General features: G+C 47.1%; 38 protein-coding genes and 2 tRNA genes (2 of these 40 only partly in view). 28 read left to right on the plus strand and 12 right to left on the minus strand.

The features are described 5' to 3' along the window. Nucleotides 1-3,226 carry the 5' portion of a phosphoribosylformylglycinamidine synthase gene (purL, locus tag M2137_RS01035; protein WP_280764601.1) on the minus strand. 461 nt of this gene lie to the left of the window's left edge, so only the first 3,226 of its 3,687 coding nucleotides appear in the window; the start codon lies at nt 3,224-3,226; the stop codon falls past the left edge of the window. 594 nt (nt 3,227-3,820) lie between these two features. Here purL and M2137_RS01040 point away from each other — a divergent pair. After that, nucleotides 3,821-6,226 carry a glycoside hydrolase family 2 TIM barrel-domain containing protein gene (locus M2137_RS01040; protein WP_280764760.1) on the plus strand — a complete coding sequence of 802 codons (2,406 nt, stop codon included), beginning with the start codon at nt 3,821-3,823 and terminating at the stop codon, nt 6,224-6,226. Between the two features lie 115 nt (nt 6,227-6,341). Here M2137_RS01040 and M2137_RS01045 read toward each other — a convergent pair whose 3' ends face one another. Together M2137_RS01045 and M2137_RS01050 are read right to left on the minus strand one after the other, a co-directional pair. Further along, nucleotides 6,342-9,428, minus strand: a complete 3,087-nt coding sequence (locus M2137_RS01045; protein WP_280764602.1) for a fimbrial protein — start codon at nt 9,426-9,428, stop codon at nt 6,342-6,344. A gap of 17 nt (nt 9,429-9,445) precedes the next feature. Then, a complete protein-coding gene (locus tag M2137_RS01050; protein ID WP_280764604.1) occupies nt 9,446-10,795 on the minus strand; it encodes a hypothetical protein in 1,350 nt (449 codons plus the stop codon). Between the two features lie 613 nt (nt 10,796-11,408). Here M2137_RS01050 and M2137_RS01055 point away from each other — a divergent pair. Then, a complete protein-coding gene (locus M2137_RS01055; protein ID WP_280764605.1) occupies nt 11,409-12,062 on the plus strand; it encodes a LysE family transporter in 654 nt (217 codons plus the stop codon). Nucleotides 12,063-12,134: 72 nt separating this feature from the next. Here the strand turns inward: M2137_RS01055 and M2137_RS01060 are convergent, their stop codons facing one another. Next, on the minus strand, nt 12,135-12,986 hold the full coding sequence (locus M2137_RS01060) for a LytTR family DNA-binding domain-containing protein (protein ID WP_280764606.1): 852 nt from the start codon (nt 12,984-12,986) through the stop codon (nt 12,135-12,137). A 199-nt stretch (nt 12,987-13,185) separates the two neighbouring features. Here M2137_RS01060 and M2137_RS01065 point away from each other — a divergent pair, with 199 nt between their 5' ends. Further along, nucleotides 13,186-14,334 (plus strand): DUF6051 family protein, encoded by a 1,149-nt coding sequence (locus tag M2137_RS01065; RefSeq protein ID WP_280764607.1) that lies wholly within the window; start codon nt 13,186-13,188, stop codon nt 14,332-14,334. Nucleotides 14,335-14,597: 263 nt separating this feature from the next. Here M2137_RS01065 and M2137_RS01070 read toward each other — a convergent pair whose 3' ends face one another. Further along, nucleotides 14,598-15,518 (minus strand): hypothetical protein, encoded by a 921-nt coding sequence (locus tag M2137_RS01070; RefSeq protein WP_280764608.1) that lies wholly within the window; start codon nt 15,516-15,518, stop codon nt 14,598-14,600. Between the two features lie 937 nt (nt 15,519-16,455). Between M2137_RS01070 and M2137_RS01075 the strand changes: the two genes are divergently transcribed. Then, nucleotides 16,456-17,469 carry an ATP-dependent 6-phosphofructokinase gene (locus M2137_RS01075; protein WP_280764609.1) on the plus strand — a complete coding sequence of 338 codons (1,014 nt, stop codon included), beginning with the start codon at nt 16,456-16,458 and terminating at the stop codon, nt 17,467-17,469. 50 nt (nt 17,470-17,519) lie between these two features. Beyond that, a complete protein-coding gene (locus tag M2137_RS01080; protein WP_280764610.1) occupies nt 17,520-18,239 on the plus strand; it encodes a hypothetical protein in 720 nt (239 codons plus the stop codon). Nucleotides 18,240-18,363: 124 nt separating this feature from the next. On the opposite strand, the gene pnp is transcribed toward M2137_RS01080, so the two are convergent. From pnp to M2137_RS01110, 6 genes are all read right to left on the minus strand, one after another. Next, nucleotides 18,364-20,622, minus strand: a complete 2,259-nt coding sequence (pnp, locus tag M2137_RS01085; RefSeq protein ID WP_280764611.1) for a polyribonucleotide nucleotidyltransferase — start codon at nt 20,620-20,622, stop codon at nt 18,364-18,366. A 91-nt stretch (nt 20,623-20,713) separates the two neighbouring features. Next, entirely contained in the window at nt 20,714-22,480 is a 1,767-nt protein-coding gene (locus M2137_RS01090) for a DEAD/DEAH box helicase (protein ID WP_280764761.1), read from the minus strand. A gap of 117 nt (nt 22,481-22,597) precedes the next feature. Further along, complete coding sequence (locus M2137_RS01095) at nt 22,598-23,653, minus strand: tyrosine-protein phosphatase (RefSeq protein WP_280764612.1); 1,056 nt, start codon at nt 23,651-23,653, stop codon at nt 22,598-22,600. 164 nt (nt 23,654-23,817) lie between these two features. Continuing rightward, nucleotides 23,818-24,339, minus strand: coding sequence for a hypothetical protein (locus M2137_RS01100; RefSeq protein ID WP_280764613.1), 522 nt, complete (start codon nt 24,337-24,339; stop codon nt 23,818-23,820). Between the two features lie 84 nt (nt 24,340-24,423). Continuing rightward, a complete protein-coding gene (locus M2137_RS01105) occupies nt 24,424-24,711 on the minus strand; it encodes a hypothetical protein (protein ID WP_280764614.1) in 288 nt (95 codons plus the stop codon). Between the two features lie 109 nt (nt 24,712-24,820). Continuing rightward, nucleotides 24,821-25,234 (minus strand): hypothetical protein, encoded by a 414-nt coding sequence (locus M2137_RS01110; RefSeq protein WP_280764615.1) that lies wholly within the window; start codon nt 25,232-25,234, stop codon nt 24,821-24,823. Nucleotides 25,235-26,626: 1,392 nt separating this feature from the next. On the opposite strand from M2137_RS01110, the gene M2137_RS01115 reads away from it, so the two are divergent. From M2137_RS01115 to M2137_RS01190, 16 genes are all read left to right on the plus strand, one after another. After that, nucleotides 26,627-27,175, plus strand: a complete 549-nt coding sequence (locus tag M2137_RS01115; protein WP_280764616.1) for an RNA polymerase sigma-70 factor — start codon at nt 26,627-26,629, stop codon at nt 27,173-27,175. 74 nt (nt 27,176-27,249) lie between these two features. Next, nucleotides 27,250-28,434: a FecR family protein gene (locus M2137_RS01120; RefSeq protein ID WP_280764617.1), complete on the plus strand. Its 1,185-nt coding sequence runs from the start codon at nt 27,250-27,252 to the stop codon at nt 28,432-28,434. 45 nt (nt 28,435-28,479) lie between these two features. Beyond that, nucleotides 28,480-31,875: a TonB-dependent receptor gene (locus M2137_RS01125; RefSeq protein ID WP_280764618.1), complete on the plus strand. Its 3,396-nt coding sequence runs from the start codon at nt 28,480-28,482 to the stop codon at nt 31,873-31,875. Nucleotides 31,876-31,896: 21 nt separating this feature from the next. Continuing rightward, entirely contained in the window at nt 31,897-33,324 is a 1,428-nt protein-coding gene (locus M2137_RS01130; RefSeq protein ID WP_280764619.1) for a RagB/SusD family nutrient uptake outer membrane protein, read from the plus strand. A gap of 215 nt (nt 33,325-33,539) precedes the next feature. Continuing rightward, nucleotides 33,540-34,703 carry a metallophosphoesterase gene (locus M2137_RS01135; protein WP_280764620.1) on the plus strand — a complete coding sequence of 388 codons (1,164 nt, stop codon included), beginning with the start codon at nt 33,540-33,542 and terminating at the stop codon, nt 34,701-34,703. Nucleotides 34,704-35,006: 303 nt separating this feature from the next. Then, nucleotides 35,007-36,137 (plus strand): 6-bladed beta-propeller, encoded by a 1,131-nt coding sequence (locus M2137_RS01140; RefSeq protein ID WP_280764621.1) that lies wholly within the window; start codon nt 35,007-35,009, stop codon nt 36,135-36,137. Between the two features lie 60 nt (nt 36,138-36,197). Then, nucleotides 36,198-37,649 (plus strand): TlpA disulfide reductase family protein, encoded by a 1,452-nt coding sequence (locus M2137_RS01145; RefSeq protein ID WP_280764622.1) that lies wholly within the window; start codon nt 36,198-36,200, stop codon nt 37,647-37,649. A 101-nt stretch (nt 37,650-37,750) separates the two neighbouring features. Next, a complete protein-coding gene (gene prmC / locus M2137_RS01150) occupies nt 37,751-38,602 on the plus strand; it encodes a peptide chain release factor N(5)-glutamine methyltransferase (protein ID WP_280764623.1) in 852 nt (283 codons plus the stop codon). 4 nt (nt 38,603-38,606) lie between these two features. Next, a complete protein-coding gene (locus tag M2137_RS01155) occupies nt 38,607-39,092 on the plus strand; it encodes a regulatory protein RecX (protein ID WP_280764624.1) in 486 nt (161 codons plus the stop codon). Next, entirely contained in the window at nt 39,073-39,768 is a 696-nt protein-coding gene (locus tag M2137_RS01160) for a phosphoribosyltransferase family protein (RefSeq protein WP_280764625.1), read from the plus strand. The genes M2137_RS01155 and M2137_RS01160 overlap by 20 nt, the downstream gene beginning before the upstream one ends. An 87-nt stretch (nt 39,769-39,855) precedes the next feature. After that, on the plus strand, nt 39,856-40,488 hold the full coding sequence (gene pyrE / locus M2137_RS01165) for an orotate phosphoribosyltransferase (RefSeq protein WP_280764626.1): 633 nt from the start codon (nt 39,856-39,858) through the stop codon (nt 40,486-40,488). A gap of 20 nt (nt 40,489-40,508) precedes the next feature. Beyond that, on the plus strand, nt 40,509-40,928 hold the full coding sequence (locus tag M2137_RS01170) for an SRPBCC family protein (RefSeq protein ID WP_280764627.1): 420 nt from the start codon (nt 40,509-40,511) through the stop codon (nt 40,926-40,928). Nucleotides 40,929-40,965: 37 nt separating this feature from the next. Then, on the plus strand, nt 40,966-42,306 hold the full coding sequence (gene argH, locus M2137_RS01175; RefSeq protein ID WP_280764628.1) for an argininosuccinate lyase: 1,341 nt from the start codon (nt 40,966-40,968) through the stop codon (nt 42,304-42,306). A gap of 6 nt (nt 42,307-42,312) precedes the next feature. Continuing rightward, nucleotides 42,313-42,753 (plus strand): hypothetical protein, encoded by a 441-nt coding sequence (locus M2137_RS01180; RefSeq protein WP_280764629.1) that lies wholly within the window; start codon nt 42,313-42,315, stop codon nt 42,751-42,753. 192 nt (nt 42,754-42,945) lie between these two features. Then, nucleotides 42,946-43,018 (plus strand) — tRNA-Gly (locus M2137_RS01185). A 22-nt stretch (nt 43,019-43,040) separates the two neighbouring features. Further along, nucleotides 43,041-43,128: transfer RNA gene (locus M2137_RS01190), tRNA-Leu, on the plus strand. 207 nt (nt 43,129-43,335) lie between these two features. Here M2137_RS01190 and M2137_RS01195 read toward each other — a convergent pair. Continuing rightward, complete coding sequence (locus M2137_RS01195) at nt 43,336-44,685, minus strand: Gfo/Idh/MocA family oxidoreductase (protein ID WP_280764630.1); 1,350 nt, start codon at nt 44,683-44,685, stop codon at nt 43,336-43,338. 480 nt (nt 44,686-45,165) lie between these two features. Between M2137_RS01195 and M2137_RS01200 the strand changes: the two genes are divergently transcribed. The 7 genes from M2137_RS01200 to sufB all read left to right on the plus strand — a co-directional run. Further along, nucleotides 45,166-48,075 carry a hypothetical protein gene (locus tag M2137_RS01200; RefSeq protein WP_280764631.1) on the plus strand — a complete coding sequence of 970 codons (2,910 nt, stop codon included), beginning with the start codon at nt 45,166-45,168 and terminating at the stop codon, nt 48,073-48,075. Nucleotides 48,076-48,087: 12 nt separating this feature from the next. After that, nucleotides 48,088-51,039: a GLUG motif-containing protein gene (locus M2137_RS01205; RefSeq protein ID WP_280764632.1), complete on the plus strand. Its 2,952-nt coding sequence runs from the start codon at nt 48,088-48,090 to the stop codon at nt 51,037-51,039. A gap of 157 nt (nt 51,040-51,196) precedes the next feature. Then, nucleotides 51,197-51,661, plus strand: coding sequence for a ribosome assembly cofactor RimP (gene rimP / locus M2137_RS01210; RefSeq protein WP_280764633.1), 465 nt, complete (start codon nt 51,197-51,199; stop codon nt 51,659-51,661). 6 nt (nt 51,662-51,667) lie between these two features. Further along, nucleotides 51,668-52,930, plus strand: a complete 1,263-nt coding sequence (nusA, locus tag M2137_RS01215) for a transcription termination factor NusA (protein WP_280764634.1) — start codon at nt 51,668-51,670, stop codon at nt 52,928-52,930. 19 nt (nt 52,931-52,949) lie between these two features. Next, complete coding sequence (infB, locus tag M2137_RS01220; protein ID WP_280764635.1) at nt 52,950-55,901, plus strand: translation initiation factor IF-2; 2,952 nt, start codon at nt 52,950-52,952, stop codon at nt 55,899-55,901. Between the two features lie 3 nt (nt 55,902-55,904). Continuing rightward, the gene (locus M2137_RS01225; protein WP_280764636.1) at nt 55,905-56,396 is read left to right on the plus strand and encodes a CvpA family protein; all 492 of its coding nucleotides are present in this window, start codon (nt 55,905-55,907) and stop codon (nt 56,394-56,396) included. A 31-nt stretch (nt 56,397-56,427) separates the two neighbouring features. Continuing rightward, nucleotides 56,428-57,671 carry the 5' portion of a Fe-S cluster assembly protein SufB gene (gene sufB, locus M2137_RS01230; protein WP_280764637.1) on the plus strand. Its footprint extends 202 nt past the window's final position, so only the first 1,244 of its 1,446 coding nucleotides appear in the window; the start codon lies at nt 56,428-56,430; the stop codon falls past the right edge of the window.

Below are 57,671 nucleotides of genomic sequence, written 5' to 3' on the forward strand. Positions count from 1 at the left end.
CGTTACAGATACCCATACTCAAGGTGTCCTTGCGGGCATAATAGTTGTCGATCGCCTTTTTCGCCCGTTCGTTGTAGAGGAAGCCACCGGCCCATCCTTTGGCAGAGCCCAATACGTCGGAGTTAGAGAAACCACCCACAAAGATGATCATATTCACATCCTCCAGTGTTTCGCGTCCGCTTGCCAGGTCGGTCATGTGAACGTCTTTCACATCAAAGCCGGCCAGGTAGAGCGCATACGCCGTTTCGCGTTCACACTGCGATCCCTTTTCGCGGATTACAGCCGCTTTCACGCCACTTCGTTCCTTACGGTCGGCCGAAAGACCCAGATCCGCCAGGCGTCCGGTGAAATGTTTGTTGTATTTGAATTCCAACGGTTGCATCTTATAGTTCTCAAAACGATTGCCTGCACAAAGGCTACCGCTCTGCTTTCTATCCAATTGGTAAGAGGATTGATACCACACATCGCGCATATAATCGATACCGAAGTGGTATTCCACGCCGTTCTTAGCCACCAGGATATGACGTTCTGCCGTCGGTTTGGCAATAGCGGCAAAGCCAACGCCACGCTCCGACATCAGTTGTTCGAACGCTTTCTTGTCTTTCACCTGCACCAGGATACCCGGATTCTCGGCAAACAGGATCTTCATCAGATCCTCTTCTGCCACCCTGTTCAGGTCGACTTCCAAGCCGCCCTCTACATTGGCGAAACACATTTCCAACAGAGCGGTGATCATACCACCAGCAGAGATATCGTGTCCGGCCAGGATTAGCCCGTTTTCAATCGCCTCCTGAACAGCATTAAACGCATCAGCGAAGTATTCCGAATCTTTCACCGTTGGCACCTCGTCGCCGATACGGTTCAATACCTGTGCAAAAGCAGAACCGCCCAGTTTCAGGGTATCGAAAGAGAAATCGATATAATAGACTGTCGTATTGTTTTCTTTGGCAAGCACCGGCGACACGATCTTCTTCACATCGCTCACTTCACCGGCGGCAGAGATAATCACCGTTCCCGGAGAAATCACCTTTTCCTGCCCATATTTCTGTGTCATCGACAGGGAGTCTTTCCCGGTCGGTATATTGATGCCCAACGCAATGGCAAAGTCCGAACAGGCTTGTACCGCCTTGTACAAACGGGCATCCTCCCCTTCGTTGCGGCAGGGCCACATCCAGTTGGCGCTCAACGACACCCCTTTCAGCTGATCGCTCAACGGAGCAAACACCAGGTTGGTCAACGATTCGGCAATCGCCATCACCGAACCGGCTGCCGGATCAACCATCGCTACCTGCGGAGCATGCCCAATCGAGGTAGCAATCCCTGCTTTTCCTCTGTAATCGAGTGCCACAGCACCCAGGTCGCTCAATGGCAACTGCAATTCACCCTGGCATTGCTGGCGGGCTACCTTACCCGTTACCGAACGGTCGACCTTATTAGTCAGCCAATCCTTACAGGCAACAGCTTCCAGTTGAAGCACATTCTCCAGGTAATGATGTATGTCGGATTCTTTGTACACCACCGGTTGGTAGGCCTCATCCAGTGTATGGTCGACCATCACTGTCTTCGGCGCCTTGCCAAACATGTATTCCAGTTTCAGGTCGATGGGCTTTTCGCCGTCCGCCTGCTTGAATACCAACGCCATATCGTTTGTTGTTTCCCCTACCACATACATCGGAGCGCGTTCGCGTTCGGCAATGCGTTTGATACGTTCCACATCTTTCTCTTTCATCAGAAGCCCCATACGTTCCTGGCTCTCGTTGCCAATGATCTCTTTGGCAGAGAGCGTCGGATCGCCGATAGGCAGTTTATCCATTTCGATTACCCCACCGGTTGCCTCGATCAATTCGGACAAACAGTTGAGGTGTCCACCGGCCCCGTGGTCGTGGATTGACACGATCGGGTTCTCATCGGCTTCCGCAATGGTACGGATCACATTGGCTGCTCTCTTCTGCATCTCCGGATTGGCACGCTGTACGGCGTTCAATTCGATGCCGCTGGCATACTGCCCGGTGTCGACCGAAGAGACAGCGCCTCCACCCATACCGATACGGTAGTTGTCGCCACCGATCACCACCACCTTCTCGCCCGGTTCGGGATCACCTTTCAACGCATCGCGTTTATTAGCAAAACCAACACCACCGGCCAGCATGATGACCTTGTCGTATCCATATTTCTTATTGTTTTCTTCGTGTTCGAAGGTCAAAACAGAACCACAGATCAGCGGTTGCCCGAAATGATTCCCGAACTGTGACGCCCCGTTAGAGGCCTTGATCAGGATCTGTTCCGGTGTTTGATACAACCAACGGCGGGGATCCATATATTGTTCCCATTCGCGGGCACCTTCTGTGCGCGGGTAGGAGGTCATGTAAACCGCCGTCCCTGCCATCGGCAAAGAGGCCTTTCCGCCGGCCAGACGGTCGCGTATCTCACCTCCCGAACCGGTAGAAGCACCATTGAACGGCTCCACAGTGGTGGGGAAGTTATGTGTTTCCGCTTTCAGGGAGATCACGGTTTCGATCTCTTTGGTGGCGTAATAATCGGGCTTGTCTCCCGAAAGCGGAGCGAACTGCTCCATTTTCGGCCCTTCATTAAACGCTACATTATCTTTGTAGGCCGACACCAATTTGTTGGGATTCTCTTTCGAGGTCTTCTTGATCAGGTTGAACAGGCTGCTTTCCATCTCCACCCCGTCGATCACGAACGTACCACCGAATATCTTATGGCGGCAGTGTTCGGAATTCACCTGCGCAAATCCATACACTTCGCTATCGGTCAGCTTGCGATTCAGCTTCTCACTCACTTCGTTCAGATAAGCCACCTCGTCTTCGCTTAACGCCAGCCCTTCCTGCTCGTTATAGGCCACAATATCCTCAATGTAGACAATCGGATCCGGCTTTTTGTTGATAGTGAATATCTCCTGATCCAACCCGTTATAGATGCGTTGCAACATAGGATCATGTTCCGCCTCTTTGCCGGACACAGGGAAATATTCTTCAATACGCGAAATACCGGGCACCCCCATGTTTTGGGTGATCTCAACGGCGTTGGTACTCCAGGGCGTGATCATTTCACGACGAGGGCCTACAAACCAGCCGTCTAAGGTGTCTACCTCTAATGGGGTGGCATTGCCAAACGCCCACACTAATTTTTGGATATTTTCGGAAGAGAATGGTTGAGCTGCCTCAACAGCCAATACAGAACCGGAAGATCTGAAAAATAGAATCATATTTTTATTACTATTGATATGTCTAACATCATGGCGAACAACCCGTTTGTTACGCGTGGCAAAGATAATCAGAAATAATGAATTCCTGTTTATTTTAACGTGACAGTTGTATTTAATACCTAACCAATATGTCACGGGGAAGGGTTTCAAGTTGGGTAATGTTTGAAGATCTCACCGTTCCTTTTCGCATCCTCAAAATTTTGAAATGTTAAAAACTCGATTGTAAGCAAAACGGTCTTTTTTCTTACAAATCCATACGTTAAAAAGTGTTTCTCCCGGGAGTTTGCAAAAATAGTCCTGCTTTTTTGCGCGCAAAGTCCTTCGGAAATTACAAATCGTAAATTGGCTGTTTTGTCGGAAACGGGTAGTTTAACATTTGTTTACATTGCGATTCCGGCTATCTTGCAACTATAATCATACCCGAACCCTCTGTCTATTTTAAGAGGAGGAAGGAGGTTTTTTTAGTGCTAAAACAACACTTTATTGTCAAATTAAAAATATCTTTGAAAGATTATTATGTAAAACTATTGTTTATATGTTGAAATTATGAAAATGAAAAAGTTATTATTCCTGTCTGTTCTGTTTTTGGCTGCCATGGCTGCTACTAACGCATTTGCATCCGGTCGAAAGGCACTTTTCGACGACAACTGGAAGTTTCACCGGGGAGGCGTAGCCAACGCCGAGCAGCCCCTGTTTAATGATGTCAAATGGCGTACACTGGATCTTCCGCACGACTGGAGCATGGATCCGGCGCCTATTCAGCGAGAAGGCATTACCGTAGGGCCTTTTTCCCAACTAAGCGAAGGGGGTATGGGCGGTGCCGATACGGGGCAGACCCTGGGCGGGGAAGGCTGGTATCGTAAAAAATTCACGCTTTCACCGAATGATGCCGGCAAAATTATTACACTTTATTTCGAAGGCGTGTACAATCAGTCGGAACTCTTTGTGAATGGCAAGAAGATCTATTTCAATCCCTATGGATACACCTCGTATAAGGTCGATATCACGGACTATTGCCATGCACCGGGCGTGGAGAACACCATTGCTGTGCGCGTATTGAATGTCGGACAGAACAGCCGCTGGTATGCCGGTTCAGGCATTTTCCGCCATGTGTGGATAATCAAAACAAACAAAATACACTTGGAAGAATGGGATACTTTTGTGGATGCTTCCGAGGTGAAAGGTAAGGAGGCGACAGTCAAATTCTCGGCTCTTATCCACAACTCCGAGAAAAAGGCTGGCGAGGGCGAACTGCAGGTGAAGATATTCTCTCCGAAGGGGGAAGAGGTGTACACGCAGATTGAAAAAACATCGCTTTCATCGACCGTTCCCTATTCGGCCTCCTTTGTTATCAAAAAACCGGCGTTATGGTCGCTCGAATCGCCATTGCTCTACCGGGCTGAGGTGGTATTGAGCTCCGAAGGAAAAGAACTGGATAAGATAACCATTCCGTTTGGTATCCGCACGATCTCTTTCTCGGCCAAGGAGGGATTCCTTTTGAATGGGAAACCGGTGAAACTGAAAGGGGGATGTATCCATCATGATAACGGCCTCTTAGGGGCAGCAGCCATCGACCGGGCCGAGGAGCGAAAGGTGGAGTTGATGAAGGCCAATGGATACAATGCCGTAAGATGCGCGCACAACCAGGTGTCAGAGTATTTCTTAGATGCCTGCGACCGCCTGGGACTATTGGTGATTCACGAAACATTCGACCAATGGCAACAAAGTAAAAGAGGGAACGACTATCACCAGTTTTTCGACGAATGGAGCGACAAAGACCTGGCGGCATCGGTACGCCGCGACCGCAATCATCCTTCTATTATCATGTGGAGCATCGGCAACGAGGTAGCACAACGCGCCGATCAACCCGAAGGCGATCTTATCTCCAAAAGATTAGTCAATACGATCAAACAATACGACACCTCACGCTTTACGACAATCGGTGCCAATGATTTCTGGGACAGAAGGCAGTTTAAATGGGATACGGATGCCTACAGAGCCTTCCAGAACGTGGATGTGGCAGGCTATAACTATGTGTGGTGGAAGTATGAAAGCGACCACGAGGCCTATCCCGACCGCGTTATTTATGGCAGTGAGTCGTATCCGAAGGATGCAGCGATCAACTGGAACCTGGTTGAGAAGCACCCATACGTGATCGGTGATTTTGTATGGACAGCGATCGACTATATCGGTGAAGCCGGACTGGGGCATGCGCTGGAACTGGCTGAAGGAGAGCGCAATCCGCAGTTTATGGGCTGGCCGTGGTATAACGCCTGGTGTGGCGATATCGATTTCTGCGGCGAGAAGAAGCCTCAGTCCTATTACCGTGATGTGGTGTGGCGCGAACGCGAGATCTCAATGGCTGTACGTCCTCCGGTGGCTCTCGGCAAAAAGGAGGTGGTCAATGGCTGGGGATGGACCGATGAACTACTGAGTTGGAACTGGCCGGGTCGCGAAGGCCAAACGATGCGGGTCAATGTCTATAGCCGTTCGCCCAAAGTGAGACTCTATCAGGATGGCCAATTGATCGACGAAAAAGAGACCGACAAAGAAAACTATACAGCCACCTTCAAAGTACCCTACAAAGCCGGTGAACTGAAAGCGGTCAATGTCGAAAAGAACCGCGAAAGAGCCTCTACGCTGCTTCGGACAACAGGTGTTCCGGTGGCTATCCGGCTGACAGCCGATCGCAACCAATTGAAAGCAAACAGGAACGATTTGTCGTATGTGAAGATCGAGTTGGTGGATGCCGATGGCTATGTGGTGCCCGATGTCGATCTGAACGTAGGCATACGGTGCGAAGGGGAGGGATCAGTCATTGCCGCCGGCAACGCGGCTTACGATGATATGGCCAGTTTCCGCTCGATGAATCCGAAAACATTCCGGGGAAAAGCTGTGGCTATTGTGCAGCCAAACGGCCAAAAAGCCGGTCAGATCAAACTGACCGTCACAGCCGAAGGATTGCCCGATTCGACCCTTTCCATCGATACTTTTGAGTAAAAAACAGAGGCGATTGGCAAGATTTGCCAATCGCCTCAGATAAATAAAATAATCATGAAACTTATTAGAGGGAATTGCTTCCTTCTAGGGGGCGCTTTTCACAAAGGGCTATTTCTTATTTCATATCCTTTACGCAGCGGACGTTTATCACCGAAGTAAAAGAATTAACTTCAAAACCAGGATAAGGAAGCTGCATTTGCGGAGTTTTTATCGATCCGTTAAAGAAATATCCGTAACGCATATTATATTTCTCATCATCAGCCCCTTCTTTTTCTCTTTTCAGAGCTAAGGGTTCTCCGCCGAATGTGCCACTTTTCTTTGTCCAGTCCCACATGGAAGAATAGGTAGAGGCAAACAAGATACTGGTATTCGGAAAAGGATAATAGCTATTCCCAATGGTAGTGATAAGTACTAATTCACGCTGATTGGGAGGACGCCATCCCCGATCCATCTCTGTGACTCCGGTATTGTATACATCGCACGGATTATGGCCGTCTCTGACAGCATTAGCCAATGCAATCCAGGTCGTATAGGTGGTGGATTTTGCCGGTTTTCGCACGGCAATTTTGGTATACAACCTGTTCTCCGGATCATATTCATTATGAGGAGGCAGTGTGCGGTTGGTAAAGATAGCATCCGGACGATGCGAAGAGGTCGTTAGGCTACTGGCATCGATCACAATATAGCCATTCATGCTGTTTTCTACCACCGTACCTATCTCCACTTTCGCAGGAGTAGCGGTACTGGCCGTGATATTTCGTGCGCAACGTACGTGCTTTTTTCGCCAGCTTTCTCCTTTATCCTCCCATCTTCTGACAGCGCTTCCTTCATCTGCCTGGAAAGAGTGTCCGCCACTGGCATAATAGGCAAAGGTCTCCCGCTTCTGTCCCTTTCCTCGCTGGGCGTAGTTCCATTCGCGTATCTCCTGCGGATAGAGGGTGACCCGCTCAGGCACGGCGTTGGTGCCTACCCAGAAATGCTGGTATTGATTGATCGAGGGCAGATACCATTCTATCTCATTCTCGTCGATCAGACCGTTTCCGTTTTTATCGCGGTTACGACTCATACAGGCGGCAAAAGCTTGTGCCTTATGTTGATCCCATGTTCCGTCAGCTCGTTTATCACCCATGATCCGGGAGTTAAACCATGCCCCCACATTTTTAAGCGCAGGAATAGTGTTTATCTCTTTTATCATTTGATCTCTTCCGTCATAATCTCCGGAAACAGATGGCTTTGCTAAGGATATTCCATACGGAATGGCGCAATCAATCGCTTTGTAATCGAAATCGGCCTGAGTTGAATTCCGGGTGTAATAGGCTGCCGGTACATTTTCATTGATACATTCCAGTCCCCAGAACTGTCCCTCTTTCACCTGCTTCTTTTGCACATCGAAGATGGTGACGATAGGCAATTGGTCGAGAACGTATTTGGCAGAGATCACCGAACTGTTATAATCGGTATCATTTTCTCTTCGGTAGGCCGCCTTCAACCCTATCTTCATGCTGCGTGTGCGGCTCGACAACATATCCGAACGGAAACAGAGGTACTGATCCATGGCGATGTTGTCGCTTGGTTTATATGTATGTTCGTTTACATAGGCATAGAAAGTAACTGTTTCGGGCATTTGCTTGTGATTCGCGGCATACAAGTTCATCAGATCACGAACCGTATATAAACATCCCTTTGCATTATTGGCAGCATAATCATTGGGGTCTGAGAAGTTGGGACCGAATGGTTTTGAATTTCCGGTCTCCCTACCGTCGATCACCGACTTCTCCGCAAACAGCACCCAATCGATATCTGCATTCGCATCGTTTTGTTTACTCGGATCATTGGTGATAAAGGTCTCTCTCCATCCTGTTTTGGCTGTTTTCACCGAACAGAAATAGTAGCCATTTTGGTCAATCAGTTCACTTTTCTTGAATGTCAATGGAATACGTGAGTAATGAGCATCTAATTCGATGGTGATACCATCTTTGAAGACCACGTCACCATCACCACTGGAGGAGGGTTTCTCGCCTGTGGCTTCGATAATGATACTGTTTACCGATTTCACCGTCACATTATAGGTGTATTTGTGATTGCGTCGCACGCTAAAATCAAACGCCGGATTATCGCCATACACAAAGCCTAACGGGATATAATAGGTCACGTTGGCCTTAGCCGTTTGCGTCGGGTTTCCGGGCAATAACGGATTGGTTTCCTTCCCTTCGTATTCTCCCTTGAGCACAATCATGGCCGTTTTCCCCGGCGCATGGGTCTTACGCAGGTCATTTAAAGAGCCGCTTCCGCTGAAAGGATTATCCAATTGGCCGTTTTCCAGCATATAAAACTGAAAAGAACCATTCTGTATCTTGCCGTCAAACTGATCGGGATCGGGCGTAAAGGTATCCGTAGTAAAATATTTCCCTTCTTTGTTCTTCCCGGTCATATCCCGCACATAATCGTTGTAGAAGAGTACCGTACGGGGCAGATTGCGTATTTCCCAGGAGATCGGGTGGAAGATCACCTCCCGTTGGGCGTCTTTATAGCCTTTGATGTTGAAGGTAACGGAAGAGATCGTGCGATCCAGCCAGATCTTACAGTCCGGGGTCAAAGCCGTACCATTGCTTTGCTTGATAACACCCTTGCCTTGCTGATCCATATCGAACAGGCATAATCCGGAGGGATCGACCCGTCCGTCTGCTCCGGGCTTACCGAAACGGCCGCTCAACAAAAACTCGAGCGAAGTCCATCCCGTATAGTTATCCGCCATCGTAGCGCTTTCGCCCAACCATTCAGCCAGGGTCTTGCTTCCGGAAGCAAAAAAGGCGTCGATCTGCGCTTTCAGGTCACCCGGCGAATTATTGAAGTTGTTCGACCCCACATTGGCTACGGCGAAAAGACGCTTCGTGCCTGTTGTGGTTTCAAGAGTCAGTTTATTGGTTTTCAGATCGGCCTCCGTAAAATACTTTTTTTGTTTGTAGTTGCCATTTCTGTCGAACACAATCACATAGAGGTCGTATACTTCTGTCTCATTATCGCTCTTGGTTTGCACCATCGGGCTATTCACTCCATAAGGCAGGTCTAAAGAAATGGCAATCCCCTCTTTCACCTCTGCCACATCCTGCCCATAGGATGCCTCCTCCGCACATGACTGGAACAGGCTCATCCCGGCAAACAGCAGGCATAATATATATATTGTTGAATGTATTGTTTTCATCTTACAGATTATTTTATTTATTCAAAAACCGGCAGGTCTACCGTTTTTCCTACCCAATTTGTCACTTTATATTCCAGATCAACAATGATCTCGTCCTCTTTTTCAGGGGGTTCTGGCGCTTTGCTGATCTTGGCCGTTACATCATATAAATTCCCGTGAACCAAACCATAGGTATTGTTCTTCCCCCCCTTTACGGGATCAATGTAAACCTGGTATTTCTTAGGGAATTCCATTTTGTATTCCTCCGTACTAAACTTTTCGTTGGGTGCGACATCCTCATCCCGGACAAACTCATGCTGATTGACAATCACAAAGTTTTCCGCTTTTGCCATTTCGCCTACAGGCACTCCATATTCATCGAGCCAAAGGCCATAAGCACCGTTTTCATTCTTATAGCGCACTTTCTTCTCTTTAACACCTTGGGTTAGTGTCCCTTCCACCTCTACTCTGATGGCTCCCGCTTCAGGCGCATTAAAGTAAGGCTCTTTTTCATACGTGTAGAAGGTGATCTTTGCGTTTGTCGTCAAGAGAGGGGTCGTGTATTGCTTTTGCCAGGCTGGTAGCAGGAAATCGGTCTGATACATATTAACCGCCATATCATAATTCGCATCCAAAGCAGGCAGTACCAGCGAGGTTTTCGTTTGAATATTTTCAATCGTGATCTTCTCGATCGCTAGCGCATAAGCATACGACCTTTCGATCCGGTCGAAATAGGCTCTGTTTACATGCACCTTCAATACATTTTTATCATCCTTATAATTCTTCCGGTTATTGCCCTCTCCATACCAGATATCATGCGCCACACCCGGGTCGCTGCTGCAGGACCAGCCTTTAATCTGCTTGTCAAACAGCCATCCTACCGGTATAGGGTTCGTAGCAGGCACTAATGAAGACAAACGCAAATATTCCAGCATCTGTGGCGTGAAGAAATAATCATACGAATCGTCGATCGGTTCCGGCTCGATCGTCACCTTCAGGTTAAAGTCTACACGAGCCGCCAACTGGGTTAGTGGGACGACTATCACATGCGTGCCCGACTGGATCGTGTATTCCATATCGCCGACCTTCACTAAGTTACTCGGATCGTAGGTGGCTGTAAACTGGGTTTGCTCGAAAACAGTCGAATTGGTCAGCTCCCCATACGTTTTATACGAAGCAAGATCCGTTCGGGCTGAATTGGCAATCACCACAATATTGACATTGCCTGGTTTCGCATCGATGTTGGATATCTTGTAGGTCGGTGTTGCCGGGTTTTCGGGATCATCTGTTTTGTCTTCCACAATGAGCCGATCGTCCGGATTGACGGCATTTAAAGAGGCCTCTTTATAAAACAATCGCTTCCCCGATTGTTTATCAAAAATCGCCACAAAACATGTATTAATTTTCAATTCCGAAGCGCTGGCATATTCATAATTCCCTTGTTCATTTATCGCACGGCTTTGAATTGCCGTAGATTGGAGCACTAAATCAAACGTTGTGTTACCAGATTGGTTTATAGGGCCTTCCTCGTGATGACATGACACAACAAACAAAAACGTCAATAATGCGACGCTTAAGCACACTTTTTCTTTCATATTACATTTTCTTGACTTTTTCTTTTATAGAAGTCTCCTTATATTATATATCTATAATATAAAACTATGGCCATAAACGGAATTCTCTATTTAGTTTTTTTATTTAAGCGGGTCAAAAATAAGCAAATAAGATGGTGTAAAAAAGGGGGTCTCGAATAATGAAGTTTACACAAATTCTTCAGCCATTGAATTTCATAGCTTGAGGAAAATAGCCTTCTTGAAGAATTAACCATAATTAACTTTCATGCCTCTTCTTCTTGCCTTTATTTCTCTCCTGAGAGAGGGATATAACCCGTTATCCTCTGCTACCTGTCCGCCTCTCCGGATACCCCTTTTTGATATGATTATACTATTTTTCTCATGGAATGGCTATCTTTGCAGCAACAAGACAGAAAACGCATTCTGCATGATCGAACTAATTGGTAAAGGGTTATTGATAGGGATTCTTGTCTCCGCACCTATGGGACCCATAGGCATGCTGGTTATTCGGCGTACGCTGAATAAAGGGCGGTGGCATGGATTTGTCACGGGGCTGGGCGCTGCCCTCTCGGATATCCTTTATGCGGCAGTAACAAGCATGGCCATGGGGATGGTGGTTAGCTTCGTAGAAAGCAATCACGACTATCTTCAGGTGATCGGAAGCTTAGTCTTAGCCGGTTTTGGTTATTATATTTACCGGAGCAACCCCGTCAAAGGGCTTCGGAAACAACAAGAAAATAAATTATCCTTCACACAGGACTTCATCTCCGCTTTCCTGCTTACCCTCAGCAACGTATTGATTGTTCTTTTATATATCGGACTTTTTGCCCGCTTCGGTTTCGTGCGAGCCGATTATTCCGTGGCAAAAGCGCTGGTGGGCGTGGCTGCCGTTGGCTTTGGCGCGGTATTATGGTGGTTTGTTGTGACCTATATCGTGGCCAAACTAAGACGTTGGTTCAATATACGCGGCATTTGGCTGATGAACCGGATCGTCGGAACCATCATCATCATCCTTTCCCTCTTCGGCCTGTTATCCGTATTCCTATCGGCTTATTTTCATTTGCCAACCTTATCTATCTGATCTTTTCCCCTATTGCCTTTTGCATTACACTTCGCGAAGCAAACGTTGTTTTTTCGAATGTGGATTGTTTTTTCAGGACGACCAGGTCATAAACCAATGGGTGGCTTTTTCACTGTATGTTTTGGAGATGGGGATGTCGGGCACTTTTTCGATGCCCAGCTCCAGGTAGATGCCATCTTTTTCGCGACGCAATACTTTCACCTGATCGAAATTGACCATATAGGAGCGATGGCAGCGAAGTATATTGGTCGATGCCAGGTGCTCTTCCATATTTTTTAGTGAATTGCGCAACATGAATTTGGCGAGCTGTCCTTTGTTGAGGTACCAGATGCAAACGTAGTTGTCGGCTGATTCCAGGTAAAGCAGGTGATCGCGCCTGACCGAGAGGCGGAGTTCGTTTTTCTCATCGTAAAAGGAGATCACTTCCTGTTTCCGGGTGGTTTCGGCGTTTCCCTCCTCCAACTCGCGCAAGCGGCTCTCTTTTTCCTGATAAGCGAAAAGCAGGTGAAGCACAAAGTAAGGGATCAATAACACTAAGCTGGTGTTGATGGCCGACTCCTTGAAGGCGCTCAGCCACTCGCGCTCCGGATTCAGCGACAGTGTATAGATGGTGTAAAACAGCGACATACAAAGAATTTCCAGCAATATCCATACCCCATATCTCCCGGCTGTTATATCATGCTTTTTCCCCCGGTGATACATGATAATGCGGCTGATCACCACCACCAATACCCCGGTCAGGATCACCAGGCTTGAGAAGACGAAGAATTTGAATTCCGATACCGGATACCAGGAGGGGGAATTAAACGGTTTGTAGATATTGATAAACACCAAAGCAAAAAAGGCAGTCCAGAGAATCAGCTTGATGCTGTTCTGGCGGCTGTAGATATAGGGAGGGATCTTTTGCTTCAGGAGTTCGTCCATGCGCCTACTTTGTCTGTTTACTTTACAAACATACGAAAACAAATCCTACCACCTCCTTTCACCACCCTCTATTTTCACCCCGTATAAACGAATTTCATCCCTGAATCGCCCCTTTTATCCCCCTTAACAACGGTCGCCCCCTTTCATTTGGCAGATTCTCTTTTCTACGCTTTATTTGCTTTCAAACAATCATGAGTCTATGGATCTTTTCTCACGTACCCAATTGCTAAGCAAACTTTTTTCGTATGAAAAGAGGGTCTCTGTGGCCGACAGCCGACAGGAGATCATTCCGTTCCGGTTCACACAAAAAAACGGCGACCGGGAGATACAGGCATTCCAGCAGGAGCTGGCGACCGCCGGATTTTGTCCCCAGACCGATGATCATATCCTCGAAAACAAGGCGTTTAATTATTCCGTTTTTGCCCCTTGCCGGGAAAAGCAATATGATCAGGCGATTATCCTGCTTCATGGCCTGAATGAGCGCAACTGGAACAAATACCTCACCTGGGCGGAGTTTCTGGTCAGGGAAACGGGAAAGCCCGTGATTCTCTTCCCGATTGCTTTCCACATGAACCGGAGCCCGAAGCTGTGGTCGAATCCGCGGGATATTCTTCCCTGGGTGACTCTCCGGCGGCAGGAGGTGGCCGATAACGACAACCTGACCTTCGCCAATGTGGCCCTGAGCAGTCGCCTCTCGCGCCATCCGTTGCGTTTCTATGCTTCCGGGCGTGAGTCAGTGTTTAATCTTTGCCAATTGGCGCAAGAGATAACCGATGGCGAGCATCCGTTGTTTGCCCCACATACGCATATCGATCTATTGGCCTATTCCATCGGCGCCTTGTTGTCGCAGGTGGTGTTGCTGGCCAACCCGAACGATCTGTTCCGGGATACCCGGCTGTTTATGTTTTGCGGAGGTTCTATCTTTTCCGAGATGAATGGTAACGCCCGCGATATTATGGATAAAGAGGCCTATGAACGGTTGACCCATTACTATATGACCGATTTCCTGCAATATGGGAATCTGCCTCAGAGCTTTCGCGAAGATGATTTTGAAAAGGCGTTTAGGGCGATGATACGTCCGGATCATTTACAAACGGAGCGTGAATCGTTTTTCGCGCAGGCTTGCCACCGCATCCGGGCGATCTCCCTGAAACAGGATCGGGTGATGCCGACAGCGGGCATCCGGAAAGCTTTGGGAAAGGCAGCGCATAAGATATTGGAAGAACTGGATTTCCCGTTTCCCTATACCCATCAGGTGCCGTTTCCTCTACAAGGAGCAAAAGAGAAAGAGCAGGTAGACGATGCCTTCCGAACCGTATTTGGCAAAGCGGCCTCGTTTCTTCTCTGAAAAAAGAATCCCCCTGATTCCATCGCTGGAGCAGGGGGACGGTAGAAAGTTAGTTCGTCACGATCTTAGTTATTTTTCTAATCTGATTTACATAATTTCCTTATTATCGCATTTTTGGACCTTATATCGCTTATCCTCTGTTTATCGCATTTCCCTTATTTACCGCTGTTTATTATATTTTTGCCCATTTAAAAGCTGATTGTTTTTTACCCTCTTTTCGGATATCCCTCAATATCCTCAATTTTTGTATATCTTGTGTTCAATTAAAGTTCTACTAAAGAAGTTTCGAATTCGTTGTACTGCCAATCCAGTACGTTACATTTTACTGAGCAATCAACGCTGCTACCTACAACATTTACAGTTACGTGCAGTTGGTAGATGTTACCAGCTTCAACGAATTTGCCATCTTTATGGTTGATAGTGTATGTTCTTGAATCTTCTTTTCCGTCTACTGTGAAAGTCAGTTCCATAGCAGTCAGGTTGTTTTTGTCGTTGTTCGGGTAAGTTACGAAAGAAGCTGCTTCTAAAGAGTTAACTGATTCGTTAGTGAAAGAAGCGCCTGTTGCATTTAAAGTTCTTGCAGTGTTCTTGTTGATCAATTTAACGCCTGTCAAAACTACTGTTCCATAAGTGTTTTCTTTTACATTTACATTGAATTGTTTCAGTTGAACCTGAGCTGTCAGCTGATACAGGTGGATGTTAACTGTTTCTACGTTTTTAGAAGCTTCAGCGATTGTTTCGAAACCTTGTCCTTTAGCAAATGTAAAGTTGCTGGAACCGCTTTTCACCAGGTTAGCCAGGTCGTTAGCGTGTAAAGGTTGGTTCATAACCGCTTCTCTTGTTGCCAGACCTTCGAAAGAAGTAGACGTGTTAGCTACTACATATACTTCGTATGCGCGATTAGTCTTCAGTAAAACTTTCACATCTTCGAAGCTGGTTACGTTATCCTGTGCGAAGTATACATTGTTGCCTTCAAAAACAACAACAGATGCGCTTGAAACAGATGTGCGGGTTGCAACGTCTGAATCAGCTACATTGAAAGAAACATATAATTGAGTATCGTCTGCAGAAACAACAGCTGTTTCAGATGCGGGAACAACATTAAGCATATCATCTTCCATTGAACATGATACGAATGCTACTGATAAAAATGAAACGGCTAATAATACATTTAAGAATCTCATGACGGTAATTTTTAAAACGGTAATTTCTTTTTGTCTAAACTTTCTGATGCAAAGATATGGCGGGTTCCGTTAGGGGGAGATAGGTGAAAACTTCAACTTTCAGCGGTGTTTCTACCTATTTGCATCCTTTGATAATTTTACCCTCCATAATGATAGGAATATCATTCCCTCTGAAGCAAAATTTCGCTGATTAAGGGGGTTCCCGGATGTAATTTGTTTGTTTTTTTGATTTTTAGGATGGCTTGTGAGGGGGAAAGAGATTCAAAAAGGAAAGGATTGGAAGGTTTTAAGATCTCAAAAGTGGTATGACTGAAGGTCACAGCGGGCCTGGAAGGCCGAGTCCCGGAGGGACGATGACTTAGCCCAGGGTAAGCAGGCCGAAGGTCTGCGCCACCCTGGGTATCATAACAATATAAGAAATCGAGTTCTGAAGGAACGATAGATGCTATGATAGGATATGTGGTGATAGAGTCTGTGAATATTGGATTCCTTCTTTCGTTCCTTCAGAACTCATTGTTTATAGGCTCTTTAACCCAGGGTGGCGCAGACCTTCGGCCTGCTTACCCGTGGGCTAAGTCATCGTCCCGCCGGGACTCGGCCTTTCAGACCCACTGTGGCCTTCAGCCATGAATATATATCCCCCACCTTCACATATTCCCATATTCGAAGATCAACACTATGCATATTCGACACGAATGAAACAATGAATTGTAACGCCTTGATTTTCTGCAAAATCGCTAAGTTTTCCATTGATTGACAATTGTCAACGTATTAATTGACAATTGTCAAACAATTAAACGATAATTATCAAACAATTGATCGATAATTGTCAATCAGTGCAAAACGCAGCGATTTTGTAAATATTGGCTTCTTTTACTATGACAGGAGGTGATTTATTCATTTTCATTATCTTTGTTCCCAACAAACAGCTGTTCAGATGAAAATAGGTATTCTTTCTGCAGGAGGTGATTGCCCGGGTATCAACGCAACGATCCGGGGAGTCGGGAAGACGGCTTTGATGCATTACGGCATGGAGGTGGTCGGTATTCACCGGGGCTATTCGGGGCTTATTACCAAAGATGTGGAGGTGTTTACCGAGCGAACCCTCTCGGGCATCCTGAATCTGGGGGGAACTATCCTGGGTACCTCCCGTGAAAAGGGATTGCGCAAACGGCTGAAATCGCCCGATAGTGACCTGCCGCAGATCGTATGGAACAACTACAGGGAGTTGGAACTGGATGCGGTGGTCTGCATCGGCGGCAACGGAACCCAGAAAACAGCGCATCTGCTCTCGAAGATGGGGCTGAATATTATTGGTGTGCCCAAAACAATCGACAATGATATATGGGGCACCGATATCTCTTTTGGTTTTGATACGGCGGTGAATATCGCGACCGAAGCAATCGACAGGCTCCATTCCACCGCCAGTTCGCATAAGCGGGTGATGGTGGTAGAGGTGATGGGGCATCATGCCGGATGGATCGCCCTGTATGCAGGCATGGCCGGAGGCGCGGATGTGATCCTTTTGCCGGAATTGGGCTACGATATGGACAAGGTAAACGATGCCATCTTAGAACGTTCACGCCGTGGGAAACCCTATTCGATCGTCGTAGCGGCCGAAGGGGTCGCCACACCGGATGGGAGCCGACCGGCGGATTATATCACCAAAGCCATCGAAGAGGGGACAGGCATTGAAACGCGTGACACAGTGTTAGGCTATACGCAACGCGGAGGAAACCCTTCGCCTTTCGACCGTAACCTGGCGACCCGCTTGGGCGGATATGCCACGGAACTGGTAGCCAATGGGCAGTTTGGACGTATGGTGTGTATGTGTGGCGATAAGGTTCGCTCTGTGCCACTGGAAGAGGTGGCCGGTAAATTGCGCGTGGTGACCCCCGACCACGAACTGATCACGCAGGGAAAAAGGATGGGGATTATGTTTGGACGATAGAAATTAGTATAATTGAAACTCACATATTGTCACATTAATTTAAAGGTTACATGAAAAAATCTAATTTGTTTTTTGTGTTATTATTGGCCCTCTTAGCCGTACAAGTGTCCGCACAGGACGAAGCAAAACCATTTGAACATCTGTCGATCTCTGCCAATGCGGGGACCATGGGGGTGGGTGTGCAGGTGGCAACACCGATGACCCGTTTCCTTACCCTGCGAGCGGGTGTGATGATGTTTAAGTACAGCTACGACTACGAGTACGACGGAATCATTCGTCATGGAGATTATGAAGGCACCGCGCCTATCCCGATGACCGCCGAGGCGGATATGGTGAATGGCTTGTTGTTGGCGGATATATTCCCGTTCCGCAACGTGCCGATCCATCTGACCGGCGGATTCTATGTCGGTAAAACGGATATTATACACGTATCGACTGGTGATATGGCTGGCCGTGCGATAGAGATTGGTGATCTGATTATTTTTCCTGAAAACGGAAGGGTATCTGCGGATCTCGAAACTAAAGGCTTCAAACCCTATGTGGGTCTCGGCTTCGGACGATCGATCACCAAAAACAACCTGGTAGGCTTCAAATGCGAACTGGGAGCCATGTTCCACGGATCTCCCACCTTTATTATTAAGGAAGGGAAGGATATCACCGACCAGGTAGGTATAGACGCCAGCGATGATCTGGACAGTTTCAATAAATTCCTGAAGAACTTCAACGTCTATCCGGTCTTAAACCTGCAATTGCATTTCCGGGCTTTCTAAGGGAAGGGGTAAAATATAAAAAAAGACCTTAAAGACTTTGAAGTCTTTAAGGTCTTTTTTGTTGTTATTGTTTCTCCGAACACACCCCTCTCTTGTGGAGAGGGGGCGGGGGAGAGGTCTTCTTTTAATAGCGTGGTCCGCGGTTTCCTCCGCGATCTCCGCCACGGTCTCCACGGTCGTTGCGTGGTCCGCGATCGAATCCACCTTGACGAGGGCCACGATCACCACGGTCTCCGCGATCAGCACGAGGAGGACGTTCTTCGTACCCTTCCGGTTTCGGCATCAACACTTTACGAGAAAGTTTGAATTTGCCTGTCTTCGGATCGATATCCACCAGCTTCACCTCTACGATGTCGCCTTCCTGCAGACCGGCTTGTTCTACGGTTTCTAAGCGTTTCCAATCGATTTCCGAGATATGCAACAAGCCATCTTTGCCCGGCATAAACTCAACGAAGGCACCATAAGGCATCACAGAAGAGATCTTTCCTTCGTACACTTCGCCGATTTCCGGCACGGCCACGATGGATTTGATCGAACGGATAGCCGAATCGATAATATCTTTGTTGGTACCGGATATCTCGATCACACCTACACCGTCCACCTCTTCGATGGTGATGATAGCGCCGGTCTTCTCCTGAATACCCTGAATGATCTTTCCACCCGGGCCGATAACGGCACCAATGAATTCCTTAGCGATCGTCATCTTCTCGATACGTGGCGCATGCGGTTTCAGGTCTTCGCGTGCTTCAGGCAATGCGTCGGTGATCTTACCCAGGATGTGCATACGTCCTGCTTTCGCCTGTGCTAACGCATTTTCCAGGATTTCGTAAGAGAGTCCGTCTACCTTGATGTCCATCTGCGTGGCAGTGATACCGTTTTCAGTACCTGTTACCTTGAAGTCCATATCACCCAAGTGGTCTTCGTCGCCTAAGATATCAGAAAGGATCGCGTAGTTTTGTCCCTTGTTTTCAGAGATCAATCCCATAGCAATACCCGATACCGGCTTCTTGATCTGTACCCCTGCGTCCATTAAGGCCAGTGTTCCGGCACAAACTGTCGCCATAGAAGAGGAACCGTTTGACTCCAAAATATCAGAAACAACACGGATCACATAGGGATAATCTTCCGGAATCATGCGTTTCAACGCACGATGAGCCAGGTTTCCGTGACCGATCTCACGACGTCCCACGGCGCGTTGCGGGCGGGCTTCACCGGTTGAGAACGGAGGAAAGTTATAATGTAACAGGAAACGTTCCTTGCTGTGGTTCAAAACATCGTCGATCATCTTCTCATCCGACTTGGTTCCCAGGGTAACGGTCGTCAATGATTGTGTTTCTCCGCGGGTAAATACGGCAGAACCGTGAGGCCCCGGCAGGTAATCGGTCTCGATCCAGATCGGACGGATCTCTGTTGTCTTGCGGCCGTCCAGACGTTTTCCTTCGTCTAAGATCGCGCGGCGCATGGCTTCTTTCTCTACATCGTGGTAGTAACGACCGATCATTTCAGCCTTTTCTGCCAGTTCTTCTTCCGTAAACGTTGCTTTATATTCGTCGACAATCGCCTTGAAAGCATCCGCACGCTGGTGCTTGTCGCTTCCTGAAACGGCTACGGCATATACTTTATCGAAACATTTCTCGCGTACATCCTTGCGCAGTTCGTCGTCGTTCACCTCATGATCGTATTCGCGCTTCACGGTGGTGCCAACAGCTTCCATCAGTTCCTGCTGAACCTGGCACTGTTGCTTGATGGCTTCGTGAGCTACCTTGATAGCTTCGAGCATTTCGGCTTCCTGTACCTCGTCCATTTCGCCTTCCACCATCATGATGTTGTCCATGGTTGCACCGACCATCATGTCGATATCGGCACGTTCCAGTTCGGCAAAGGTCGGGTTGATCACGAACTGACCGTCGATACGCGCTACGCGCACCTCAGAGATCGGTCCGTTGAACGGAATATCTGAAACAGCTAAAGCAGCCGAAGCAGCCAAACCTGCCAGTGCATCCGGCATATCTTCCCCGTCGGAGGAGAAAAGTATGATGTTTACAAAAACTTCTGCGTGGTAGTTATCCGGGAATAAGGGGCGAAGAACACGGTCAACCAGACGTGACGTCAGGATCTCGTAGTCGGAAGCCTTCCCTTCTCTCTTGGTGAAACCGCCCGGAAACCGTCCGAAAGCGGAAAATTTCTCTTTGTACTCAACTTGCAGTGGCATGAAGTCCACACCGGGGTTTGCATCTTTTGCGGCGGTAACAGTGGCCAACAACACGGTGTTGTTCATGCGTACGGTTACTGAACCGTCGGCCTGTTTTGCCAATTTCCCGGTCTCGATCGTGATGGTTCTTCCATCACCTAAATCGATCGTTTTGTTAATTGGATTAAGCATAATCTTCTTTACTCTAAAATATTTTTTTCTCTCTTAAAATCTCGCAAAGGTAATGAAAGTTTACCTCTAATGATATGAAAATGAAAAGAAATTAACGTTTGTAGGATTTCTTCCGCGCTTCTCTTTCCGAGGCGGTACGCCTCCAGGGCTTATCGCTGTTTTTGCGTTTGTCGAAACGGTCGTAGAAATGACCCTCTTCGTTCCGTCCGCCTTTCCCTTTTCGGGCAAAACTGCCGCCGCCTTTTCGTCCGCCACCTTCACCTTTTTTGCCTTGCGCAGGTTCAACGGAGATGCGTTTGCCATCGATCTCGAAACCGTTCATGCCGTCCATCACGCGCCGGCTTTCCGATTCTTCCACCTCAAAGAAAGAGAAGTTCTCCATCAGGTCGATCTTACCGATACGCACCTTGCCCGGCACGCAGCGGTTGACTAATTCGATCAGTTGGTTGGGATAGAGTCCGTCCGCCTTTCCGAAGTTGAGGAAGAAACGCGTATATCCCGCTTCCGCATCAAAAACACGACGTCCGGCATTGCTATTGCGTCCGGAATTCCCCTTTTCACCGTACTCTTTCCGGCTCTGGCGTTCGTCGACCTCTTCGATTTCATCGGCATCACGATAGTAGTCGAGCATCCGGTTGAACTCCAACGAAACCACCCGCTTGATGATATCCTCTTTATCGAGCCATTCCAGCTTGCGATAAATCGAAGGCATCAGATTTTCTATTTCCTCTTCGTTCACTTTCACCTTTTCGATCTGATCGACTAAGTTCATCAACTGCTTTTCGCAAATAGCGCTTCCACTTGGGATATTCTCCTTTTCAAATTTCTTATTGATGATGCGTTCGATCTCGCGGATCTTTCCTTTTTCCCTGACGTGGCAGATAGAGATGGAGATCCCTGTCTTGCCCGCCCGTCCGGTGCGTCCGCTACGGTGGGTATAGGATTCGGTATCATCGGGCAGTCCGTAGTTGATCACATGCGTCAGGTCGTCTACATCCAGTCCGCGTGCCGCCACATCGGTAGCTACCAGCAATTGCAGGTTCTTGATACGGAACTTCTGCATCACATAGTCGCGTTGTTGTTGGCTCAGCTCACCATGCAATGAATCGGCGTTATAGCCGTCCTGTATCAGTTTGTCGGCAATCTCCTGTGTCTCTTTCCGCGTGCGACAGAAGATGATCCCGTAGATATTGGGGTAGTAATCGGCAATACGTTTCAGCGCTAAATATTTATCCTGCGCGCGCACCATATAATAGACGTGGCGGATATTTTTATTGCCTTCGTTCCGCTTTCCGATCACAATCTCTTTCGGGCTTTTCATGTATTTGCGGGTGATCTGGGCGATCCCCTGCGGCATGGTAGCCGAGAAAAGCAGCATATTGCGTGATTCGGGCACCTGTGCCAGGATGGCGTTGATGCTTTCGGTGAAGCCCATATTGAGCATCTCGTCGGCCTCGTCGAGAATCACATTCTTGACCATACCCAGGTCGACTGTTTTGCGTTCCAATAGGTCGAGCAAACGGCCCGGTGTGGCTACTACCACATGCACGCCGCGTTTCAATGTCTTTATCTGGCTATCGATACTCGATCCCCCGTAGACCGGCAACACCTTTAGCTTTTCCATATACTTGGAATAGTCGTTCAGGTCGTCGGCAATCTGCAAACAAAGTTCACGGGTGGGACATAAAATCAAAGCTTGTGGATAGAGTTGATCGATTTCTATTTTCTGCAGGATCGGAAGCCCGAAAGCGGCTGTTTTACCTGTGCCCGTCTGGGCCAATGCGATCACGTCGTTATCTTCTCCCAGTAATAAAGGAATCACTTCCTCCTGTACCGGCATGGGCGATTCGTAACCCATTTCCTGAATTGCCTTCAATATAGGGGAGGCAACTCCTAATTCTTCAAATGTTTTCAAAAAAATATGATTTATAAATGTCTAGAGGGCGCAAAGGTAGCTAAATAATTCGGATTCACATCAATAAAGCAAAATATCTTTTAGTCGGTCGCGGTCTTTTTCTGAAAATTCAAGCGCTGTTTCCACAAAATTATCAAACGAAGTGTAATCCCGCAATATTTTTTGTCGTACGGGTTGCAGGAAGAGTTCGTTTACGGAAAGCAATGTAGTGATGGCCTCCTGCGATTCGAAACTCAGATCGCGTACCATATAGGCATAGCGCTGCATGATAATATATTCGTTGGAAGCCAGGTAATCTCTTGTCACCATCTGATCGGGAACAGCCAGCAGCTGAAGCAACAGAGTCGACAGATAGCCAGTCGCGTCTTTGCCCAGCGAACAGGAGAAGAGGATCGGGTAATTGTCCTTGTCTAAGAATATCTGCAGAGCCTTGGCAAAGGCTTCGTGGTTGTCGGTGATAAACTTCAGGTACATATCCTGCATATAGACCGTCGCATCGCCTTTGCGCATCTTGCCCTCGCGTAGGAAAGGCTGGATATTCTCCAGGTTCCCGACAGTCAGGGGCAGCGTCACGATCTGCGCCTCTTCGAACGTGATGGGTGAAACATTCATCTCGCCTGCGCTTCTCAGGTCGATAATGGTTTTGAGATGCAGATTGCTCAGCCGCAACGAATCCTGAAAACTCAGGCGGCTGACATCGCCCGACCGGTAGACCTTTCCCCAGCGGATCATCCGGTTTTTTTCGCCTACGTAACCACCCAGGTCGCGCAGGTTTTGCACATTGTCCATGAGCACGGAGCGTGCCCCGACCACCTGTCCATATTTATCGTTGAAAGTAAGGCGGAAATATTGGCGTGTTACATTGTCGTTGGTCACATAGGTAACCACCCCCTGATTGATATCTGCATAAATGGCCGGCTCTTTCCGTGTGAACTTATCCGGATTATTCGATACATATATTTTAACGACCCCTTCCATTGGAGGCGTTGTTTCCCATTTGATCAGATAATTACCAATTCCGTCGCGTAAGCATAATGTCTGAATTTCCGGTGCATTATACTGACATCCGGTCATGATCGCCAGCAGGACGAATGATATAAAAATCCGTTTACTCATAGTATCCTTTGTCGGTGTATTTACGCAAAGATAGTAATTCGAAACGATTCTGGTTTCCCGTTAAGTATTTTTAGTGTCCGGCAATATACTTCAATGCAACTACATATTCATGGCAATCACCGGCAAGGTGGAGTAGTTCGAGGTTCCATTTGCGGAAAAAGCTTTTAATTTTCTAATTTCCGTATAGAATAAATACCTATATAATCATCCCAAAAAGAATAGTATTCATTTAAAAACAGATAGTATAATACAGTAAGGCTTTCATTTTCGCTTAAGCTCTGAGCTATTCTAAACACGCTTCCGTTTTCATAACAATACAATGAAAAAAAAGCGTTAAAGTTCATCTTAGCATAATTATCACTTATAACTGCATTAAGCCTGAAACAACTCTCTGGTAAATCTATATGTATATCTTCATTAAGTATTTTTCGCAAGTAAGTTTTATAGTTCATACTGTACTTATTCTTCAGGTATTCTATTTTTAGAACACGAGGGAATGTTATTTTTTTCTCATTTTTATCTTCGCAGCCAACAAAGAGGTGCAATCCTTCATAACGCGACGGGTGTTCCAGATTCAGAGGTTCATTAGAAAGCGATTCTATTATTTTCTTATGTTTACAGTCATCGCTTCTACACCCTCCTGCCAACAGCATGACGCATAAAAGAAGAAACATACTTATTCTCATGACTATATTGACATTTAATATTTTTTTATCAAAAGAAGCAAATGAGTTTTGATAGTAGCAAACAAGCTTGCCGAGTTATTTATCTCAACTTCTTTTATATACTCCTCGTGTATATACTTCTATCCACTTATCTATTTTTCTTAGCTGTTTTTCCAGCATTTCATAAGAAACTTCCGTTATGATTGCTGTTGTTGTATCAATGGCAACCTCTGTAATAGCACCAGAAGCAACACCTAAGACATGGCTCAGGGTTCCACCAACAAAGATAAGATTATTTATGTAATCCGTAGTCTCGCTTTGGCTCAATGAAGAGGTGTTGATAGCCGAACCGATCACCGGCGAGCGGTGCGAGAGGAAGCGTTTCTTCACCAAGCTTTCGAAGGTTAAGGAGAGAGAGATCTGGCTCCCAACAAAAAAATAGAGCGATTATATGAATATTTCTTTTCACAGATTTGTCTATTCTCATATATATTGCTATCTTTTAATGAGTTCCGTATGGATTTCCAAATTGCATTTTCGGGTCAAGCCAACCTCGTTTTTTCTCTTTTTTTGATGATATTGTTTCTACAAACATCCATTTACCATCTACATCCAAGACTATTACAACACTATCTTCTTGTTTTAATTGAACAATTATTTTAGCATTTGTTGTTGGTTTTTCGTAGAGAGGGACGTCCATGTATTCATCCGTAGCATCATTGTAATTTTTCACCCAAGTTCCTAATGTCCCCTTTTTTACATAATAATCACAATCTTCGCATTGAGAATCTACAGGATTTTCTTCCTCATTGAATTTTATTCTAAAATAATCACCTTGCTTACCTGTAATTATTACTGAATATCCTGTTTCAAAATCAGGAGGAAGGATTGATGATATTATTTCATCTGCTCTCATATATGGGAAAATAGAGTTGGTTGGGGATTTGTATATATCAAACCAAAGAAAATTCGAATTGAACCTACTGCATTCACAATCTTGGGAAAAGAAAAATTGAGGATGGGTAAAAGCTTTTATATTTGGAGTAGAAATCAGAGAGTCTGGCTCTTGACATATCAAGAGTAAATTAGCAAATAACAGTATAAGACTATTCATAACAATAAAATTATCGGTTGATTCTGATTCTTATATTTGAGGATTTTCCTAATTGTTTCAACATCTCTTCAATTATTGCCTCTTGCATTAACAGCTGGACAAGCTTTAGAAACGACGTTATCTCCTTTGTATCAAGCAATTCCATCATTGTTTGTTCGATGAAAAAATATACCTGTCATATAATTAAGCTTAGTTTGCTTATTAAACCTCCCCCTTCTATTGGTAATTTTAAGGTTCCATCAAGGTTTGCTATCTGATAACTTAGAGACCATCCCGTTGCCCCATAATGACTAGTAGCCATATCCTCATAAAAAGCCAAATAATCACCACTAGCCACGGCAGAATTAATTTCTGAATCAGATGACATTGCCAATCCTTTATAAGTTTTAATATCATCAGCACCATTGATCCGAATTTGACATTCCTGCGTCTCTATAGTTTTGAGATCTTTCTCTAACTATTCCATAGTTTTTCCTCAAAAAAACAGACAATAAATATATGTAAAAACAAATCAATATGCAAATAAAAACAGGATTTAGTATTGATCAGATTTGGAAAGAAAGGTAATTAGCGGTTAGTGGGGGGATTCAAATATGGTAATAATTGAAGATTTATAGAAAGAACTATCTCGGCTCCCCTTCTTAGAAAAGAAGGGGGTGGACCATCGCTTGCGATGGTGGGGTAGTTTGATGTATTAAAAATCACACATTTGTTCTGTTTTGTGTATTTGTGACTATCAAAGAAATAGGAAAAACATTTATAAAGAATTCAAATTACCCCACCGCTGCAAGCAGCGGTCCCCCCCTTCTTTTCTAAGAAGGGGAGCTTTTAGATACTGATCTGATATACCTTGTATCTTCAATTTCTTTCCAATCCGAAGATCTCACCGCCTATTTTCGCACCCCTCCTTTTTTAAATGTTAAAAACTCGATTGTAAGCAAAAAGCCCATTTTACTTACAAATCCATACGTTAAAAAGTGTTTCTCCCGGGAGTTTGTCTCCAAAGTCCCGCTTTTTTGCGCGCAAAGTCCCGCCGAAATTACAAATCGTAAATTCGGGGTTTCGCCGGGAATGGGCGATTTAACGTTTGTTTACATTTTGTAAAATGAAAGGATAAAAAGCACATTCTACGGAGGAACGTTTTGTAGTTCTTGCAGTAGTTTGTATATTTGTGTTAATAGAGTAAATCACCGGGTGGAAGAACACAACGATCATATAGATGTTAACTTAGCGAAAGAAGATGTTTTTCGGGACATCTTCGATACATTCTACGTTCCTCTTTGCCTGTTTGCCAATAAATATGTGGAAAACGATGCGGTCGCTGCCGATATTGTGCAGGATTGTTTCGTCAAACTCTGGCAGATCCGCGCGGATTTCTTTTACCTCCATCAGATCAAGTCTTTCCTTTATACTTCGGTGCGCAACAAAGCGCTCAACGAACTCGAGCATAACAAAGTGGTCGATGAATACGCCCACAAATTCTTAGAAAAGAAAAAAGAGAGCTTCTTCCACGATCACCTGATCGAACAGGAGACCTACCGCGTCCTGACCGAAGCCATCGATCGGCTACCGCCACAAACGGCCGCCGTGATGCGCTTAGCCATGGAAGGCATGAAGAACGCCAAAATCGCCGAATCCTTAGGCGTTTCGGAAGATACCGTGAAAACACTCAAGAAAAATGCGTACAAAAAACTACGTGTCTACCTGAAAGAGTATTATTATTTGATTTTTTTATTTGTTTAATTTCCCTTCCCATTCACCCTCTTTTCTGACTTACCTGTTAATATAGTATAAAGGATTTTTAACCTATATACTATATGCTTAAACATAATTTCAGAATAGCCCACCTAATCTCCGGATATATTGCGGAGACACTCACACCGGAAGAGCAACAGGAATTGCACGCCTGGCGCGAAGAATCGGCAGACCATGAACACCTGTTCCAACAAATCCGGAAAGAAGAAAATATAGCCGCCTACCTGCATGAGACCGGGAAATTCCCGAAAGAGGAGGGTTGGAATATGGTAAACAACCGGATTCACTCCTCCCTTCGCCGTAAACAGATTATTCGTATCCTCAGTTATGCCGCCATAATCGCTCTTCCTCTCCTGATCGGCACACTGGTGATCACCCTGAATAAACAACCGGAGGCGCCTATCCTTGCCGATACGGAGCAACCCGTTACCATACTGCCGGGCGAACGCAAAGCTATATTGACATTGGGTAATGGGCAGGTGATCGACCTGCAACAAACCGAACAGATGGAGGTGAACGAAGATGATGGCACTACCATCGGTATCGATCAATCGACACTCAGCTACCAGACGGCAGACAAAAAGACAAAATCACAGGAGGTTATCTACAATAAAATCGATATCCCACACGGCGGCGAATACTCTCTCTTCCTGGCCGATGGGACTAAAGTGTATCTAAATGCCATGAGTTCACTACGCTATCCTGTCCAGTTCACGGGCGACACACGCACCGTTGAATTGGCAGGAGAGGCGTATTTCGAGGTGACCCGGAGCGATAAGCCCTTTATCGTGCAGGTAGGCGAGATGCAGATCGAGGTATTGGGTACCACCTTCAACATCGCGGCTTATCCGGATGAACAAGCCTATACCACCCTGGTGGATGGCCGCGTCAAGGTGTTGGCGCATGCGAACGGGGCAGAGGCGATCCTGAAACCTTCCGAACAGGCGGTGTTCAACACGGCGACGAATGATTTCAGCGTGGCGACCGTCGATGTTTCCCTCTATACCTCCTGGATCAACGGGAAGATACATTTCAGGGACGAACGCCTGGAAGATATTATGAAAGCCCTTTCACGCTGGTATGATATAGAAATTGTCTATAAAGATAAGGAGGCTCGCGACATCCGCTTCGGATGCAATGTGGATCGGTATAATGAGATCAAGCCTTTCCTGGAGCTATTGGAAAAGACCGAAAAGGTAAAGATTTCGATTGATAATAAGCGGATTATTATTCAATCAAAAAAATAATTCCTACTAACTAAATACTAATTGTTTATGAAAAAGAGACTAAAAATGAACAAGAACATGAAGCACTACATGGGTGCGTTCCTGCTCTTTCTGTTCCTGGCCTCAGGAATAGCTCAGGCATCGAATGATGTAATGGCGCAAACGACCGTTACCGCCCGCTTTAGCAACGTCACCTTGAACGACGTTCTTTGGGAACTGAAGAAACAAACGGATTTTACATTTATCTACAGCACCAACGATGTGAAAGAGGTGAAAATTGAGGAGTTGAATGTAGCCGAAGAAGATGTAACCGAAATCCTTGACAAATGTTTGGAAAACACCAACCTAACTTACACGCTGCACAACGGGGTCATCGCTATCCGCAAGACGGCTCCGAAAACAGCACCGGCACAGGCTGTTCCGCAACAGCAAAAGCCGACCCTGCAAGGCTCGGTATTCGATGAGACGGGCGAACCGTTACTCGGGGTGAATATCATGGTGAAAGGCACCACCCTGGGAGGCGTGACCGACATCGATGGTAATTTCGTACTTACCCTAAGCAATAACGAACCGGTCACCATCCAGGTTTCTTATATCGGTTACCAGACACAGGAGCTCCGCGTATCTCCGGGACAGACCCTGCGTATCGTGATGAAAGATGATTCGGAAGTATTGGGCGAAGTGGTCGTGACCGGATATGGTACGTTCAAGAAATCGGCTTTCGCCGGTTCGGCCTCTACCATTAAAATGAACGATAAGATCGATGTGCCGGCAACAGACTTCAAATCGCTGATGCAAGGTAGCGCACCGGGTGTACAGGTGACCAGCACCTCCGGAGCACCGGGTGGTAGTACCAGTATCACTATCCGTGGCTTGGGCTCGTTTAATGCCTCTACCAGCCCACTCTATGTGATCGACGGCGTGCCGGTGATGACCAGCATCTCGACCAGCAGCGACTCGGGAACAGATATCATGAGCTCGCTGAATACCTCCGATATCGAAAATATCACCGTAATTAAGGATGCGGCAGCCGCTTCGTTGTATGGATCGCGTGCAGCTAATGGCGTAGTAGTAATCACTACCAAGTCGGGGAAAGAGGGAAAACCACAGTTCAACCTAAAGGCCGACTGGGGATTCTCTAAATACTCCATGCCGTTCCGCGAAGTGATGGGCGGACAGGAAAGACGGGATACTTTCTGGGAAGGACTCTACAACCAGGGACGTTACCTGAATAAACTCTCCGATGAAGATGCCCGGAAATATGCCGACAACAACATCGACGCTTGGGCTCCCTATCCACAGGCACCGGAAGGCATGAATAAATCGCATCCCGAATACTACAAATGGGCCTCTATCGTCGAGACCGGTTGGGAAGATTGGGAAAAAGCGTTGTTCAACGATAGCGCTCCATACGAGAACTATGAGTTCTCCGCCTCAGGAGGTGACAAGAGAACCTCTTACTATGCCTCCCTGTCGTATAATAACCAGGATGGTATCGTGCGCCAGCAGGGATTCGAACGCATCACCGGACGCGTGAACGTGAAGTATAAAATGACCGACAAACTGCAACTGGGTGCCAACGTGCTTTATTCGAAAATGACCCAGCTATCCAGCTCGGAGAACTTGGCCTATACCTCGCCGATGTACTCTTCGCGTCACAAGAACTCGCCTTCCGATCCGATCTATAACCTGGACGGAACCTACAACGAAAACCTATTGGAAAACGGCAAACGCAATGCGAAGTCGCAATTAGACCTGAACTACAAAGAGACAACAGTCGACCGCAGTTTCAATACTATTTTTGCCAATTATACCTTTATCGATGGCTTGGTGTTTAATACGACCTTCAGTATCGACCGAGTAAATGAAGCTTATAAGTCATGGACCGACCCGCGCTCGACCGACGGTAAAAGCGATAATGGCTCGATGAGCATGCACTCCTCACAATACGACAAAATGGTTTGGAAGAACAACCTGATGTATGACCGGAAGTTCGGCAGTAAGCATAATACAGACTTCCTATTGGGCTATGAAATAGAAGAACAGAAGCGCAAATACCTGAGTGGTTCTATCAAAGACTTCGCAACGGTTGAGAAGCATAATATCTCCAACGGTGCCAATATCAGCGGTCTTTCCGGTTATACCGATAGCGGCTGGCGCTTGGTGTCTTACCTGGGTCGTGTCAACTATAACTACGACAGTAAGTATTACCTGGGGGCAAGTGCCCGTGTCGACGGCAGTTCGCGCCTGCACAGAGATAGCCGCTGGGGTACATTCTGGTCGGTATCCGGCGCCTGGCGTCTGTCGTCCGAAGAGTTTATGGAATCACTGCAAGATGTAGTGAACGATGCCCGTATCCGTGTTTCTTACGGTAGCAACGGAACCCTGCCTTCCGACTATTATGGTTATATGGATCTGGTGCAGTTTGGTTATAAATACAATACCAAACCAGGTATGTTGGAAAGCCAGATCGGTAATAAAGACCTGAAATGGGAAAAGAACTACAACCTCAACGTCGGGGTTGACTTCCGTCTGTTCGACCGCGTAGGTATTACTGTGGAAGGCTATAAGCGTAGAACTTCCGATCTGTTGAACAACCTGCGCCTCTCAAGCGTAACCGGTTTCAGCTCCTTGTTGACCAATATCGGGGAGGTAGAAAACACCGGTATCGAAGTAGACCTGAATGCCGATATCCTCCGCACAAAAGATTTCTCCTGGAATTCGGCGTTGAACTTCGGACATAACAAGAACAAGATCATTGCTCTGGGTAACGATCAGACAGAAATCACCGGATCGTCTACGATTCGCCGGGTGGGTGAGTCATACTACAGCTTCTATGTGAAAGAGTTTGCCGGTATCGACAGCGAAACAGGTTACCCGACCTACTACATCAACGACCCGGAAAACCTGGCCGATCGCAGCACCACCGACGATGCCGGTAAAGCCAATTATATCCTTTACAAACATGCCGATCCGACAATCAGCGGAGGTTGGACAAACTCATTGCGTTACAAATGGTTCGATCTCAGCTTCCTTTGGACATTTACCCTGGGTGGTCACTCTTACGACTCGGGAGCAGGCAAACTGGAACATGCCGGGAAATCGGAAAAAGGAGCGATCCAAACACTCTACCGCGACCGTTGGCGTCAGCCGGGCGACGAGACCAATATCGAAATGTTTATGGTCGGTAACCCTTACAGCATGGCCAGCGTAGTGAACTCACGCCGTATCCACTCGACCGACCACATTCGCCTGAAGAGCCTGACATTCGGCGTTGCTATTCCGAAAACATGGGCAAGAAAGGCTTACTTAGAGAATGTACGCTTCTTCTTCTCCGGAGCTAACCTGTTGACCTTTGCCAAGTATAAAAACTACGACCCGGAAGTAGGACGTAGCGGCAGCGTAGACTTTGAAGCGCCTAAGATGAAGACGCTTACGTTTGGTGTGGATATTAAGTTTTAAACCATTAAAAAGAAGAATACAATGAAACGAATATATTTATTTTCAGCAATCACCAGTCTCTTGTTTCTTTTCTCCGGTTGCGGCAACGACTGGCTGGACGATATGACTCCGGTAACGCAGGTGGAGACAGATAAGAGTTTGAATACCCCGACAGAAGCCGAATATGCCCTGAACGGCATCTATACCGTATTTCGCAACTACCAGTATTATGGCGCCCGCCAGACCTATTATGCCGATGCCAAAGGCGATGATATGCAGGCTCGCGGCGACTCCAAACGCGTAGCGAAATACTACCTCTTCTCGCACAATCCGGTGGATGTTCCCAGCTCTTTCTGGAGCTATCCCTACATCATTATCCGCAACACCAACAATGTGATCCGTTTTACCGATGGTTTCTCTGAAGCGGAAATGACAAGTACCCTGAAAGACATTCGCGGACAGGCATTGACCATCCGTGCGATGGCCCATTTCGACCTGGTGAAGGTGTTCGGAATACCTTATACCAAAGACAACGGCGCTTCGCTGGGTGTGCCTGTTGTGACCGAGAAATTAGAGTATAACGCGCAACTGCCGCGCAATACGGTGGCCGAAGTGTACGCGCAGATCATCGATGACTTAAGAGAAGCGGCAGGCCTTCTCTCCAAATCGAGAAACGATGGCAAGGTGAACTGGTTTGCCAACCAGCTGTTGCTGGCACGTGCCTACCTCTATATGGGCTTGGATACATTTGCTTATAGAACCGCTACCGACCTGATCGCGGAAGCAGAAAAGGGAAGCACCTACAAATTGTTTACCAATAAGGAATACGCTGCCGCCTGGAAACAGTCGACCGGTTCGGAATATTTCTATGTGATCCTCAATGACGCAGCCGAGATCTCCGACTCGAAGGAGTTTGTCAGCTACCTGATGCACCGTTCGGGCTACGATGATATCAGCCTGAGCACCGACTTTATGAAACTGATCAAAGAGGATCCCAACGATGTGCGCATCAAGATCATTGAGCAATACAAGACCGATCGCGACTACTTGAAGAAATATGAGTCGCCCGACTATAAGGTATCTAATATCCCTGTATTGCGTATCTCTGAGGCTTACCTGATCGCTGCTGAGGCGGCTGTTAAATTGGGCGACAAGGCCAATGCCGTGACATACTTGAATGCCATCGTTAGCCGCGCCAATCCGGAGATGAGTGTAACGGAAGAAGAGGTAGACCTCGACCGGGTACTTCTGGAACGCCGCAAAGAGCTGGTGGGCGAAGGACATCGTTTCTACGATGCCATGCGCAACGGTAAAAAGATTGTGCGCGCGGGCAAGTCGCATAGCTCAGCCCTGTTGACACCCGAAACACGCGAATTCGACTGGAATTTCTACAAGATCGTATTGCCGATTCCTCAGTCCGAACTGAATGCAAACCCCCAAATGGAACAAAATCCGGGGTATGGTATTTAAGAAAAGAAGTCAGAGAATGAGCTGATCCAAATAATACTCAACACAAAGGCACGGAAAAGGTAGAATACAGAGGGCACAGAGAAGCGCTATTGGCGCTTTCTCCCTCCGTGAACTCCGTCTTTCAAAATACCTCTTCGTGCCTTTGTGTTTTAAATTATAAAATGAATGACTTTTGGGTTAACTACTTTAACTATCCCCCCTTTAATGAAAACGTTATGAAACTATATCGATTAAACATCTATTTCTTTATTTTATTGTTTTGCTTAGTGGCTTGTGGCTCCGATCAGGAGCCGGCGCCTCAGCCAATCAAGCCGATAGAAAAGCCTAAACCTGTTTTCAGCGCCCCCGATGGTCCCTATCTGTTTCACAATGCCGATGGATCAGTCCGTATGATCGGTTCCGACGAAGCGGGTTATGCGATCGATACTCTGTTTGCCGCCTGGCCGAAAGACTATGCTATGCAGGTGGTTTCACACAACAAAAAGCACCGTTTCACCGTCCGATTGCAACCGTTCGAGCGCCAACCGTGGAAGCAGGAGTCGCCCGAAAAGCTATTGGTTATTTCCGATCCGCACGCCAACTGGGAATGTTTCCTGAGCGTGTTGCAAGCCAATGGCGTGGTCGACGATAACTACGCCTGGAAGTACGGCAAGAACGGCTTGATGATTATCGGTGATATATTCGACCGGGGTGATGATGCCGTGACCATCTTCTGGCTCACCTACAAACTGCAACAGGAAGCACGCGCGGCCGGTGGAGCCGTTCATTTTATCATCGGCAACCATGAATCGATGATCCTGCGCAACGACCTGCGCTATATGACTGAGAAATATACCCAGATCGCCGCTCATTTCGAGATGGACTATGCGAAATTCTTCGGTGCCGACACGGAACTGGGTCGCTGGATCGCTGCTGGCAATACGATGCAGATCATTGGCGACGACCTCTTTGTGCATGCCGGCCTGGGAGAAGCCTTCTATAAGGGAGACTATACGATCCCGTATGTGAACGAACAGATCAGCCAGGGAATATTTTTAGACAAAGATGGAAGAAACAAACTTTCCGAACATTCCGAGTTCCTGTTCTCAAGCAGCAGTAGCCGCGAAGGCGGCCCGGGACCTATCTGGTACCGTGGCATGGTAGGCCGTGATGGTGAAAAGCCCGAACTCGACGAAGCGATTCTCGATGCCCTGTTGGAACGCTATGACGTGAAACGCATCATCGTCGGCCATACCATTTTCCCTGAAGTATCCTTCTTCTACGATGGCAAGGTGGTGGCCGTCAATGTCGACAACAAGAAAAACTACGACCGCCTGGGTAGCCGCGGCATCCTGATCGAAGGGAACAATACGCGAATCATCAACGACAAAGGGGAATAAACCTAAAAAAGCAACCCGATAAATATGTAAATAAACGTTAAATTGCCTGTTTTCGGCAAAACCCCTAAATTACGATTTGTAATTTTGGCGGGACTTTGCGCGCAAAAAAGCGGGACTTTGAAGACAAACTCCCGGGAGAAACACTTTTTAACGTATGGGATTGTAAGCAAAACGGCCGTTTTGCTTACAATCGCTATTTTAACACTTGGGTATTTGTCGTGCGAACACTTTGTGCCTGTTTGTGGTTAAAACAATGTATAATTGTCGTATTTTTAGCCACGAAGCAACACAAATATGCGGAGAATGAAATATACATATATTTATATATTACTGGCAATATCCTTTATAAGTTGTCATAAGAAGGAAGAAACCCCTTCTATGATAAAAGAGATACGTGTGGATTTTTCTAACAAAAAACCATTAGATATATCGAGTATCGAAAGTGATATACAGTTTATACCTCTTGAGACAAATGATTCCTGCCTGATTCATGAAATCAGAAAGATTTGCCTCGTGGACTCTTTGCTTGTTATAGGTGACAATAACTCCATTCTATTTTTTGAGAGCAATGGTCGTTTCAAGAATAAAATTGATAAAAAAGGGAATGGCCCGGAAGAGTATAGTAGGCTATCTGATTTTGACATCGATAGAAAAACGAAAGTCGTTACCATTTTGGACGCAGGGAAAAAGCAACTACTACATTATAATTTTCAAGGCGAGTATCTTGGCCGTACCCCTATCGGTCTGTGGGCGATAAAACTCTTAGACAGAGACAATATGTATTACTTGTATAGTGGGAATCAAGTGTCTGATGAAAACCATTACAAAATAAATATTATTGATAAGTCTTCTGAAAACAGTAGAGGTTTTTATGAAACAGACACTCATAAATCAACGTATTTACATGTTCATAGTGCAGAAAATTTTTGCTTTTCAGACAGTAATATTTATTTCTATGAGGCGTATAATGACACTATTTATAAACTTTTGTCTCAAAAAATGGATCCCCTGTTTTATGTTAATTTTTCGAACAGAAATATTCCTCAGGAACGGTTTAATGCACACTATGAACATATCGCTGATTTCACAGATATCATGAGGAAAAACGAATATGTATATGGCATTTTTAGTCTGGTAGCATACGACAGCAAATTTTTATTTTCATTTTATGACAAAAAAAGATATTTCGCATTGTTCGACGGTCGCAATACAGTTGTTTTTGACCAGGTTATCTCTAAGACAATCTCTTCAAAACAGATCGATTTAAACAAGCATTATATCGAATTGTGGAATGACGAAAACAATATCTTTTTCACATCATACAACTCTTTGTATATTGACAATCAGGAACATATAGAGAATGAAGATTTGAAAGAAAAGATTAAACATTTAAAGGAAGACGACAACGGAATAGTGGGAGTCCTATCCAGATGAATTGAGAAGTCAGAAAGTAGTGTTAAAGATGATAGAAAATAATCACATAAATAATCTAATATGAAAACAAAATTAGCAATCTTATTATTTGCACCACTTATATTATCATGTACAAGTATTGTTTCCGATTTTTCGCCGAAGGAAATCATTGTGGCCGGTAAGATTATTAATCCTGAGGAGGATTCACCCAAAGTGGTACGTATTGATTTTACTGACGTGTTTAATGTTTCTCCATCCAGAGTTCAGATTCTTGACGCTCATAGTTCCTTCAGGATAACTTACCCCTCACCTTATCCCGCTCAATTCCAGTTAGAATACAGCAAATACGTGCCCCTTTATGCCGAACCGGGAGACTCAATATTTGTGACGATTGATGCAAAAAAGATTAAAGGAGAGAATTATACCAGTGCTGTGGTATTTTCGGGTGACAAAGCCAACATAAACAATTCTTTATGGAAGGGTATAGAATATATAGGCCATTCGCTTTCACCATTGTATTATGACCAACAGCCTTCCGATAGCCTCTCAGTTACAGAATACAACCAGGTTCTGGAACAAAAACTCACAACTCTCCATGATTCCATATCCAACTTTACACGGAAAAATAATTTTCCACATGAAGTAGAGATCATACTTAAAGGGATAATAAATTATGATATTTCTACTTATTGGTTGCAGAACTATAAAAATTCCGACTATACACCTGAAGCATCTGTACTAAAGCAGGAACTTCTTGAAAACAAAAAGTTGGAAATGTTTAATCCGACAAGTTTTACATATAAGGGGTGGCATAATCATGCGTTTAATTATGCAAATGCACTTTACCACGGATATGTTGCCGAGGACTATAATAATGATGAATGGATGAAAGGATGGGAGAAAGTTCGGAGTGTACTGAAAAAAATGCCTGCCGGAATTAACAGGGATTATATAACAACAATGGTAATAAAAGATTATTTCGATGAGCCGATAGACTCGCTTCCCCAGGCATGGGATTTAATTAACTCATCATTTGTGAAAGATTATATTGCCAGGTTGCAGAGTCAAACAAAACCGGAATTTGATAATATTGATATTCCGGGTATATCTTATTTAAATTCGAACCATATAGTGGAACCTGTACCTGCTAACTTTATTGAAACTATTTCTGCCAGATACAGAGACAAAGTCATATATATAGATGTTTGGGGTACATGGTGCGGTGCATGCAAAGTATTATTCCCTGCAGCGAAACTTCGTAAAGAGGAAATGCGGGATAAGGATGTCGTATTTGTATATCTATGCGTTACTTCAAAAATGGAACAATGGCTGAAAGATATCGAAATGTTACAGTTAGAAGGTGAACATTATTTTCTTGATGAAGATGCCTCAAAACTTTTTACCGTGAATTATCAGATTGCTTCATATCCCCGATATATGATAATAGGGAAAGATGGAAAGTTAAAAACAAATAATGCACCACGACCCAGTTGGAAGGCTGAGTTCGAAAAAGAAATAGAATCTTATTTGTAATTCTGTAATTTAAAATTTGAGTCGGTTGGTAGTGATTTAATGAGTAAAAAACCTCCTCCTTTTGTGGTTTCACCCGAATCCTGTTATTTTTGTATCATAGTATGGAAACAGGTGAATATATACGGCAATCGCTTAGCGGTCTCTATCCGGTGGATGAGGCGGAGGCGCTTTTACGGCTTATCGGGGAACATCTCTGGGGCATGCCCTACTACCGGATCCTGATGACGCGGCCTTCGCTGTCGGAAGAACAGGCGGAAAGGCTTCGTATGATTGTCGAACGGTTGAAAAAGAAGGAACCTATACAATATATAATAGGCGAAACGACTTTTTATAACCTCCTGTTTCAGGTGAATGCCTCCACCCTGATTCCCCGCCCCGAAACGGAGGAGCTGGTGGAATTGATTATCGGCGATAACCGGCAGAGAGAGTCGCTGTCGTTATTGGATATCGGTACGGGAAGCGGCTGCATCGCCGTGGCATTGGCCAAACACCTGCCTGGGGCGACGGTCACCGGCGTTGATATTTCCAAAGAAGCCTTGACCGTAGCCGCGCAAAACGCAGAGAAGGCGGGCTGCGAGAATGTCAGTTTCAGACAGATCGATATCCTCGACAGCGGGCAGGCATTGGCGGGGTTGCCCGACAAGTTTGATATCATCGTCAGCAATCCGCCCTATATCATGGAGAAAGAGAAAAGCGCGATGAAAGAAAACGTATTTGCCTATGAGCCGGGTACCGCCCTTTTTGTGCCCGACGAGGATCCACTTCTTTTCTACCGCGCCATCGCCCGCTTCGGAAAAGAGCGATTGCGCCGGGAGGGACTACTCTATTTCGAAATCAATGCCCTGTTGGGAAACGAAACGGCCGCTATGCTCCGCGAAGAGGGCTACCGGGAGATTGAACTGATCAAAGACCTTTCCGGCAAAGACCGGATTATCAAAGCCAAAACCGATTAACACTATGACAGAATCCGAACTGCTTCACCGCATGGCTGCCCTTTGCTCGGGCAGCGAACATTGCATACAGGACATTCAGAAGAAAATGGCTTCGGCCGATCTGCCTCCGGAGGCCAAAGAGCGGATCATGGCCCGTTTGTTGCAGGAGAAATTCATCGACGAGGAACGCTTCTGTCGGAGCTTCGTCCGCGATAAGATCCGTTTCAATAAATGGGGCAAGGTGAAAGTGGGCTATGAACTGCGTCGGAGAAACATCCCCTATAGCTGTTATGCCGACGCCTTGGACGCCTTCGACATGGAGGAATACCGTGCAATCCTGTCCGGTCTGCTTCGCGAGAAAAAGCGATCGGTGCGTGGAAAAGACCAGCGCGAGGTGTTCTACAAACTATTGCGCTTTGCCGCCGGACGCGGATTTGAAAGCAACGAAACGATCCGCTGCCTGAAAGAACTCGATATCGAAACCGACGACTATGAAGAAAATACTGATTAGCCTGATAAACCTCTTTTATCCAAACCTGTGCAGACTATGTAAAAGAGTATTGATCGAAGGGGAAACAGCCGTTTGCCTCGACTGTCTTTATCATTTGCCACGGACGGGCTACCAAAATTATGCAGACAATCCGGTGGTTCATCTGTTGATCGACCGCCAGGCGTTGGAGGCCGCGACTGCACTGTACTATTATGAACAGGGCGGACAGGTGCAAAAACTGGTTCATCTCATCAAATATCATGGCCATAAGGAATTGGGCTATCAGTTCGGCCGCCAGGCCGCCAGGGAATGGCGGGAGGCGGATCATCCTTTCCAAAAGGCCGATTTCATCGTTCCTTTGCCCCTTCACGCCAAAAAGCAACGACGTCGGGGGTATAACCAATCGGAGTGGATCGCGCGCGGGATTGCGGAAGAGACAAAAATCCCTCTATTGACAACGGCCATCCGGCGCGATGTGATGACCGAAAGCCAGACCCGGCTGAAAGGATACAACCGCTGGCTGAACGTGAAAGATATATTTTCGGTGACCGAACCGGAGCGACTGGCGGGCAAACATATTCTCCTGGTCGACGACGTAATCACCTCCGGATCAACGGTAGGTGCCTGCATGGATGCGTTGTCTGCCATTCCGGGTATCCGGATAAGTGTTTTCGCGTTGACAATGGCCGCGCAATAAACGTAAAATAAGCGTTAATAAATAGGCAAATATCCGTGAGTTTTGCCTATTTTTGTCGGTTGATACAAAAATATATATTACGACTGTATGAAAACACTCGAACAATTAGTGGCAGAGAAATTATTAAAGATCAAAGCTGTCAAACTGCAACCGGCCAATCCGTTTACCTGGGCCTCCGGTTGGAAATCACCGATCTATTGCGATAACAGAAAAACTCTCTCTTATCCGGATGTTCGCACTTTTATTAAGTTGGAACTGGCCCGTGTCATCAGCGAAAAATATGAAAACGTAGATGCTATTGCGGGAGTAGCCACAGGAGCCATCGCCCAGGGCGCATTGGTGGCCGATCTGTTGGGACTGCCGTTTGTATATATTCGTTCCACCCCGAAAGACCACGGATTGGAGAATCTGATCGAAGGCGAATTGAAGCCCGGATCGAAGGTGGTGGTGATTGAAGATCTTGTATCAACAGGGGGAAGCAGCCTGAAGGCCGTAGAAGCCGTACGCAATTTCGGTTGCGACGTGATCGGTATGGTTGCTATCTTTACCCATGGTTTCCCGGTTGCCGAAAAGCAATTCAAAGAAGCGAAAGTGACATTGACGACGCTGAGCAACTATGACGCTGTGATTGAAGAGGCATTACGCACCGATTATATCGACGAATCGGAGATTGCCACGCTGCAGGAATGGCGTAAGGATCCGGCACACTGGAACCCCTGATAACCTGACAAATAGAAGGAATGACAGAATTTGTAAGCGGGACTAAATCGATCCCGCACAAGGATGAACATATTTTTGCGACACTATCCGATCTATCCAATCTGGAGAAGGTACGCGACCGGATTCCGGAAGATAAGATCAAAGATTTTACCTTCGACAGCGATAGTTGTAGTATGAATGTCAACCCCGTCGGTACGATCACTTTTCAGATTGTCGAACGCGAGCCTAACAAAACCATCAAATTTGCAACCACTAATTCGCCTGTTCCCCTTTTCCTGTGGATACAGCTGAAGCCGGTTGCCGAGGACGATACCCGTATGCGCGTCACCGTGCGTGCGGATCTGAGCCCGCTGATCAAGCCGATGGTCTCTAAACCGCTGCAGGATGGCGTAGAAAAGATTGCCGACATGCTCGCCAGTCTTCCCTATTCCACATTATAATTAGCAATTATCCATTATTAATTATCAATTTGTTCACGTGGCTCAAAAGCTTTGGGAAAAAAACGTAAAAGTCGACCAGGAGGTTGAACGATTTACTGTCGGCAAAGACCGGGAGATGGATCTTTATCTGGCCAAGTACGATGTACTGGGATCGATGGCGCATAGCACGATGTTGGAAAGCATTGGTCTGCTCAAAAAGGAGGAACTGGCGTTGCTGCTGAAGGAACTGAAATCGATCTACGCGATGGCCGACCGGGGCGAGTTTGTGATTGAAGAAGGGGTGGAAGATGTCCACTCACAGGTGGAATTGATGTTGACCCGCCGTCTGGGCGATGTGGGGAAAAAGATCCACAGTGGCCGTTCGCGCAACGACCAGGTATTGCTCGATCTGAAGCTCTACACACGGGCCGAGATCCGGGAGCTGGTGGTGTTGGTGAATGAATTGTTTGAGGTACTTATCGAGCAAAGCGATACATACAAGGAGGTACTCCTGCCGGGCTATACTCATTTGCAGGTGGCGATGCCCTCTTCGTTCGGATTATGGTTTGGTGCGTATGCCGAAAGCCTTGTCGACGACCTGCAACTGATGCAGGCGGCTTATAAGATAACGAACCGGAATCCGCTGGGTTCTGCGGCAGGCTACGGCTCTTCTTTCCCATTGAATCGCCAGATGACAACCGACCTGCTTGGGTTCGATTCGATGGATTACAATGTAGTTTACGCGCAGATGGGACGGGGTAAGATGGAGCGGACGGTGGCTTTTGCCATGGCCGGCATAGCGGCTACGCTTTCCAAACTGGCTTTCGATGCCTGTATGTTCAACAGCCAGAACTTCGGATTCGTGAAACTGCCGGATCAGTTCACCACTGGATCGAGCATTATGCCGCATAAAAAGAACCCGGATGTGTTTGAATTGACACGTGCGAAATGCAATAAAATACAAGGGTTGCCACAGCAAATCACCCTAATCACCAACAACCTGCCTTCGGGCTACTTCCGCGATCTGCAGATCATCAAAGAGGTGTTCCTGCCTTCTTTCGACGAGTTGAAAGACTGTCTGCACATGGTGACCTTTATGATGCGTGAGATTGAGGTGAACCGTCATATTCTGGATGATCCGAAATATGCGCTTCTCTTCAGTGTGGAGGAGGTGAACCGCCGGGTATTGGAAGGAATGCCCTTCCGCGATGCCTACAAAGAGGTGGGACTGGCGATCGAAGCCGGAGAGTTTGTGCCCGACAAAACCGTACAACACACGCATGAAGGCAGCGTAGGCAACCTTTGCAACGACCATATTCAGGTATTGATGCAGCACATAATCGACGAATTCTCTTTTGAGAAGGTCAGCCAGGCCGAAAAGAAACTAATCGAAGGGTAAAGAAAAATGATGAAGAGAGTGGTGTTGATATGTTTGGTACTCCTTACTTTCGCCTCATGCGAAAAGTCGGAAAACCCGGAGATGCCCTACGCACCTGTCAACTTTAAGGTGTTTCTGAGTGGGCAGGATCATGATTTGAATGGCATATTACACTATAAAACATTTACAAAACCGCGGTTGGCCAATGAATATGTCGGCTATGCGGGGATTCTGGTAGTCTGTGGCTTCGACAATGTATATCATGCCTATGAGCTCTGTTGTCCGCATGAAGCCTTGCGAAACAAGACCATTGTGCCTAATACGGATGGCACAGCGACCTGCCCGAGTTGCAATACGGTGTACGACATAGGATACGGCACCGGAAGCCCGGCAAGCGGGCCATCCAAATATATGCTTCGAAAATTTAATACCATTCCCTCCGGTCAGGATTTGATTATTCAGTATTAAGTAGAGAATCTTTGGAGGGAACCACCATGCCTGGGGGTGACTTTGCACTTACGCATCTGCAACTTGAATCTGTCTGCGACAACTTTTTCACCCGATAATTTGCACAAATAAAAGATTTCTCTACCTTTGCACACGCAAAACAAGCGCAAGTGTAAACTTCCTAATGCGCATGATGTGCAACTTTAATACAACGCGAAAGTAGCTCAGTTGGTAGAGCATAACCTTGCCAAGGTTAGGGTCGCGGGTTCGAATCCCGTCTTTCGCTCATCTCTTTTAGAGAAAAGGATGCTCGGATGGTGGAATCGGTAGACACGAAGGACTTAAAATCCTTTGGCCATTGCGGCTGTGCGGGTTCAAGTCCCGCTCCGAGTACCATATTTTAACGTCAGTAGCTTATTATCAAGCTGTTGGCGTTTTTTTTGCTCTTTCGTGTCACTTAAATGTCACTTCGCTAATTTTATACCATGATACCCCATAAAAAGAGTCGTCTTGACTAAAATAATATTTTCAGTAATTCAAGCTTTGTAAGTAGGTTGAAATAGCGATGATAAGCAAAAAAAACAGGCATTCTCCAGATGAACCTTATATAACCGGTTTTGCCCCTGCCAGCGGGATCTCTTCCGTGATGCCGGCGACAGGGCCGAAGGCGTAGGTTTCGGGACCCAGCTTCTGCGAAGAGGTTAGCATCTCGTCCCAGGTGATAAACTTGCCGGTATAGGCCGATTCCCGTCCCATCATAGCCATCAGGGTCGATTGCACATGAATTTCAGTATCGTTCACCGGCTGATGGCGGCGGATAGCCGTGACTAAGCGGATGAGCTCTTGCGCATAGGGATCGGGCACGGCCATCGACTGGTCGGCATCTCCTTCGGCAGGATAGGGATATTGCCAGGCAATGGAGCCGTCCAGGTTGTAAATCGTATTGAAACAGTTCGTATAGCCCTTTGTGCCATAGACCATTACATTATGCAGGTTGTCACACCCTCCGATCTGTCGGGAGGTACAATGGGCACGAATGCCATTCTCAAAGAGATATTCGATGCTGAAAAAGTCGTATTGATCGCCCGTTACACGACGTTGCCGTCCACCAGTTGCCTCCGCACGAACAGGCTTTCGCCCGCCCATAAACCACGACATCATATCGATTTCATGGATAAATTGTTCGACCACCAGATCGCCCGAAGTCCAACAGAAATTCACCCAATTGCGCAGCATATATTCCATATCGCTCCATTCCGGCTGGCGTTGCACGAACCATAGGGCATTGCCCAGGCGGGAGACATGCGCCGAAACCACCTCTCCGATGGTTCCTTCCGCCACGCGCCGATAGGTTTCGAGACAGTCTTTCTGCAAACGGCGGATCATGCCACTGACAACCGAGAGACCCTTTTGATCCGCCCTTTTCCCCAAAACCAGCATCTGCCGGGCACCTACCGGATCTACGGCACAAGGCTTTTCCAGGAAACAATGTTTTCCTTTCTCCAAGGCATACTCAAAATGAATCGGACGAAACACGGGAGGGGCACACAAAAGCACCACATCGACCTCCGAATCGATCACCTGTTGATAAGCATCGAATCCGATAAAACAATTCGCCTCGGCTATCTCCACTCCCTTCTCTTTCAAAAGCTTTCGGCAAGTGGCCATCTTGTCTTCGAAGACATCGCCCAACGCCGTCACTTCCAAGCCGTTTCCTGCCTCAATAAAATTGATAGCAGCACCTGTCCCACGTCCTCCACAACCGACCAGTCCGGCTTTCAACGGTCGCCCGTCGGGAGCTTTCTGTAATATCTCTGGCAGGGAAATGGGAGATTTGTTCGGCGATCGATCACTGCATCCTGTTAGAAAGGCGGGAAGGGAAATAGTGCCTAATGCACCCGCCAATGTTCCGCGAAGAAATCTTCTTCGCCCGATAGTCAAGTTTTCTTCCATAGTAAGTCGTTCTCTTCTGCAAAGATAAGAAAAAACCCTCTTTTTTTGCGCATTTTTCACCCATACATCCACTTCCGATCAAAGAGGATAAATATTGAAGGGGGATGCAACCGAGAGGGGGGGGCAGGGGAGAGGCCTCTTTTTTCGAAATGTTAAAATCGCGATTGTAAGCAAAACGGGCGTTTTGCTTACAAATCCATACGTTAAAAAGTGTTTCTCCCGGGAGTTTGTCCCCAAAGTCCCGCTTTTTTGCGCGCAAAGTCCTTCGGAAATTACAAATCGTAAATTGGAGGTTTCATTCGAAATGAACAAAATTAACGTTTGTTCACATTGTTTTTTTAAAATAGAATAGTTGCCTAATAGGGGAATCCAATTGTTGTAAAATGTGAAGGTGATGGGAGATAGAAGTGGGAAAATGCTCAAAACCGACAAAAAAAATCGTATCTTTGTGGCACAAAACAATTAACTAAACCAATTAAAATGAGGCGAATAAACCGTTTTATATTCTTCTATCTCTTGAGTTTCTTGACCTTTTTGATAACCGGTTGTAGTAAAGATAGCCAAGAACCTGACGATCCTGTTCTACCCCAGGATGAATATGTTGGCATTCACAAGACCCTCACCTATATACAGGAAATGAGGGAGCTGCATGAGGGCGAGTTTATCTGTTATTTTCGAACCGATAAAGAGGAGATTATCACCCGTGTGGCGGATCATTCCCGTCGAAAAAATATATCGACACTTCTCTTACGGGATGGATTGAAAGAGGGCGTGTATGAGTTTCTGCGCATGGAGTACGAAAAAAAGCAGGAAGACGCGACTGTCCGGATGATGTCGGTCGGCTTCGGCGCCCTGCTTCAGGTGACAGCCGAAGGAATTAATAACAAACGTGATTACGACCCTTCGGTTGGCTTCTTTGGCGCCGGCACAAAAGAGAGTCCTTATATTATCAGTGCAGACAGCCATCTGTTGAAGCTGGCCAAATTGGTCAACGATACGAACGATGAGCGATATCTCCTGAAAGCGGGTAGTTTCTTCCGGCAGACCGACGATATCGATATGGACGACATCAGTTATGAGAGCGACCATAAGTATGGCTGGCGGCCGATCGGCTTAGAGCCGGGGCTCCCTTTTATCGGGAGCTACGACGGTGGCGGTTATTCGCTTACCGGACTCTACACGACACGTCCGAACACGACCGGCGTAGGGTTGTTTGGCTATGTTTGCCAGTCGTATCTTCAAAATATCGTGATGCAGGGTGCCTCCATAGGGGGAAATAGCAGCGTGGCCGCTTTGATTGGCAACGTGGTTACCTACGGCAACGAACGTGCCCGCACGATCATCCGCAACTGCCGGGTCGAGCAGAGTCGTGTCGTTTCGGAAAAAGGAGGCGTTGGCGTAGGTGCCCTATTAGGTACGATCGATGGTCGCGCGTTGGTCTTTGTCGATTCCTGCTCGGTCGATCAGGAGAGCGCGATCGAAGGAGACACCGGTATCGGTGGGCTCGTGGGCATGGGCTTGACCTTCTCCTCCCTGTTTGTGACGAATAGCGACAACAGGGCTTCTATTCAGGCTGATAACACCGGAGCAGGAGGCATCATCGGACTGGCAGACACGCTCTTAGTGGTGACATGCGACAACTACGGATCGATCCGGGGAGCCTTCAAGGCCAAAGGCGAAAACGAGCGCTATGGCGCCGGAGGCATTGCCGGAGGAAGTGGCAACGCGGTCTTCGCCGGGTGTAGTAACCTAGGGCGGGTTCAGGGAGAACGAGGCGTAGGAGGCATCCTGGGCAGCACCTTGGTCAATGTCGACGAGCGCATCTACAACAGCATCGCCATGCAATCGTGCCATAACAACGGCGAGGTAATGGCAACCCGATATGCCGGAGGACTCTGTGGCGAAGCACAAGGCATGCTGTCGGACTGTTTCAACCAACATAGGGTTCAGGTCACCAGTGGATATGTGGGGGGTATCATCGGATATCTGCCGGGAGGCACCATCTACAATGTGAGTAATTTCGGCACGATTGTCAGCACCGGTAAATGTGGCGGCATCTGTGGAAAGACAGATATCGGCATTATCGGCATTGCCAACAACTTTGGAAAGATACAGGCCAATGGCGAATGTGTCGGTGGTATTCTCGGTATGGGTAGTAGCAGCAGCATGGTTCATTATTGCAGCAACTTTGCCTCAGTCAATAACCCCGAAGGAAAGAACACGGCAGGGCTGGTGGGTATGATTGGCGATGTCAGGACATGGAGCGAAGAGGATATTGCCAATATCGTTATGGGGGCTATTGATATTGTAGGAGGAGTCATCAGTTTCGCCACGATCGGCTTAGAGGCGCTGGAAGGAGGATTGAAGTTGGGGCTTGGCATTGCCGGCATCGTCACCGCCAGTACGATCTGGATTGGCGACGCCACCCTGTTTACGCTCGGTTTTCTATTGGAAGACTACGATCTGTCGGCAGAGGCAGTCCTGTGGTCGGATGCCATTCAGGCCAAGCTGATGGCAAAGGCCCATCTGTTAGACAGCGATCACAACCAGGCTATTAATGACGCCATGGATACATGGGATATCACGCTGGATAACAACTTCAACAAAGCGGTGATCACGGATCATTTCAAGAAGAATATTTTTCAGTTGAAATCGTTCTATACCAGTCAGGCGAATGAAGGCGCCAATTCAATTCTTTTCAATAAAAATGTCAATGCGGCGCGTGACGAAAGAGGCCTGCTTGTGGCCCAAGCGAAAGAGGAGAACAGCCTGTCGCATACCATCATTTCGGGCATCTGCATCGGCTTGGCCTTGGTGGTCACCGTCGCCAGCATTGTGGCCGCGGCCGCTTCAGCCGGGACACTCACCGCGGTGGCGATTGGGGTGACCGGGGGTGTGATAGCCATTATCGGTGGCGCGAATACGATTCATGGCGTATGCACCGATTTCGCGGAAAACGTATGTGTGGTCGATCAATGTATGAATGCCGGAGATATTGAGGGTGGCGACAATACTGCCGGCTTGGTCGGCACGCTGGAGCAGAATTGTAGAATCGCGAACTGCATCAATATAGGAAACGGCAATGGCAATAGCCCCGCCTTTGCCCATATCCATTCACATACCGAGGTGGAGAATTGCCTGAATGCCGGTATGTCCTGGAAAAAAGTGGTCAATACGACAGGTCAATACGAAGCGGTCACCAACTGTTATTCGCTGAAAAACAATAATGAAAGCTTAGGAGGTTGTACCCCGCTCGAATCGGGATTCGACAAAACCACCACATACCATAACTGGTCGATAAACGGGGATGAATCGCCTTGGCATATCCCCGAATCGACAGAGGGCGCTTTCCCTATTCCCTATTATTCACAAATGCAAAAAGAAAAATAAGATAATAATACAATGAAAAGGAACATTTTTATACTTTTCCTATTATCGGCACTTTGTTTTGCCGGTTGCCAGGACGAAAAAGACCCGGTTATCGAAACCAATTCCTATGGGTCGAATAAAGAGATCTGTGGTGATTATAAAATCAGCCGCTATACGATTTCGAATAAGCTATTAGAGATCAAAGAGAAACTGGGCAGGCTCGATCATCACCTTTACTCCATAGAGAGCGGCAGGGAGTACACCTTCGAAGGGCGCTTGACTGAAGTGGGTGATATGTTGCGTGTGGAGATGCTGATCCCGCTGCGCGAAGAGCTGGCCGATGGCGAATACCGCCTGTATTTCTCAACCGAAGAGGAGGAGCGGCTGGTAGCCTCATTCCATATCATGGTTGCCAATGAGATGGTCTCTGCCGTTGCCGCCGAGAAGATCGACTACGGAAGCAAATTCAAGGGGTCGGGAACGTCATTGGATCCCTATATTGTAGAGAAACTAAGTACCCTCTTCAACCTGCTTCATAAGGACAGCCTGCAACACGCCGCCGGCCTCCATTTCCGGCAGAGCAGGCTATATCAGCAGATCGATATGCAAGGATCCGATTGGGAAGGACGCGGGCATACGCCGTTTCCTTTTGCCGGCCACTACGATGGGGATGGGGTTATTCTTGACCGCCTGGTTCACCGGGGAGAGCATAACGCGGAGAAAGACTGTTATGTGGGGCTCTTTAGTAAATTGCTGGATGGGGCTGTTGTCGAGAATGTGCATTTCACCAATGTGGATATCACCCGACCTGCCAACTATGTGGGGGTGGTTGCCGGCTATTCGTCCGGTGATGTGACGCTAAGCAATATATCTCTCAGTGGCCATATCATCGAGGCTCTCTCCTCTGTCGGAGGATTGATCGGCCGCGCGGGCGACGGTGATGTATCCATTCGGGATATAAAGTCCAATCTGTATATCGAAGGAGCGGACTACGTCGGTGGCCTGATCGGGGAGGCTTCTAAGGCAATGCTGATCATCCACCAGGTCGATTTCGAGAGAAGCAGCCAGATCATAGCAAAAAGATGGGTCGGAGGGCTTATCGGCTGTGCGAAAGAGAGCTATCTGGATGTAAACCATATCAGTGCGGTCTACCGGACAGATGATGAGGACGACGATCTTTCGACCATGAAGGCGGAGGGAATTTATCTTGGATTTATTGCCGGCTACCTGTCTCATGACGCCGCCTATAGCTATGTGAAAAACGTAAGATGCAAGGTACCTTTACAGGGCAATGGCTATGTAGGTGGCTTGTTTGGTCGTGTAGAGGGAAGGTATGGTACACTTGAATTAAGAAACATAAAGATCAATGGCCACAAGATACAGAACAGTTCAAACTACACGGGTGGAGTTGCCGGTTATTGGCAGGGCGTAGGCCTGCGAATAGACTCACTCGAGATGCAATCATCCCTGATAGGGGAAGAATACACGGGAGGAGTGTTTGGCAAAATCTGGAGTATTCCTTGGGAAAAAGATAAGATTACGCGGGTGATGATCCAGCCTGCCGACGGCATCACTGGCACCAACCATGTAGGTGGTGCGTTTGGTTCTATTTCAAGCGGCTTACCGATTGTTCCGGCTCATTCGAAAGCGTTTTCTTTTTCAACGACAACTTCGGTCAATGGCGCGAATAATGTGGGCGGATTTGCCGGTTCCGCTGATAATAGCCATTTCGAAGGGGATGTTTATTTTGATAAGAATATTATAAAAACGACCGATATCACCGGTGAATCGCTCTTTGGCGGAAAGGTGAACGAGGGTTCCGATTTTGAAACCAGCGCGACAGATGTTGGAGGGCTTTTTGGTCGTTTATTCTTTTGTACTGTCTCCCATGTGATGGCCGACGGGGTGGTAAAAGGGAAACACCGGGTCGGTGGAATCGTAGGATTGAGCACCAGTGCCACCTTAAAGTCCATTGCCCGAAAAGGCGAAGAGGTAAGAAGCAGCGACGGCAATGTGGGAGGCATTTGTGGTACGCTGAGCAACGAGAGCGGGAATCTGGACTTGTTGGTTAATTTCTCATCGGTGGTAGGCAATGGAAATAGCCATAATACCGGAGGCATTATTGGGTATACCGATCCCAACGTGATCACGATCACCAACGCGATCAACCGGGGCAACGTATCCGGAGGAGAATCGATCGGCGGCATCGTGGGCAAGATAGCGACTAAAGACAAAGGGCACGACCGTGGCTCGTTGATGGCGATCAAAGAATCGGTCAACTACGGCGCCATCACCGGAAGCTATAAAGGAGGCAGTGTATTACGCGGCTTAGGCGGTATCGCCGGGGCGATAGAGTATTGTGTGGAGATCGCCCGCTGTGCCAACCACGGGCCGGTGACGGCGGATACCAATACAACCTACAATGGCGTTGGCGGCATTGTAGGCGTCGCCGGGCATGACGGAACAACACAAAGCAATGACAATCAGATAAACGTACACCATTGCTGCAATACCGGAACTGTTACAACTAAGATGGGAACCGGTAATAAGAAATGGGCGGTTGGCGGCGTTGTCGGACGACTCTATTTCGGCTATCCGGGCGACCTGCACTCTACGCGTGTGCATAACTGCTACAACACCGGCAAGGTCGTAGGAGATTCCAACAAAGATAACGGAGGCATTGTCGGCACACTCGAGAACTATGGGCATGTGAACGAATGTGTTAATATTGGAAAGGTGGATCATGGCAACGGAGGGGTCGGAACACATACCGACGTTTCGCATGAGATCAAGAATGTGTATATCCTGAAGGGCTCCGGAGGAAATTGGGCGGCTTATCAGTTCAGTACGTCCGATAAGGGGAAGAAGGGCACTTTCTCCCACTTGACCTTTAGCTCCGACTACTGGACGATAGACACGAGCCATAATAAGAACGATGGTTACCCGTATCTCTCTAACTGCTACTATCAGTTCCGAAAAGAGTAAATAGGCCGGGAAGTTTTTGTTTTTTTAGTGTCTATTAGCGAATTAAATACCAATATTTTGGAAAACTCGGGTAGTATATGTATATTTGCACCCGATTTGGAGAAGTTGAGGAGGGGGCGGGGTCGTCCCCTTCTTTTATTATAGCACCACATAGCGGATGGATAAAGAGATAATAAAACAAATTGTTGAAGAAGGACTTGCCGGCACGGACAACTACCTGATTGAGGTGGTGGTGAAGCCGGGCAATCTGATTCTGGTGGAGATCGATAGCGATCAGGCGTTGGGTATCGATGATTGTGTGGTGTTGAGTAAATTTATTGAAAGCCGGCTCGACCGGGAGGTGGAAGACTACGAATTGGAAGTGGGCTCTGCCGGTATCACATCGCCTTTTAAGGTATTGCGTCAGTACCAGAAAAACATTGGCAATGAGATAGAAGTCCTGACAAAGGACGGGAAAAAGCTGACGGGTGTATTGAAAGCCGCCGACGAGGCAGCCTTCACACTGATAATCACCAAGCAGGAAAAGCCGGAAGGCGCCAAGCGAAAAGTGATGGTAGAAGAAGACCTCCGTTACACATACGAAGAAATAAAATATGCTAAATACGTAATAAGATTCAAGTAAAAAATTATGGCTAAGAAAGAGGAAGTAATCAGTATGATCGATACCCTTGCGGAATTTAAAGAACTCAAAAATATCGATAAAGACACGATGATAAGCGTTTTGGAAGAATCATTCCGAAATGTGATTGCCAAAATGTTTGGTACGGATGAGAATTATGACGTGATCATCAATCCGGAAAAGGGAGACTTCGAGATTTGGCGCAACCGCACGGTGGTGGCCGACGAGGAACTGGAAGATCCGAATCTGGAACTTACTCTGTCGGAGGCTCGCGAGATCGACCCGGACTGTGAGATTGGCGAAGAGGTGACCGACGAGGTTCATTTTGCTAAATTCGGACGCCGCGCTATCTTGAATCTGCGTCAGACATTAGCTTCGAAAATATTAGAACTGCAAAAAGATAATCTATACGCGAAATACCGTGATAAGGTAGGTACGATTGTGGCTGCCGATGTGTATCAGGTATGGAAGAAAGAGATTCTCCTGTTGGATGACGAGGGCAATGAGCTGTTGCTGCCGAAAGGAGAACAGATCCCTTCTGACTTCTATCGCAAGGGGGAAACGGTGCGTGCCATCGTGCAACGGGTAGACAATGTGAACAACAACCCGAAGATCATCCTTTCGCGTACCGACAAGGTATTCCTGCAACGGTTGTTCGAACTGGAGGTGCCGGAGATCAACGACGGGCTGATCACGATCAAGGCCATCGCCCGTATCCCGGGAGAAAGAGCCAAGGTGGCGGTGGAGTCGTACGACGACCGCATCGACCCGGTAGGCGCCTGTGTGGGGATGAAAGGATCGCGTATCCATGGCATCGTGCGTGAATTACGCAATGAGAATATTGATGTGATCAATTATACGGCCAATGTGTCGTTGTTTATTCAACGCGCGTTGAGCCCGGCGAAAATATCTTCGATCCGTGTGAACGAAGAAGAGCGCAAGGCGGAGGTCTATCTCAGACCGGAAGAGGTGTCGTTAGCAATTGGTAAGGGAGGGTTGAATATTAAACTTGCCTGTTTGCTGACCGAATATACGATAGATGTGTTCCGTGATATTGACGGAGCGGATGAGGAGGATATTTATCTGGATGAATTCGCAGACGAAATCGATAGCTGGGTAATCGAAGCGATGAAGAATATCGGTGTCTATACGGCTAAAGCGGTATTGGCTATGACTCGTGAGGAGATCATCGAACGTGCCGACCTGGAAGAACAGACGGTCGACGATGTGCTGGCGATCTTATCTGCCGAATTTGAAGATGAAAAAGAATAAGTTTACGACAAAGTGAAATATGCCTATTAAATTAATTCAAGTACAGAGAAAGTTAAACGTAGGAAAGAGCACCGTAGTGGAGTTCCTGCATAAGAAAGGTCATGATATTGAGGACAACCCCAATACCAGGATCAGTGATGAACAATATGCTTTGCTCGTAAAGGAGTTTGGAAAAGATCTGTCGGAAAGTGAACGTGAAGCACTCTTGACGGAACAGAATACACCGAAAGAGAAACCCCAACCTCCCCGAAAAGAAGAAAAAAGAGAAGAGATAAAGACAGTTGTTCCGGATGAGTATCGTCCAAAGATTGTCACCAAAGGACATATCGACCTGGAAAAGAAAGCCCAGAAAGAGGAAGTGGTTGAAAAACCGGTGGCGGAAGAAAAGCCAAAAGCGGTTGTAAAGGAGGAAGAAAAACCGGTTGTTGAGCCGGAAAAGGTTGAAAAAGCTCCTGTTGCTGTTGAAGAGAAAAAAGAGGAAAAGGAACCAGTTAAGAAGGAACCGGTTGTTCAACCGGAATCTCCTAAGGTGGTTGCCAAGGAAAAGCCTCAAGAGATAAAAACAGAGCCGACCCCCCAAACAACCAAGGCAGATGTGCCGACGTCGGGTATGGAAGAGACAACAGAGGCTGCCGAATCGGAAGGAGAAGTCTCAGAGCCTTTCCGTTTGAATACCCCCAAGATCGAGTCGAATATCAAAGTAAAAGGCCATATTGACCTGACAGCGCTGAACCAATCGACTCGCCCGAAAAAGAAGACAAAAGAAGAACGTCGCAAAGAACGCGACGAGAAGCATAAACCGGCGGCAGGCAATCGCCCCGGCGGACAGAATCCTCCCCGCAAAGAGGGGGATGCCAAGCCGGGACAGGCGAAACCCGAGGGTCAGAAGAAACCGGGTGATGACGCGAATGCTAAAAAGAAACGTACCCGCATTAAGAAAGACCGCGTAGACATCAACAATACGCCGGGTACCAACTCACGCCCCTCGCGTCCGCATGGCGGCGGTGCGGCTGGTGGCGACAGTCATCATAAATCGCGCGTAAAACGTCCGGTAAAAGCCGAAGTAAGCGAAGAAGATGTACAAAAGCAGATCAAAGAAACACTTGCCCGCCTGACCAATAAAGGGAATAAGGGTAAGGGTGCCAAATACCGTCGGGATAAACGTGACGCGGCCGTTCGCCGTGAGCACGAACTGATGGAACAGGAGGAAATGGAAAGCCGCGTAGTGAAGCTGACGGAATTCGTTACGGCAAACGACTTGGCTAACATGATGAATGTGCCGGTGACACAGGTTATTGCTACCTGTATGTCGATCGGTATGATGGTGTCTATCAACCAACGCTTAGACGCGGAAACAATCAATATCGTAGCCGATGAGTTCGGATTCAAGACCGAATATGTGAGCGCGGAGGTGGTAGAAGCCATTCGGGATGATGAAAATGATAACGAAGAAGACTGGGTGTCACGTCCGCCTATTGTGGCTGTGATGGGACACGTAGACCATGGTAAGACATCGTTGCTCGACAATATCCGTAATGCTAATGTGATCGCGGGCGAAGCCGGTGGTATCACGCAGCATATCGGGGCTTACAATGTGAAACTGGCAAGCGGTGGCCGTATCACCTTCTTAGATACACCGGGTCACGAAGCCTTTACGGCGATGCGTGCCCGTGGTGCGAAGGCGACCGATATCGCGATCATCATTGTGGCTGCCGACGATAATGTGATGCCTCAAACGGTGGAAGCAATCAATCATGCTTCTGCAGCAGGTGTCCCCATTGTGTTTGCTATCAATAAAGTGGATAAGCCGAGTGCTAATCCGGAAAAGATAAAAGAGGAACTGGCGAATATGAACTACCTCGTTGAAGAATGGGGTGGTAAATACCAGAGCCAGGATATTTCTGCCAAAAAGGGACAAGGCGTTGAAGAGTTGCTTGAAAAGGTATTGCTCGAAGCCGACCTTTTAGACCTGAAGGCCAATCCGACCAAGCGTGCTACCGGTTCGATTATCGAATCCTCTTTGGACAAAGGACGTGGATATGTCTCTACCGTACTGGTTGAAAACGGTACGCTGAAGATGGGCGATATCGTTTTGGCCGGCACACATTACGGACGTATCAAAGCGATGTTCAACGAGCGTAATCAACGTGTTGAAAAGGCTGGTCCTTCCGAACCGGTATTGATCCTCGGTCTGAACGGCGCGCCGCAAGCAGGTGACACCTTTAATGTACTGGAAACGGAACAGGAGGCTCGTGAAATCGCTACGCGCCGCGAACAACTGCAACGTGAACTGGGACTCCGTACGCAGAAAATGCTTACGTTGGATGATATCGGCCGCCGCATAGCGGTTGGAAGCTTCCAGGAATTGAACGTGATTGTGAAAGGTGACGTGGACGGTTCTGTTGAAGCGTTGTCGGATTCATTGATCCGTCTCTCGACCGAAGAGATCCAGGTGAATGTGATTCACAAAGCAGTAGGACAGATATCTGAATCGGATGTGGTACTGGCTGCCGCTTCCAACGCAATCATTATCGGATTCCAGGTGCGTCCTTCGGTGGCTGCCCGCAGGAATGCCGAGAAAGACGGCGTGGAGATCCGCTTGTATTCAATCATCTATGATGCTATTGAAGAGGTGAAGAGCGCGATGGAAGGGATGCTTTCTCCGGAAATCAAAGAGGAATTTGCCGCCAATGTGGAGGTATTGCAGGTGTTCAAGATCACGAAAGTGGGAACGATTGCCGGCTGTATCGTGAAAGAGGGAAAGATCAAGCGGACAAACAAAGTGCGTCTGATCCGCGATGGTATCGTAGTGCATACCGGAGAACTCGAATCGCTGAAGCGCTTCAAAGACGAAGCGAAAGAGGTGGTATCCGGTCAGGAATGTGGTTTGAATATCAAGAACTTCAACGATATTCAGGTAGGCGACATTGTGGAAGCATACGAAGAAACAGAAATCAAAAAAACACTATAAGAGATGAACTGGTTAGACATTGTCATTCTATGTCTGGCAGGAGTAGGAATTGTGAAAGGCCTGTTTGATGGAATCATCAAACAGGTTGTTTCGCTTATAGCCTTGGTGGCCGGTATCTTTTTCTGCGGGAAGGCAGCCCAGTGGCTACGCGGATACATTATAGACCTGGATTGGTTTCCTCCGGAAGGGGTTTCCATTATCAGCTATGTGTTGGGTTTCTTCCTGATCGTAGGGATCGTTTTGCTGGCCGGGGAGATTGTCAACCGGGTGGTAGGGGTAACCCCTTTAAGTATAATCAATCATTTGTTGGGAGGCGTGTTCGGTCTATTGGTGATGATTCTTTTCATCAGCCTCTTCTTTAATTTGCTCGAAGCGATCGACAGCGGTTCGGTACTGATCCGTATGCAAACCAAGCTGGATTCCCGTTTTTATTATACGATCAAAGAGATACTGCCAACCATTTTCCCCTCCAATTTGTTTTATGTAGGACAATAAACTTTACTGGTTCTCATTAGATCATTCATTTATGCAAGACTCAAATGCCATTATAAACGAGGTAACAAACAGTGATTATAAATACGGTTTTGTTACCGACATCGATACGGAACTGATCCATCGCGGATTGAATGAACAAACGGTTCGTATCATTTCTGCCAAAAAAGAGGAACCGGCATGGTTGCTCGAGTTCCGCCTGAAGGCTTTTCGCCATTGGCAGACCCTGGAGATGCCCGACTGGGCGCATCTGAATATTCCTCCGATCGACTACCAGGATATCATCTATTACGCGGCTCCCAAACAGAAAGAAGGGCCGAAAAGTTGGGATGATGTCGATCCCGAACTGGTCAAAACATTCGATAAACTCGGTATTCCCCTGCACGAACGCGCCCAATTGGCCGGTATGGCGGTCGATGCCGTGATGGATAGTGTATCGGTGAAGACCACCTTTAAGGAGGTGTTAGCCGAAAAAGGTATTATTTTCTGTTCGTTCAGTGAGGCAGTACGCAACTACCCTGATTTGGTAAAGCAGTACCTGGGCACGGTAGTCAGTTACCGTGATAATTATTTTGCCGCCTTAAACTCGGCGGTATTCTCGGATGGTTCGTTTGTCTATATACCGAAAGGCGTGCGCAGTCCCATGGAGCTGAGCACCTATTTCCGTATCAATGCCGCCAATACGGGACAGTTTGAACGCACCCTGATCGTGGCCGACGACGAATCCTACGTGAGTTACCTGGAAGGCTGTACGGCTCCGATGCGCGATGAGAACCAATTGCACGCAGCTATTGTGGAGATTATCGCCCTGGAACGTGCCGAAGTGAAATACTCCACCGTGCAGAACTGGTATCCCGGTGATAAAGACGGCAAAGGAGGGATTTATAATTTCGTAACCAAACGGGGTATCTGCAAAGGAGAAGGCAGCAAGATCTCCTGGACACAGGTGGAGACTGGCTCTGCCATCACCTGGAAATACCCAAGCTGTATACTGGCCGGTGATAACTCGGTAGGTGAATTTTATTCCGTTGCCGTGACCAACAATCACCAGCAGGCCGATACGGGAACGAAGATGATCCATCTGGGGAAAAATACCAAAAGCCGGATCGTATCCAAAGGGATCTCCGCCGGATTCAGTCAGAACAGCTACCGGGGCTTGGTGAAAGTATCGCCCAAAGCGATCAATGCCCGAAATCATAGCCAGTGCGATAGCCTGCTTCTCAGCTCCACTTGCGGTGCGCATACCTATCCATACGTTGATATTCAGAACGAAACAGC

This window comes from Parabacteroides sp. PFB2-10 (assembly GCF_029893085.1).
Lineage (GTDB): Bacteria > Bacteroidota > Bacteroidia > Bacteroidales > Tannerellaceae > QVMG01.

Bases quoted from the DNA above. Each gene is read 5' to 3' on its own strand.
- M2137_RS01070 (WP_280764608.1), bottom strand. From the start codon at position 15,518: ATGAGATTCTTAAATGTATTATTAGCCGTTTCATTTTTATCAGTAGCA.
- M2137_RS01065 (WP_280764607.1), top strand. From the start codon at position 13,186: ATGGATCTTTTCTCACGTACCCAATTGCTAAGCAAACTTTTTTCGTAT.
- infB (WP_280764635.1), top strand. From the start codon at position 52,950: ATGCCTATTAAATTAATTCAAGTACAGAGAAAGTTAAACGTAGGAAAG.
- M2137_RS01090 (WP_280764761.1), bottom strand. From the start codon at position 22,480: ATGGGTTACGAATCGCCCATGCCGGTACAGGAGGAAGTGATTCCTTTA.
- M2137_RS01080 (WP_280764610.1), top strand. From the start codon at position 17,520: ATGAAAAAATCTAATTTGTTTTTTGTGTTATTATTGGCCCTCTTAGCC.
- M2137_RS01225 (WP_280764636.1), top strand. From the start codon at position 55,905: ATGAACTGGTTAGACATTGTCATTCTATGTCTGGCAGGAGTAGGAATT.
- M2137_RS01045 (WP_280764602.1), bottom strand. From the start codon at position 9,428: ATGAAAACAATACATTCAACAATATATATATTATGCCTGCTGTTTGCC.
- M2137_RS01125 (WP_280764618.1), top strand. From the start codon at position 28,480: ATGAACAAGAACATGAAGCACTACATGGGTGCGTTCCTGCTCTTTCTG.
- M2137_RS01145 (WP_280764622.1), top strand. From the start codon at position 36,198: ATGAAAACAAAATTAGCAATCTTATTATTTGCACCACTTATATTATCA.
- M2137_RS01180 (WP_280764629.1), top strand. From the start codon at position 42,313: ATGATGAAGAGAGTGGTGTTGATATGTTTGGTACTCCTTACTTTCGCC.
- M2137_RS01110 (WP_280764615.1), bottom strand. From the start codon at position 25,234: ATGAGAGCAGATGAAATAATATCATCAATCCTTCCTCCTGATTTTGAA.
- M2137_RS01130 (WP_280764619.1), top strand. From the start codon at position 31,897: ATGAAACGAATATATTTATTTTCAGCAATCACCAGTCTCTTGTTTCTT.
- M2137_RS01195 (WP_280764630.1), bottom strand. From the start codon at position 44,685: ATGGAAGAAAACTTGACTATCGGGCGAAGAAGATTTCTTCGCGGAACA.
- nusA (WP_280764634.1), top strand. From the start codon at position 51,668: ATGGCTAAGAAAGAGGAAGTAATCAGTATGATCGATACCCTTGCGGAA.
- M2137_RS01160 (WP_280764625.1), top strand. From the start codon at position 39,073: ATGAAGAAAATACTGATTAGCCTGATAAACCTCTTTTATCCAAACCTG.
- M2137_RS01200 (WP_280764631.1), top strand. From the start codon at position 45,166: ATGAGGCGAATAAACCGTTTTATATTCTTCTATCTCTTGAGTTTCTTG.
- M2137_RS01140 (WP_280764621.1), top strand. From the start codon at position 35,007: ATGAAATATACATATATTTATATATTACTGGCAATATCCTTTATAAGT.
- M2137_RS01055 (WP_280764605.1), top strand. From the start codon at position 11,409: ATGATCGAACTAATTGGTAAAGGGTTATTGATAGGGATTCTTGTCTCC.
- M2137_RS01100 (WP_280764613.1), bottom strand. From the start codon at position 24,339: ATGAGAATAAGTATGTTTCTTCTTTTATGCGTCATGCTGTTGGCAGGA.
- M2137_RS01120 (WP_280764617.1), top strand. From the start codon at position 27,250: ATGCTTAAACATAATTTCAGAATAGCCCACCTAATCTCCGGATATATT.
- M2137_RS01155 (WP_280764624.1), top strand. From the start codon at position 38,607: ATGACAGAATCCGAACTGCTTCACCGCATGGCTGCCCTTTGCTCGGGC.
- M2137_RS01170 (WP_280764627.1), top strand. From the start codon at position 40,509: ATGACAGAATTTGTAAGCGGGACTAAATCGATCCCGCACAAGGATGAA.
- prmC (WP_280764623.1), top strand. From the start codon at position 37,751: ATGGAAACAGGTGAATATATACGGCAATCGCTTAGCGGTCTCTATCCG.
- M2137_RS01205 (WP_280764632.1), top strand. From the start codon at position 48,088: ATGAAAAGGAACATTTTTATACTTTTCCTATTATCGGCACTTTGTTTT.
- M2137_RS01095 (WP_280764612.1), bottom strand. From the start codon at position 23,653: ATGAGTAAACGGATTTTTATATCATTCGTCCTGCTGGCGATCATGACC.
- M2137_RS01135 (WP_280764620.1), top strand. From the start codon at position 33,540: ATGAAACTATATCGATTAAACATCTATTTCTTTATTTTATTGTTTTGC.
- pyrE (WP_280764626.1), top strand. From the start codon at position 39,856: ATGAAAACACTCGAACAATTAGTGGCAGAGAAATTATTAAAGATCAAA.
- M2137_RS01075 (WP_280764609.1), top strand. From the start codon at position 16,456: ATGAAAATAGGTATTCTTTCTGCAGGAGGTGATTGCCCGGGTATCAAC.
- rimP (WP_280764633.1), top strand. From the start codon at position 51,197: ATGGATAAAGAGATAATAAAACAAATTGTTGAAGAAGGACTTGCCGGC.
- M2137_RS01060 (WP_280764606.1), bottom strand. From the start codon at position 12,986: ATGGACGAACTCCTGAAGCAAAAGATCCCTCCCTATATCTACAGCCGC.
- pnp (WP_280764611.1), bottom strand. From the start codon at position 20,622: ATGCTTAATCCAATTAACAAAACGATCGATTTAGGTGATGGAAGAACC.
- M2137_RS01040 (WP_280764760.1), top strand. From the start codon at position 3,821: ATGGCTGCTACTAACGCATTTGCATCCGGTCGAAAGGCACTTTTCGAC.